The organism is Streptomyces sp. SM10, from assembly GCF_002910915.1.
Classification (GTDB): domain Bacteria; phylum Actinomycetota; class Actinomycetes; order Streptomycetales; family Streptomycetaceae; genus Streptomyces.
The window spans coordinates 1-57,671 of the sequence record NZ_NEUF01000103.1 but is presented as its reverse complement, the minus strand read 5'-3'; the positions used below and the strand labels follow the sequence as shown (position 1 = coordinate 57,671).

General features: G+C 70.9%; 51 protein-coding genes (1 of these 51 running past the window's edge). 9 read left to right on the top strand and 42 right to left on the bottom strand.

Going from position 1 to position 57,671, the window contains the following annotated elements; all coding sequences use genetic code 11:
- From B9S57_RS16340 to B9S57_RS16320, 5 genes are all read right to left on the bottom strand, one after another.
- A protein-coding gene (locus B9S57_RS16340) for an NAD(P)/FAD-dependent oxidoreductase (RefSeq protein WP_103516316.1) crosses the window boundary here: on the bottom strand, positions 1-1,096 show its 5' portion. The gene continues 596 nt to the left of window position 1, outside the view; the window shows 1,096 of its 1,692 coding nt (coding positions 1-1,096); its start codon is at positions 1,094-1,096; its stop codon lies beyond the left edge, outside the window.
- Positions 1,097-1,147: 51 nt separating this feature from the next.
- The gene (locus tag B9S57_RS16335; protein ID WP_103516315.1) at positions 1,148-1,945 is read right to left on the bottom strand and encodes a carbon-nitrogen hydrolase family protein; all 798 of its coding nucleotides are present in this window, start codon (positions 1,943-1,945) and stop codon (positions 1,148-1,150) included.
- 231 nt (positions 1,946-2,176) lie between these two features.
- A complete protein-coding gene (locus B9S57_RS16330) occupies positions 2,177-2,632 on the bottom strand; it encodes an Lrp/AsnC family transcriptional regulator (protein WP_103516314.1) in 456 nt (151 codons plus the stop codon).
- A gap of 113 nt (positions 2,633-2,745) precedes the next feature.
- Positions 2,746-4,206: an aldehyde dehydrogenase family protein gene (locus tag B9S57_RS16325; protein WP_103516313.1), complete on the bottom strand. Its 1,461-nt coding sequence runs from the start codon at positions 4,204-4,206 to the stop codon at positions 2,746-2,748.
- A gap of 200 nt (positions 4,207-4,406) precedes the next feature.
- Positions 4,407-5,873, bottom strand: coding sequence for a GuaB1 family IMP dehydrogenase-related protein (locus B9S57_RS16320; RefSeq protein ID WP_103516312.1), 1,467 nt, complete (start codon positions 5,871-5,873; stop codon positions 4,407-4,409).
- 297 nt (positions 5,874-6,170) lie between these two features.
- On the opposite strand from B9S57_RS16320, the gene B9S57_RS16315 reads away from it, so the two are divergent.
- Positions 6,171-7,289: a terpene cyclase gene (locus B9S57_RS16315; protein ID WP_219818566.1), complete on the top strand. Its 1,119-nt coding sequence runs from the start codon at positions 6,171-6,173 to the stop codon at positions 7,287-7,289.
- A 75-nt stretch (positions 7,290-7,364) separates the two neighbouring features.
- On the opposite strand, the gene B9S57_RS16310 is transcribed toward B9S57_RS16315, so the two are convergent.
- The 4 genes from B9S57_RS16310 to fmt form a co-directional block, all read right to left on the bottom strand.
- Positions 7,365-8,351, bottom strand: a complete 987-nt coding sequence (locus B9S57_RS16310) for a sugar-binding transcriptional regulator (RefSeq protein WP_181011367.1) — start codon at positions 8,349-8,351, stop codon at positions 7,365-7,367.
- 139 nt (positions 8,352-8,490) lie between these two features.
- On the bottom strand, positions 8,491-9,174 hold the full coding sequence (rpe, locus tag B9S57_RS16305) for a ribulose-phosphate 3-epimerase (protein WP_103516310.1): 684 nt from the start codon (positions 9,172-9,174) through the stop codon (positions 8,491-8,493).
- Positions 9,175-9,276: 102 nt separating this feature from the next.
- On the bottom strand, positions 9,277-10,710 hold the full coding sequence (locus B9S57_RS16300; protein WP_103516309.1) for an RsmB/NOP family class I SAM-dependent RNA methyltransferase: 1,434 nt from the start codon (positions 10,708-10,710) through the stop codon (positions 9,277-9,279).
- A gap of 101 nt (positions 10,711-10,811) precedes the next feature.
- Positions 10,812-11,744 carry a methionyl-tRNA formyltransferase gene (gene fmt, locus B9S57_RS16295; RefSeq protein WP_103516308.1) on the bottom strand — a complete coding sequence of 311 codons (933 nt, stop codon included), beginning with the start codon at positions 11,742-11,744 and terminating at the stop codon, positions 10,812-10,814.
- 259 nt (positions 11,745-12,003) lie between these two features.
- Here fmt and B9S57_RS16290 point away from each other — a divergent pair, with 259 nt between their 5' ends.
- Positions 12,004-12,516, top strand: a complete 513-nt coding sequence (locus tag B9S57_RS16290; RefSeq protein ID WP_103516307.1) for a hypothetical protein — start codon at positions 12,004-12,006, stop codon at positions 12,514-12,516.
- A 141-nt stretch (positions 12,517-12,657) separates the two neighbouring features.
- Here B9S57_RS16290 and B9S57_RS16285 read toward each other — a convergent pair whose 3' ends face one another.
- The 14 genes from B9S57_RS16285 to pyrR form a co-directional block, all read right to left on the bottom strand.
- A complete protein-coding gene (locus tag B9S57_RS16285; protein WP_103516306.1) occupies positions 12,658-14,802 on the bottom strand; it encodes a primosomal protein N' in 2,145 nt (714 codons plus the stop codon).
- Positions 14,803-14,920: 118 nt separating this feature from the next.
- Positions 14,921-16,144 (bottom strand): methionine adenosyltransferase, encoded by a 1,224-nt coding sequence (gene metK, locus B9S57_RS16280; RefSeq protein ID WP_103516305.1) that lies wholly within the window; start codon positions 16,142-16,144, stop codon positions 14,921-14,923.
- 240 nt (positions 16,145-16,384) lie between these two features.
- Positions 16,385-17,587 (bottom strand): bifunctional phosphopantothenoylcysteine decarboxylase/phosphopantothenate--cysteine ligase CoaBC, encoded by a 1,203-nt coding sequence (coaBC, locus tag B9S57_RS16275; protein WP_103516304.1) that lies wholly within the window; start codon positions 17,585-17,587, stop codon positions 16,385-16,387.
- A gap of 178 nt (positions 17,588-17,765) precedes the next feature.
- Positions 17,766-18,038 carry a DNA-directed RNA polymerase subunit omega gene (rpoZ, locus tag B9S57_RS16270; protein WP_003970369.1) on the bottom strand — a complete coding sequence of 91 codons (273 nt, stop codon included), beginning with the start codon at positions 18,036-18,038 and terminating at the stop codon, positions 17,766-17,768.
- A 102-nt stretch (positions 18,039-18,140) separates the two neighbouring features.
- Positions 18,141-18,758 carry a guanylate kinase gene (gene gmk / locus B9S57_RS16265; RefSeq protein ID WP_103516303.1) on the bottom strand — a complete coding sequence of 206 codons (618 nt, stop codon included), beginning with the start codon at positions 18,756-18,758 and terminating at the stop codon, positions 18,141-18,143.
- 38 nt (positions 18,759-18,796) lie between these two features.
- A complete protein-coding gene (locus B9S57_RS16260) occupies positions 18,797-19,120 on the bottom strand; it encodes an integration host factor (protein ID WP_014157387.1) in 324 nt (107 codons plus the stop codon).
- A gap of 244 nt (positions 19,121-19,364) precedes the next feature.
- Positions 19,365-20,204: an orotidine-5'-phosphate decarboxylase gene (pyrF, locus tag B9S57_RS16255; protein WP_103516302.1), complete on the bottom strand. Its 840-nt coding sequence runs from the start codon at positions 20,202-20,204 to the stop codon at positions 19,365-19,367.
- Positions 20,201-21,310: a quinone-dependent dihydroorotate dehydrogenase gene (locus tag B9S57_RS16250; protein ID WP_103516301.1), complete on the bottom strand. Its 1,110-nt coding sequence runs from the start codon at positions 21,308-21,310 to the stop codon at positions 20,201-20,203. The genes pyrF and B9S57_RS16250 overlap by 4 nt, the downstream gene beginning before the upstream one ends.
- 57 nt (positions 21,311-21,367) lie before the next feature.
- The gene (gene carB / locus B9S57_RS16245; RefSeq protein ID WP_103516300.1) at positions 21,368-24,676 is read right to left on the bottom strand and encodes a carbamoyl-phosphate synthase large subunit; all 3,309 of its coding nucleotides are present in this window, start codon (positions 24,674-24,676) and stop codon (positions 21,368-21,370) included.
- Entirely contained in the window at positions 24,669-25,811 is a 1,143-nt protein-coding gene (gene carA, locus B9S57_RS16240) for a glutamine-hydrolyzing carbamoyl-phosphate synthase small subunit (RefSeq protein ID WP_103516299.1), read from the bottom strand. Before carA ends, carB begins: the two co-directional genes overlap by 8 nt.
- On the bottom strand, positions 25,808-26,410 hold the full coding sequence (locus tag B9S57_RS16235; RefSeq protein ID WP_103516298.1) for a hypothetical protein: 603 nt from the start codon (positions 26,408-26,410) through the stop codon (positions 25,808-25,810). The genes carA and B9S57_RS16235 overlap by 4 nt, the downstream gene beginning before the upstream one ends.
- Positions 26,407-27,693 (bottom strand): dihydroorotase, encoded by a 1,287-nt coding sequence (locus B9S57_RS16230; protein ID WP_103516297.1) that lies wholly within the window; start codon positions 27,691-27,693, stop codon positions 26,407-26,409. The genes B9S57_RS16235 and B9S57_RS16230 overlap by 4 nt, the downstream gene beginning before the upstream one ends.
- 2 nt (positions 27,694-27,695) lie before the next feature.
- Entirely contained in the window at positions 27,696-28,712 is a 1,017-nt protein-coding gene (locus tag B9S57_RS16225) for an aspartate carbamoyltransferase catalytic subunit (RefSeq protein WP_103516296.1), read from the bottom strand.
- Between the two features lie 92 nt (positions 28,713-28,804).
- Positions 28,805-29,389, bottom strand: a complete 585-nt coding sequence (gene pyrR, locus B9S57_RS16220; RefSeq protein WP_103516295.1) for a bifunctional pyr operon transcriptional regulator/uracil phosphoribosyltransferase PyrR — start codon at positions 29,387-29,389, stop codon at positions 28,805-28,807.
- 219 nt (positions 29,390-29,608) lie between these two features.
- Between pyrR and bldD the strand changes: the two genes are divergently transcribed.
- Positions 29,609-30,109 (top strand): transcriptional regulator BldD, encoded by a 501-nt coding sequence (bldD, locus tag B9S57_RS16215; RefSeq protein ID WP_014157378.1) that lies wholly within the window; start codon positions 29,609-29,611, stop codon positions 30,107-30,109.
- A gap of 153 nt (positions 30,110-30,262) precedes the next feature.
- On the opposite strand, the gene nusB is transcribed toward bldD, so the two are convergent.
- The 7 genes from nusB to aroC all read right to left on the bottom strand — a co-directional run bounded on the left by nusB (position 30,263) and on the right by aroC (position 36,676).
- Positions 30,263-30,694 (bottom strand): transcription antitermination factor NusB, encoded by a 432-nt coding sequence (gene nusB, locus B9S57_RS16210; protein WP_073751719.1) that lies wholly within the window; start codon positions 30,692-30,694, stop codon positions 30,263-30,265.
- Between the two features lie 2 nt (positions 30,695-30,696).
- Complete coding sequence (efp, locus tag B9S57_RS16205; protein WP_015607360.1) at positions 30,697-31,263, bottom strand: elongation factor P; 567 nt, start codon at positions 31,261-31,263, stop codon at positions 30,697-30,699.
- Positions 31,264-31,314: 51 nt separating this feature from the next.
- Positions 31,315-32,421, bottom strand: a complete 1,107-nt coding sequence (locus B9S57_RS16200) for an aminopeptidase P family protein (RefSeq protein ID WP_103516294.1) — start codon at positions 32,419-32,421, stop codon at positions 31,315-31,317.
- Between the two features lie 69 nt (positions 32,422-32,490).
- Positions 32,491-33,300: a Pro-rich N-terminal domain-containing protein gene (locus tag B9S57_RS16195; protein ID WP_103516293.1), complete on the bottom strand. Its 810-nt coding sequence runs from the start codon at positions 33,298-33,300 to the stop codon at positions 32,491-32,493.
- 108 nt (positions 33,301-33,408) lie between these two features.
- Positions 33,409-33,852, bottom strand: coding sequence for a type II 3-dehydroquinate dehydratase (gene aroQ, locus B9S57_RS16190; RefSeq protein WP_103516292.1), 444 nt, complete (start codon positions 33,850-33,852; stop codon positions 33,409-33,411).
- A complete protein-coding gene (gene aroB / locus B9S57_RS16185; protein ID WP_103516291.1) occupies positions 33,849-35,495 on the bottom strand; it encodes a 3-dehydroquinate synthase in 1,647 nt (548 codons plus the stop codon). The genes aroQ and aroB overlap by 4 nt, the downstream gene beginning before the upstream one ends.
- Entirely contained in the window at positions 35,492-36,676 is a 1,185-nt protein-coding gene (gene aroC / locus B9S57_RS16180) for a chorismate synthase (protein WP_103516290.1), read from the bottom strand. Before aroC ends, aroB begins: the two co-directional genes overlap by 4 nt.
- A gap of 298 nt (positions 36,677-36,974) precedes the next feature.
- Between aroC and B9S57_RS16175 the strand changes: the two genes are divergently transcribed.
- Positions 36,975-37,409 carry a hypothetical protein gene (locus B9S57_RS16175; protein ID WP_103516289.1) on the top strand — a complete coding sequence of 145 codons (435 nt, stop codon included), beginning with the start codon at positions 36,975-36,977 and terminating at the stop codon, positions 37,407-37,409.
- A 54-nt stretch (positions 37,410-37,463) separates the two neighbouring features.
- Here the strand turns inward: B9S57_RS16175 and B9S57_RS16170 are convergent, their stop codons facing one another.
- The 6 genes from B9S57_RS16170 to B9S57_RS16145 form a co-directional block, all read right to left on the bottom strand.
- Positions 37,464-38,306 (bottom strand): shikimate dehydrogenase, encoded by an 843-nt coding sequence (locus B9S57_RS16170; protein WP_103516288.1) that lies wholly within the window; start codon positions 38,304-38,306, stop codon positions 37,464-37,466.
- Complete coding sequence (gene mltG, locus B9S57_RS16165; RefSeq protein WP_103516287.1) at positions 38,303-40,165, bottom strand: endolytic transglycosylase MltG; 1,863 nt, start codon at positions 40,163-40,165, stop codon at positions 38,303-38,305. The genes B9S57_RS16170 and mltG overlap by 4 nt, the downstream gene beginning before the upstream one ends.
- A gap of 100 nt (positions 40,166-40,265) precedes the next feature.
- Positions 40,266-40,739, bottom strand: coding sequence for a Holliday junction resolvase RuvX (gene ruvX / locus B9S57_RS16160; RefSeq protein WP_181011366.1), 474 nt, complete (start codon positions 40,737-40,739; stop codon positions 40,266-40,268).
- An 8-nt stretch (positions 40,740-40,747) separates the two neighbouring features.
- Positions 40,748-43,417: an alanine--tRNA ligase gene (gene alaS / locus B9S57_RS16155; RefSeq protein WP_103516285.1), complete on the bottom strand. Its 2,670-nt coding sequence runs from the start codon at positions 43,415-43,417 to the stop codon at positions 40,748-40,750.
- Positions 43,417-43,713 (bottom strand): DUF6167 family protein, encoded by a 297-nt coding sequence (locus B9S57_RS16150; RefSeq protein ID WP_103516284.1) that lies wholly within the window; start codon positions 43,711-43,713, stop codon positions 43,417-43,419. The genes alaS and B9S57_RS16150 overlap by 1 nt, the downstream gene beginning before the upstream one ends.
- Positions 43,714-43,720: 7 nt before the next feature.
- Positions 43,721-44,170 carry a DUF948 domain-containing protein gene (locus B9S57_RS16145; RefSeq protein WP_103516283.1) on the bottom strand — a complete coding sequence of 150 codons (450 nt, stop codon included), beginning with the start codon at positions 44,168-44,170 and terminating at the stop codon, positions 43,721-43,723.
- Positions 44,171-44,406: 236 nt separating this feature from the next.
- On the opposite strand from B9S57_RS16145, the gene B9S57_RS16140 reads away from it, so the two are divergent.
- The gene (locus tag B9S57_RS16140) at positions 44,407-46,644 is read left to right on the top strand and encodes an NACHT domain-containing protein (RefSeq protein ID WP_103516282.1); all 2,238 of its coding nucleotides are present in this window, start codon (positions 44,407-44,409) and stop codon (positions 46,642-46,644) included.
- Positions 46,645-46,658: 14 nt separating this feature from the next.
- Here B9S57_RS16140 and rpsD read toward each other — a convergent pair whose 3' ends face one another.
- Complete coding sequence (gene rpsD / locus B9S57_RS16135; protein ID WP_103516281.1) at positions 46,659-47,273, bottom strand: 30S ribosomal protein S4; 615 nt, start codon at positions 47,271-47,273, stop codon at positions 46,659-46,661.
- A gap of 188 nt (positions 47,274-47,461) precedes the next feature.
- Here rpsD and B9S57_RS16130 point away from each other — a divergent pair, with 188 nt between their 5' ends.
- Positions 47,462-48,163, top strand: coding sequence for a DUF2470 domain-containing protein (locus B9S57_RS16130; RefSeq protein ID WP_103516280.1), 702 nt, complete (start codon positions 47,462-47,464; stop codon positions 48,161-48,163).
- A 10-nt stretch (positions 48,164-48,173) separates the two neighbouring features.
- On the opposite strand, the gene B9S57_RS16125 is transcribed toward B9S57_RS16130, so the two are convergent.
- From B9S57_RS16125 to B9S57_RS16110, 4 genes are all read right to left on the bottom strand, one after another.
- Positions 48,174-49,547, bottom strand: coding sequence for a replication-associated recombination protein A (locus tag B9S57_RS16125; protein ID WP_103516279.1), 1,374 nt, complete (start codon positions 49,545-49,547; stop codon positions 48,174-48,176).
- A 44-nt stretch (positions 49,548-49,591) separates the two neighbouring features.
- On the bottom strand, positions 49,592-50,227 hold the full coding sequence (locus B9S57_RS16120; protein ID WP_103516278.1) for a vitamin K epoxide reductase family protein: 636 nt from the start codon (positions 50,225-50,227) through the stop codon (positions 49,592-49,594).
- 402 nt (positions 50,228-50,629) lie between these two features.
- Positions 50,630-51,892 carry a histidine--tRNA ligase gene (gene hisS / locus B9S57_RS16115; RefSeq protein ID WP_103516277.1) on the bottom strand — a complete coding sequence of 421 codons (1,263 nt, stop codon included), beginning with the start codon at positions 51,890-51,892 and terminating at the stop codon, positions 50,630-50,632.
- A 15-nt stretch (positions 51,893-51,907) separates the two neighbouring features.
- On the bottom strand, positions 51,908-52,594 hold the full coding sequence (locus B9S57_RS16110) for an MBL fold metallo-hydrolase (RefSeq protein WP_103516276.1): 687 nt from the start codon (positions 52,592-52,594) through the stop codon (positions 51,908-51,910).
- A 147-nt stretch (positions 52,595-52,741) separates the two neighbouring features.
- Here B9S57_RS16110 and B9S57_RS16105 point away from each other — a divergent pair, with 147 nt between their 5' ends.
- From B9S57_RS16105 to B9S57_RS16095, 3 genes are all read left to right on the top strand, one after another.
- On the top strand, positions 52,742-53,542 hold the full coding sequence (locus B9S57_RS16105) for a peptidylprolyl isomerase (protein ID WP_103516275.1): 801 nt from the start codon (positions 52,742-52,744) through the stop codon (positions 53,540-53,542).
- Positions 53,543-53,729: 187 nt separating this feature from the next.
- Positions 53,730-54,959, top strand: a complete 1,230-nt coding sequence (locus tag B9S57_RS16100) for a DUF349 domain-containing protein (RefSeq protein WP_103516274.1) — start codon at positions 53,730-53,732, stop codon at positions 54,957-54,959.
- 118 nt (positions 54,960-55,077) lie between these two features.
- Positions 55,078-55,314: an ALF repeat-containing protein gene (locus tag B9S57_RS16095; RefSeq protein ID WP_374935944.1), complete on the top strand. Its 237-nt coding sequence runs from the start codon at positions 55,078-55,080 to the stop codon at positions 55,312-55,314.
- A 63-nt stretch (positions 55,315-55,377) separates the two neighbouring features.
- Here the strand turns inward: B9S57_RS16095 and B9S57_RS16090 are convergent.
- A partial coding sequence (locus B9S57_RS16090; RefSeq protein ID WP_258036408.1) for a bifunctional (p)ppGpp synthetase/guanosine-3',5'-bis(diphosphate) 3'-pyrophosphohydrolase occupies positions 55,378-57,671 on the bottom strand: 2,294 nt, incomplete at its 5' end.

The window sequence follows — 57,671 nt, the reverse complement described above, 5'->3', positions numbered from 1 at the left end:
ACGACTCCATGTAGTGGGTGCGCTCCATCGCCGTCCAGTGGTCGATGGGGAAGAGCGCGTCGTCGCAGGCGATCTTGGAGAGCAGCAGCCAGGACTGGCCGGTGAAGACCGCGGCCCGGAAGGTGCGGATGTCGCCGGTGGCGTCGGTGACCGTGATCCGGTTTCCGGCGGTGCGGTCGAGCCTGGTCACGGCGGGGCGCGGTTCCCCTCCGTGCAGGGAGGACAGCGAGGTGCCGAGCGGCCAGTGGACGATCTTCTGCGGCTCGCGGTCCCACAGGCGCAGCGGCAGCTGCTGGCTGCCGCCGACGATCCCCCGGTGGTGGTCGTCGGCCTCGGTGTAGACGACGCGGAGGATCTCCAGGATCGAGTTGGGGAAGTCGGTGTCCCAGCCGCCGGTGCCGAAGCCGACCTGCCCGAAGATCTCCCGGTGGCGGAAGGAGGCGAAGGCCTCCGAGCCGCAGAGGAAGCCGTAGAAGGTCTGGTCGTCGAGCTTCTCCACGAGCTTCGCCCAGATCTCCCTGATGCGCGGCACATCGCGCTCGCGCATCGCGCGGTTCATGTCGGAGAAGTCGGCCCCCTCCTCCAGGCAGGTGTTCCAGGCGTCCATCACCTCGCGGTACACCTGCGGCAGGTCCTCGATGGTCCGCGCGTAGTGGGACTCCCCCTTGAGGTCCACGACGGTCGACGGAGTGGCCGGGGAGAGGGGGTTGGGGAACTCCTTGGTCTCCAGGCCCACCAGGTCGATGTAGTGCTGGAGCGCCGTGGACGACGGCGGGAAGCGCATGGCGCCCATCTCGGCGGTCAGCGAGGGGTCGCAGCCGTCGAAGCCCACGGTGCGCAGCCGCCCGCCGATCCGGTCGGCCTCGTAGACGACGGGCTTCAGGCCCATCTTCATGAGCTCGTACGCGGCGACGATGCCGGAGAGGCCTCCCCCGATGACGGCGACCTCGGTGCCGTGCTCGGTGGCCGGTATCTGCCCGATGCCCGCCGGGTGGGCCAGGAAGTCGTCGTAGGCGTAGGGGAAGTCCGGCCCGAACATGGTGATCGGCGGCTGCGCGTCGGTGTGCTGGACGGCGTTGGGCACCGTGGACGTCATGGGGTACGGACTCCTTGCGGGGAAGCGTGGGACGGGGGTGGAGGCGGGCGCTCAGACCAGGGAGCCGTACAGGCCCGGGACCCGGTCCCGGAGATACGGGTTGGCGGCGCGCGACGCGGAGAGCAGGCCGGGGTCGGCCTCACCGACGAGCAGTTCCTCTCCGCGCCCGGCACGGACACGGACCGTGCCGTCGGGGCCGGCCAGGCAGCTCAGCCCGGTGAAGTCGAACTCACCTTCCCTGCCTGCCCTGTTGACGTACGCGATGTACATCTGGCTCTCGAAGGCGCGGACCGGCACGACGGCTTCGGCGACGAACGGGAACGGGTGCATCAGGGCGGTCGGGACCAGCAGGAGCTCGGTTCCGGCCAGGGCGTGCGCGCGTACGTTCTCCGGGAACTCGACGTCGTAGCAGATCAGCAGCCCCACCCTTACGCCGTCCAGCTCGGCCTGCACCACGGGCCGCTCCCCGGGGGTGAACCACTTCTCCTCGAAGCCGCCGAAGAGGTGGGTCTTGCGGTAGTTGGCGAGCGCGGTGCCGTCGGGGCCGATGAGCTGCGCCGCGTTGAAGACCGCTTCGCCGGCCCGCTCCGGGTAGCCGTAGTGGACGGCGAGGCCGTGGCGTACGCAGATGTCGGCGACCGCGCCGGCGGAGGGGCCGTCGGCGGGCTCGGCCAGCTCGGGGGCGGCCTCGCCGATGGCGTATCCGGTGAGGAACAGCTCCGGGCAGACCAGCAGCCGGGCACCGGCGGCGGCGGCCCGTCCGGCGGCCTCGTCGAGCGTGGCGAGGTTGGCGTCGACGGATCCGGTCCGTCCGGAGCTCTGGAGCAGGGCGGTACGCAACGACGGCATGGCTGACCTCGGGCGGGACGGGCGGGGTGGGGAGACGTATCGAAGGTACGGCGCGGAGATCGGGGCCGACAAGACGCGGATGTTGCGTGTGCACGGTCGATCCGTTGCGTGGGAAGCGGCCCGGGCGGCGATTCGTTGCGCCGGAGGTCTTCGCAGGTCAGGCGAGTGATTTCGGTCTCCCCGGTACTCGCCCGTGAGGCAGCGTGACCCCGGTCGCGCGACGACCGCCGGTCAGGCGGGCGAGCCCGAGGAGTACCGCCGCAGCAGAGGCGAGAGCACGAGGACCGACTTGGTCCGCTCGACGTACGGCTCGCCGGCGATCCGCTCCAGTACCTGCTCGAAGTGGCGCATGTCGGCCGCGAAGACCTGGACGATCGCGTCGGCGTCACCGGTCACGGTGGACGCGGACGCGACCTCCGGATAGGCGGCCAGGCCCCGCTTGATCGCCTCGGGGGCGGTGTTGCGGCTGCAGTAGATCTCGATGAACCCCTCGGTCTCCCAGCCGAGCGCCGCCGGGTCGACCCGCACGGTGAAACCGGTGATGGCTCCTTCCGCGCGCAGCCGGTCCACACGGCGCTTCACCGCGGGTGCGGAGAGGCCGATGAGCGCGCCGATGTCCGCGTAGGAACGGCGGGCGTCTTCGGCGAGGGCGTGGACGATGCGTTCGTCGAGGTCGTTCAGGCGCACTTCGGGCGGATCGCTATCTCTGCGGCGGAGGGGCTCGGGGGCGGCGCGGGCCGCCCCCCGAAGTAGACCACGGGCGCGCCGCGAGGGACGCGCCAGCCGCAGGGCGCGGCCGGTCAGAAGGGGAACTGCGAGCGCCCGTACTGGACGGAGATCCACTTCTGCGTCGTGAAGGCCTCGAGCATCGACTCGCCGTTGAGCCGGCCGAGCCCCGAGTTCTTCTCCCCTCCGAAGGGCACGATGGGCTCGTCGTGGACGGTGCCGTCGTTGATGTGGATCATTCCGGTGCGGATCCGCTGTCCCACCCGTACGCCGCGCTCGATGTCGGCGGTGTGCACCGCGCCGCTCAGCCCGTAGGGGGTGTCGTTGGCGATCCGGACGGCCTCGTCCTCACCGTCGAAGGGGACGAGCAGGGCAACCGGCCCGAAGATCTCCTGCTGCAGGACGGGGGAATCGGCGGGGAGGCCGGTCAGCACGGACGGGCTCACCACGTTGCCGTCGGCCCGGCCGTGGAGCAGGGCCGTGGCGCCCGCCTCCACGGTCTCGTCGACGAGCTTGGACACCGCGTCGGCCTGCGAGGAGTTGATCAGCGGGCCGATGTGGGTCGCGGGGTCCGCCGGGTCCCCGACGCGCAGGGAGGCGACCTTGGCGACGAACTTCTCGGTGAACTCCTGCTCCACCGAGCGGTCCACGAGGATGCGGTTCGCGGCCATGCAGACCTGGCCCTGGTGGACGTAGCGGCTGAAGACGGCCGCGTCGACGGCGTAGTCCACATCGGCGTCGTCCAGGACGATCAGCGCGCTGTTGCCGCCCAGTTCGAGCACCGCACGCTTGAGGTGGGCGGCGCAGACCGTCGCGACGTGACGGCCGACCGTGTCCGAGCCGGTGAAGGAGATCACCTGCGGGACGGGGTGCTCCAGCAGGCTGTCGCCGATCTCGGCGATGTCGGTGACCACCACGTTGAGGAGCCCGGCGGGCAGCCCTGCCTCCTCGAACACCTTGGCGATCAGGGTGCCTCCGCAGACCGGGGTGTTCTGGTGCGGCTTGAGCACCACGGCGTTGCCGAGGGCCAGCGCGGGCGCGACCGACTTGAGCGACAGCAGGAAGGGGAAGTTGAAGGGGCTGATGACGCCCACGACGCCCACGGGCAGCCGGTAGACGCGGTTCTCCTTGCCCTCGGTGGGCGAGGGAAGTATCTGCCCGGTGGACCGCAGCGTGAGCTGGACGGCCTCCCTCAGGAACTCCTTGGCCAGGTGCAGCTCGAAGCCGGCCTTGAGGTGGGTTCCGCCGAGCTCCGCGACGATCGCCTCGGCGATCTCGGCCTCGCGCTCCTCGACGACGCGCAGCGCCTTCTCCAGCACCGTCCGCCGGGCATACGGATTGGTGTCCGCCCACTCGGGCTGGGCCCGCTCGGCGGCCCGGTAGGCATGGTCGACCTCGCCGGCCGTCGCGACGGTGATCGAGGCGAGCTTCTCCCCGCTGTACGGGTTGAAGTCGATGATGTCCCAGGCCCCCTTCCCCGGCCTCCACTCGCCGTCGATGTACTGCTGGGCCAGGTCGGTGAAGAAGGAAGACATGAAATCCCTTACCGCAGAGGGGCGGGCAGCTGATTGCGGCTCATATTACTTACCCTTCAACCAAGTTGAAGGGGCGACGGGGGTCCCGCCGGTGGCCGCGAGCGCCTGCTCCTCCACGCCGGGTGCGCACACAGAAGCGCCCCTCCCGGCGTGAACAGCCGAAAGGGGCACCCGTGACGCGGGCCGCACGGCCCGCGGCGTCACTGCCAGCTGGCGTGGAGCGGCTTGCCCTCCGCGTAGCCGGCGGCGCTCTGCACACCGACGACCGCCTTCTCGGCGAACTCCTCCAGCGAGGACGCGCCCGCGTAGGTGCAGGAGGACCGGACCCCCGCGATGATCGAGTCGATCAGGTCCTCCACACCGGGACGGCTGGGGTCGAGGAACATCCGCGAGGTGGAGATGCCCTCCTCGAAGAGCGCCTTGCGGGCCCGGTCGTAGGCGGACTCCTCGGAGGTGCGGTTCTTGACCGCGCGCGCCGACGCCATCCCGAACGACTCCTTGTAGTACCGCCCGTCGGCGGACTGCTGGAGGTCGCCGGGCGACTCGTACGTACCGGCGAACCAGGAACCGATCATGACGTTGGACGCACCGGCGGCGAGCGCCATCGCCACGTCGCGCGGGTGGCGGACACCACCGTCGGCCCAGACGTGCTTGCCGTGCTTCCTCGCCTCGGCGGCGCACTCCAGCACGGCCGAGAACTGCGGCCTGCCGACGCCGGTCATCATCCGGGTGGTGCACATCGCGCCGGGTCCCACACCGACCTTGATGATGTCGGCGCCCGCCTCGATCAGGTCGCGCACACCCTCGGCGGCGACGATGTTGCCCGCGACGATCGGGACCCGCGGGTCGAGCGCACGGACGGCCCGCACCGCGCTGATCATGGATTCCTGGTGCCCGTGGGCGGTGTCCACCACGAGCACGTCGGCACCGGCGTCCAGGAGCTGCTTGGCCTTGCCCGCCACGTCTCCGTTGATGCCGACGGCCGCCGCGATCCGCAGCTTTCCGTCGGCGTCCGTCGCGGGGGTGTAGAGCGTCGCGCGCAGCGCGGCCTTCCGGGTGAGGATGCCGACGAGCCGGCCGTCCGCGTCCACCGCCGGAGCGAGCTTGCGGTTGGCGCCGTCGAGCTTGTTGAAGGCCTCGCGCGGGTCGATGTCCGCGTCGAGCACGACCAGGTCCTTGGACATGACCTCGGACAGCTGCGTGAAGCGGTCCACACCGGTCAGGTCGTGGTCGGTGACGACGCCGACGGGCCGGTTCTCCGCGTCGACGACGACGCCCGCACCGTGGGCCCGCTTGTGCAGCAGCGACAGCGCGTCGGCGACCGTCTGGCCCGGGGCCAGCACGATCGGCGTGTCGAGGACGAGGTGGCGCTTCTTGACCCAGCCGATGACCTCGGTGACGACCTCGATCGGGATGTCCTGGGGAATCACGACCAGGCCGCCGCGGCGGGCGATCGTCTCGGCCATCCGGCGGCCCGCGATGGCGGTCATGTTCGCGACGACGAGCGGGATGGTGGTACCGCTGCCGTCCGGCGAGGACAGGTCCACGGCCTGGCGGGAACCGACCGAGGAGCGGCCGGGGACCATGAAGACGTCGTCGTACGTGAGGTCGTAGGGGACCGAGGGAGAGGTCGTGTAGCGACCGGTACCGGGTTCAAGAAAACGCATAACACTCATTTTTTCATACGAAACGGTGCAGGTCGCTTCCACGAAGACACAGCAATGCACCCCCGCGTTCGTCAGTTCCTCCAAGGAGGCTGCCCGGGGGCGGGGCAAGTGGAAACCTGCCTTACCCATGGACCTTACCCGAACACGATTCGATCCTTCGTGATCACGATCCCTGGACCGGGTGACGCGGGGTCAGGTAACTTCAAAGCCGCAGGTCGTCCCGGCAGCAGGCGCCACAGCGCCCACGAGCCGGGAACACCTGTCGCGCGTCTGGCCGGAGAGGATGGGGATCCGCCTGTGGAGAGCGAACTGCCCGACATCTACTGCCCGTTCCCCCAGCGGAGCAACCCGCACGTGGATCACACCCGCGAGCACCTCGACACGTGGACACGACGCACCGGCCTGGTCCATCGAGAGTCCGCACGGCAGCGGTTCGAACAGGCCGACTTCGGCGCCTTCGTGGGCATGGTCTACCCGACGGCGGACGGCGAGCACCTCGACCTGGTCGCCGACTGGTTCGTCTGGCTCTTCCTCGTCGACGACCAGCTCGACGACGGAGACCTGGGCCGCAGCCCCGAACGCGTACGTGACGTGGTCGAGCGGATGCGGGCCGTGGTCGAGGACGGCGCCCCCGGCCCCCGGCCGGACGAGGAGGCCCCCGCCGCGCTCGTCGCCCTGGCGGATCTGTGGGAACGTACGATTCCGCGGGCCGCCCCCCACTGGCGCGCCCGGTTCACCTGGCACCTCATGACGTATCTGACGACCGCCACCACCTGGGAGGCGGGGAACCGCGCCGCCGGCATCGTGCCGTCCGAGGCGGCCTACACAGCCGGGCGCCGGCACACCGGGGCGATCCACGTGTGCATGGACCTCATAGAGATCGTGGCCGGAGTGGAGGCGCCCGAGTCGGTCCACAACGACGCCCGGTTCATCACCGCGCTGGAGGCCTCCTGCAACGTCGTGTGCTGGGCCAACGACGTCTACTCGTACGAGAAGGAACAGGTGCTGGGCGAGATCCACAATCTCGTGCATCTGGTCCGTCACCACCGTGGCTACGGCAAACAGCAGGCGCTCGAGCACGTGTGCGCGGAGATCGCCACCGAGACGACACGGTTCCTCACGGCCGAGGGCGAGCTGCTCGCCCTGTACCCGGAGCTGGCGGGGCTGCTCGTGCCGTATCTCGACGGGATGCGGAGCTGGATGCGCGGGAATCTCGACTGGTCCAGGCAGACGCCCCGCTACAACCCGGCGGACGTCAGCCAGTACGCGGAGCCGGACGCCTACCTGGAGGAGTCCGTCCTCGGCGTGAGCGCGGATGCCGCGCAGCCCGGCACCGACGGCGCCCCGACGGTCTTGGACCATGCACGCCCGGACGCCGCCGGGGCGCGGCTGGGCGCGGGCAACGGCATTCGTTGACACCGGGCAGGACGGAGGCCGGGCACCGCACGGGTGCCCGGCCTCCGTCCTGCCCGGTGTGGGTCGTGCCCGCTGTCACTCGTCGGGGTCGGCCCGCTCCAGGGCGGGCCGCTGGCCCGCTGCGGACTCCGTCAGGAGGTAGTCGGCCGCCGCCGTGTCCGTGACCAGACTGGTGACCAGGCCCGAGCGCAGCACCGCGCCGATCGCGGCCGCCTTGCGCTGCCCTCCGGCGATCGCCACCACCTCGGGGATGCGGCGCAGCCGATCGGCCTCCACGGTGATGCAGCGCTCGCCGAGGTCCCGGCCGACCCGGCGCCCGTTGGTGTCGAAGAGGTGGGCGGACATCTCCGCCGCCACACCGAGTGAGGCGTAGTGGGCCCGCTCCGCGTCCGAGAGCATGTCGTGGACGGTGGAGATCCCGGGCTCCCAGGAGCCGATGGAGACCGCGGCGACCGTCACCTTGTCGAAGTACTCGAAGGCGCGGGCGATGCCCGTCTGGTGGCGCAGCGCCGCAGCCGTCGCCGGGTCGGGCAGCAGCATCGGCGCGTAGATGGGGTGCGCCTCGCCGCCGGACACCTGCGCGGCGCGGCGGACCGCCTCGACCGAGCCGCGCTCGGCCGTCCCCGCGTCGTAGACCCCGGTCAGCTGGACGACCGTGCACGGGGGCAGCCGGTCGAGGGCGGCCGCCATGTGGATGGTGGAGCGGCCCCAGGCCAGCCCCAGCACATCGCCCTCGTTCACCAGCTCGCCGAGCAGATCGGCCGCGACCTCGCCCAGGTTCTCCGGGTCGGCGGCGTCGTCCTGCTCCTCCGCCGGGGACTCGACGACGACGGCGTGCCGCAGGCCGTAGCGGGCCCGGAGCGCGTCGGAGCGCTCCGCGTCCAGCTCCGCAGGTACCCGGATCTCGATCCGTACGAGATCACGCTCGAGGGCCGTCTCCAGAACCCGGGCCACCTTGAAGCGGCTGACGCCGAACTCCTCGGCGATCTGGATCTTCGACTTTCCCTCCAGGTAGAACCGGCGGGCCATGGCCGCCGCCTGCACCAGCTCCGCGGGTCCCATCCGCATGGCTGACCGACCCGCCGAGATGCCAGACACCGCGATCTCCTCACTGCTGTTCACACGCTCGATACGCCGTCCATCCTGTCAGATCCGGCGATCCTTGATCAGGCCCGTCGGGCCGCGTTCATCTCAGCTTGGTTCAGTGGCCGCATGCCCAGGGTGCCGAAGCCGTGACCGCGTCGGCCTGCGCACGGAGCGCCCGCACCGCCGCGGCGGGGTCCTCGGCCCCGTAGACCGCCGAGCCGGCGACGAAGACGTCCGCTCCGGCTTCGGCGCACCGCTCGATCGTGGTGGCGGAGACACCGCCGTCCACCTGGAGCCACAGCTCCAGGCCGTGCTTCGAGATCAGCTCACGGGTGCGGCGGATCTTCGGCAGCATGATGTCGAGGAACGCCTGGCCGCCGAAGCCCGGCTCCACCGTCATGATCAGCAGCATGTCGAGCTCGGGGAGCAGGTCCTCGTACGGCTCGATGGGCGTCGCGGGCTTCAGCGCCATGGAGGCGCGGGCGCCCTTCGCCCTGATCTCCCGGGCCAGGCGCACGGGCGCGGCCGCGGCCTCCGCGTGGAAGGTGACCGAGCCCGCGCCGGCCTCGACGTACTGCGGTGCCCAGCGGTCCGCGTCCTCGATCATGAGATGGCAGTCCAGCGGGGTGTCCGTCGCCTTGCTCAGCGCCTCCACGATGGGCACGCCCAGCGTCAGGTTGGGCACGAAATGGTTGTCCATGACATCGACATGGAGCCAGTCGGCGCCCTCCACGGCCTTCGCCTCCTCGGCGAGACGGGCGAAGTCGGCGGACAGGATGCTGGGGTTGATCTGGGCCATGCCCCCAAGCCTGCCATGCTCCGGGCCGCTTCCCCGCCCCGGTGCGCCTCAAAGCCTCACGGGATCATCACGGTTCGCGCAATCCCGCCCTTTTCACCCCGGTCAGGCCGTTCGGCGCAGCAGCGCGAGGTACATCGCGTCCGTGCCGTGCAGGTGCGGCCACAGCTGGACGTCCGGTCCGTCGCCCAGGGCGGGGACGCCCGGGAGCAGCGGGCGGGCGTCGATCCACTCCGCCTCGAACGGTTCCCCGCCGCGCCCCTTGAGGACGTCCTCGACGACGACGCGGGTCTCCGCGAGGTGCGGCGAACAGGTCGCGTAGCCGACGACCCCGCCGATCCGGACGGCCTTCAACGCCTCACGGAGCAGACCGCGTTGCAGCGGGGCGAAGCTCTCCAGGTCGGCCGGGCGCCGCCGCCAGCGGGATTCCGGGCGGCGGCGCAGCGCACCGAGTCCGGAGCAGGGCACGTCCATGAGGACCCGGTCGAAGGATCCGGGCCGCCAGGGCGGCCGGGTCCCGTCGGCGGTGATCACCTGGTACGGACCCGGGTTGCCGGCCAGCGCGCGCTCGACGAGCCGGGCGCGGTGCGGCTGCTTCTCCGCGGCGAGCAGTGTCGCGCCGCGCCCGGCGGCGAGCGCGGCCAGCAGCGCGGCCTTGCCGCCCGGGCCGGCGCAGCCGTCCAGCCACCGCGTGTCCCCGCCCTCGACGGGTGCGTCGGCCAGGGCGGCGGCGACGAGCTGGCTGCCCTCGTCCTGCACACCGGCGCTGCCGTCCCGCACGGCGTCCAGGGCGCCGGGCTCGCCGCCCTCGGCCATCCGCACGGCGTAGGGCGACCACCGGCCCGGGAGGCCGCTCTCCTCGCCCAGGGCGTCCAGGAGCTCGTCGGGGGTCGACCGGCCGGGACGGGCCACCAGGGTCACCTCGGGCCGCTCGTTGTCGGCCTCCAGCAGGTCCTCGATCCCGGCGCGGCCGCCGCCCAGGGCGTCCCAGAGGGCGGAGACGACCCAGCGGGGGTGCGAGTGGACGACCGAGAGGTGCTCCTCCGCGTCCTCCTCGTACGAGGGGGCGACGCGCTCGACCCACGTCTCCAGGTCGTGCGCGGAGACCTTGCGCAGCACCGCGTTGACGAACTTGGCGCGGCCCTCGCCCAGTACCACCCGCGCCAGCTCCACGCTGGCGGAGACGGCCGCGTGGGTCGGGATACGGGTGCCGAGCAGCTGGTGGACACCCATGTTGAGCACGTCGAGCACCGGCGGGTCGACCTCGCGCAGCGGCCGGTCGATGCACGCGGCGACGATCGCGTCGTACGTGCCCTGACGGCGCAGGGTGCCGTAGACCAGCTCGGTCGCCAGCGCCGCGTCCCTGCCCTCGAAGTCGCCCTTGGCGCGGGCCTTCTTCAGCAGCGGGGGCAGGACGAGGTTGGCGTAGGCGTCGCGTTCGTCGACCGCCCTGAGGACCTCGAAGGCGAGGAACCGGACCGGGTCCTTCTGAGGGCGGCGGTGGGGCTTGGCGGGACGTCGACGCTGCTGGTCGTTCACGTGAAAGGTGCTCCGCTGAGGGTGAGGGGGCGAACCCGTCCAGCGTACGTCGCCGCCCCGGGCCACCCTCTCCCGAGCCCCCGGCCCGCCCGCCCGGGCCCTCAGAGGCCCAGCAGCTCCCCGTGGGCGATGCGCACACCGCGGGCCCAGTCGGCGGCCCGCATCGGCTTCTTGCCCTGGGGCTGGACCCAGAGGAGCTCCACGGCGTGCGAGCCGGTGCCGACGTACACGTTGTTCTTGCCTGCGGACAGCTCGCCCGGGGCGAGATCGGTGCGGTCCACGACGGGCGTGGCCTGGACGAGCTTGAGACGTTCCCCGCGGAAGAGGGTCCACGCTCCCGGGGCGGGGGTGCAGCCGCGCACCACCCGGTCGACCCGGAGCGCGGGCGCGGACCACTGCACCTGGGCGTCCTCGACGGTGAGCTTGGGGGCGAGGGTGACGCCCTCGGGCGGCTGCGGCACGGCGTGCAGGGTGCCGTCCTCGATGCCGTCCATGGTCGCCGCGAGCAGCCCGGCGCCGGCGAAGGCGAGCCGGGTGAGCAGGTCTCCGCTGGTGTCGGTGGGCCGGACCTCCTCGGTCAGGACGCCGTACACCGGTCCGGAGTCCAGGCCCTCCTCGATCAGAAAGGTCGACGCGCCGGTGACCTCGTCGCCGGCCATCACCGCGTGCTGCACGGGTGCGGCCCCGCGCCAGGCGGGCAGCAGCGAGAAGTGCAGATTGACCCAGCCCCTGGCCGGCACGTCCAGCGCGGTTCCGGGCAGCAGCGCGCCGTAGGCGACCACCGGGCAGCAGTCGGGGGCGATCTCCCGCAGCCGCGCCAGGAAGTCCTCGTCCCGCGGCCTCGCGGGCTTGAGCACCTCGATGCCCGCCTCCTCGGCGCGCTCGGCCACGGGGCTGGCCACCAGCCGGCGTCCGCGCCCGGCCGGTGCGTCGGGGCGGGTCACCACGGCCGCCACCTCGTGGCGGTCGGAGGCGATCAGGGCGTCCAGAGCGGGAACGGCGACCTCGGGGGTGCCTGCGAAGACGAGCTTCATGGGTGGCGGACTGCCTCTCGGGCCGGAACGTACGTGGCGAGCAGCACACCAGTCTAGGGGGTGCCGGGGGCCGGGTCCGGGCGCGCCCGGACCCGGCGGGCAGGGGGCGTACGCAGGCCCGTGCGCCCCGCGCACATGCACATACGCCCCTATTGCGTGACCACATGGCCGGGTGAGGCGTTGGTCAAGTGAGATTGACCGAAGTGGGCCGCCGCCGCGCGGTCCGATCCCTTTCAACGCCGGTTCGAGAGGCTTGTTCATGGCCGACCACGCAACCCACGACGCCCAAGCGCGTGCCAGTCTGCACCTGTTGGTGCGGGACATCGAGCGGGTCCGGCGGCAGGTGGACGCTCTGCGTACGCTCACCGCACAGCTGGGCAACGTCTACCGCCCCCGCCGCTCCGGCCCCTCCGCGGGCTTCGTCGTCTACGGCAGGGCGCCGGCCCCGACTGTACGGCTGGCCCAGGAACTGCGGGACAGTGTCGAGACTCTGGTCACGGCGGCGGTGGACTTCGACCGCTCGCTGGGCTTCTCGTGGGACGCGGTGGGCTCCGCCCTCGGAGTCACCAAGCAGGCGGTGCACCGCCGTTACGGCGCGCGCCGCGCCACCCCGCAGCCGGGGGCCGCGGAGGGCGCTCCGGAGGCCGTGAACCGTGCGGTGCCCGCCGCACCGGGCTCCTCCCCCGCCGCCCCCGCGGTGCCGGCGGCCCGCTCGATGCCGCCGCAGCCCTCGGACCGCCCCGGCGCCTTCCCGGGTCCGCGCAACGGCTGAGGCGGCCGTCGACGAGCCGGCCGCGGTCCGGCGACCGAGGACGCGCGGCCGCCGGACGGGCCGGGCCCCCGGTGGCCCCCTGTACCCACGGAAAGCCCGGTCACCCGCTCGTCCGGACGCCCGGTCGCCTGGACCACGACGTCAGCCGATGTCCGGCGGATCGATCCTGATCCGCACGGGATCCCCCGTGCCCCGGGCCGTCCGTGCCGCCTGAGCGGCCTTCAACGCCGCCGCCAGTGCCGCCCCCCGCCCCGGCGGGACCCTGACCAGCGCCCGCTCCCAGGTCTCCCCGGACGGGGCGTCGCCCTGTCTGCGGGGCCTGCCGGTGCCGGCGCCCGGCACCGGCACCGGCCCGAGCACCTCCGCCTCCGGCGGCAGCTCCGCACCGGCGAGATACGCGGCCACCGCCTCCGGCGGTCCGGTCACCGACGCCATCCGGGACACCGGCGGGAAGCCGAGCTCCGCGCGTTCCGCGAGCTCGCGGCGGGCGTGTCCGACCGGGTCCCAGCGGACCAGCGCCTGCACGGGCCGCAGGGTCGGCTCGGCCACGATCACGACCGTGCCGCCCTCCGGCTGCCCCCGCACCAGCGCGGCGGCCGCCGTCCAGCGCCGCAGCGCCTCCTCGCCCGCCCGCAGGTCGGGCCGGCCGACCATCGCCCAGCCGTCCAGAAGCAGCGCCGCCGCATAGCCGCCCTCGGCCACCGGCTCCGCCCCGGGCGTACTGACGACGAGGGCGGGCTGGTCCGGCACGGAGTCCAGCACGTGGTCCCGTCCGGACGTCCGCACCGCCACCGCGGGAAACGCCCGCCCCAGCTCCTCGGCGGTCCTGCGGGCCCCGACGATCTGCGCCCGCAGCCGCACACCCCCGCAGGCCGTACAGCTCCAGGCCGTCTCCGCCCGCCCGCACCAGGCGCAGTCGAGATCCCGCTGGTCCGGGGCCTGCAGAGGTCCCGCGCAATGCCGGCACCGCGCGGGTTCGCGGCAGCGTTCGCAGGCCAGCCGGGGGGCGTACCCCCGGCGGGGCACCTGGACGAGCACGGGACCGCTGCGCAGCCCGTCCCGTACGGTCTGCCAGGCCAGGCTGGGCAGCCGCGCCGAGCGGGCCGCACCGTCCCGCGCGAGCTCGGCGTCGCCCACCGTACGCACGAGGGGGGCGGCGATACGCAGCTGGTCCCGGTCGGCGCGCAGGGGCAGGGCCCAGCCGCTCTCGACGAGCTGGGCGGCCTCCACCGTGCAGCTCGTCCCGCCCAGCAGGAACGCGCAGCGGCCGTGCGCCGCCCGCAGCTCCAGGACCTCCCTGACGTGCGGGAAGGGGGCGTTGTCGTCGCTGTGACTGGAGTCCCCGTCGTCCCAGAGCACGACCAGGCCCAGGTCGGCGACCGGGGCGAACATCGCGGCCCTGGTCCCGACGACCGCACGCACGGAGCCGCGCCGGACCGCCAGCCACTGCCGGTAGCGCTTCTCCGGCCCCGAGTCGGCGGTCAGCAGGGCGTGGCGCCCCTCCCCAAGGACAGCGGTGAGAGCGGCGTCGACCCGCCCCGCGCTCCGGCCGTCCGGCACGACGACAAGCGCCCCCCGGCCCGAGGCGAGGGTCGCGGCCATGGCACGGGCGATCTCCGCGGGCCAGTGCGGTCCGGGCAGCGCCGTCCACACGGCCCGGGGCGCCCCGCCCTCGGCGAGGGCCCGCAGGAAGCCGGGGCCCTGGGCATAGCGCTCCCAGGTCCCGGGATCCGGGGCGGGGGGTGGCGGCAGGGGCCCGGGCGAGGGCTTGCCCTCCGCACGGCCGTTACGGGGCGGCACGGCGAGCTGCAGGACGTCCGCGAGGCTGCCGGCGTAGCGGTCGGCGACGGCGCGTGAGAGCTCCAGCAGCTCCGGCCCGAGGACCGGCTCGGGTGAGACGACGTAGGCGAGGGCCGCGAGGGCGCCCTGGTAGTCGGAGGTGGCGCGACGCTCGATCAGGAAGCCGTCGATCAGCCCTCCGCCCTCGCGCCGCCCGCCGCGGACCTGTCGGCCCCCGGCCCCGAAGCGCACCCGGACCCGGACGCCGGGCTGTGCGTCGGCGTCGAGCTCCTCGGGAACGGCGTAGTCGAAGTACTGGTCGAGATGGAGCGCGCCCTTGTTCACCAGGACGCGGGCGACCGGCAGCTCCTCGGCGAGCGCGGCGCCCCGCCAGGTCCGCGGCTTGGCGCGCGGCACCTTGGCCCGGCGCACCGTCTCCCGGATGAGCGCAAGCTGCTCCGGTGCCCCGGACCCGGGCTCGTCGGACCGCTCGTCGTCGCTGCTCACAGCCACCTTCCTACCAGACACCACGGACACGGCCCGGCCGTCGGGAGCAGCCGGACACGCCGGGGCCCGGACACCTCGTGCGGTGTCCGGGCCCCGGCGTGATGGAGAGCGGGCGGTGCTAGAGCCCCGCCGCCTCGCGCAGCGCGTCCACGCGGTCGGTGCGCTCCCAGGTGAAGTCGGGAAGCTCACGGCCGAAGTGTCCGTAGGCCGCCGTCTGGGCGTAGATCGGACGGAGCAGGTCGAGGTCGCGGATGATCGCGGCCGGGCGGAGGTCGAAGACCTCACCGATGGCGTGCTCGATCTTCTCCGTGTCGACCGCCGCGGTGCCGAAGGTCTCGACGAACAGACCCACCGGCTCGGCCTTGCCGATCGCGTAGGCGACCTGGACCTCGCAGCGGGCGGCGAGACCGGCCGCCACGACGTTCTTGGCGACCCAGCGCATGGCGTAGGCGGCCGAGCGGTCGACCTTGGACGGGTCCTTGCCGGAGAACGCGCCGCCACCGTGGCGGGCCATGCCGCCGTAGGTGTCGATGATGATCTTGCGGCCGGTGAGGCCGGCGTCGCCCATCGGTCCGCCGATCTCGAAGCGCCCGGTCGGGTTCACCAGCAGGCGGTAGCCCTCGGTGTCCAGCTTGATGCCGTCCTCGATGAGCTGGTTGAGGACGTGCTCGACGACGAACTCGCGGATGTCGGGTGCGAGCAGCGAGTCCAGGTCGATGTCGGAGGCGTGCTGCGAGGAGACGACGACCGTGTCGAGACGGACGGCCTTGTCACCGTCGTACTCGATGGTGACCTGGGTCTTGCCGTCGGGGCGCAGGTACGGGATGGTCCCGTTCTTGCGGACCTCGGAGAGCCGGCGGGAGAGCCGGTGCGCCAGGTAGATCGGCAGCGGCATGAGCTCGGGCGTCTCGTCGCAGGCGTAGCCGAACATCAGCCCCTGGTCGCCCGCGCCCTGCTTGTCGAGCTCGTCCTCCTCTTCCCTTCGGGAGGCACCCTCGACGCGCTTCTCGTACGCCGTGTCGACGCCCTGCGCGATGTCCGGGGACTGCGCCCCGATGGACACCGAGACGCCGCAGGAGGCTCCGTCGAAGCCCTTCTTGGAGGAGTCGTAGCCGATCTCCAGCACCTTGTTGCGCACGAGGTTGGGGATGTCGGCGTAGGCCTTGGTCGTGACCTCACCCGCGACATGCACCAGACCGGTGGTGATCAAGGTCTCGACGGCGACGCGCGAGGAGGGGTCCTCACGCAGGAGCGCGTCGAGAATCGTGTCGCTGATCTGGTCAGCGATCTTGTCGGGGTGGCCCTCGGTAACGGACTCCGAGGTGAAGAGACGGCGGGACACATCGCTCCCTGGGGTTGCAGCGGCTGCTGGCTGATCATTGATGGAACTCCGGGAGCTGCGCCCGGCACATTCCGTCGACCAGTTTATCGGTCGCTTCCGGTGTTTGGGTCACGCGTCTCGCCCCTTGGGAGGTCTGTGACCTGCGGCACTGTTGACTGCGGTACGACAATCCCTCCTTCCGGGTGCGGGACCGAGCCGATTACCGTGGGTTCCTTCCCGACGGAACGGCGCTTACGCAATCTAACGGAAACGCGCCCCGACCAGGTCCCATACCGTGTCGGCAAGCGCTTCCTTGGGTCCGTACGGCACAGCGGTCTCGGCGCCGTCGGCCCCGAGCACGACCGCCTCGTTCTCCTCGGAGCCGAAGGTCTTGCGCTCCCCCACCTCGTTCACGACGAGGAGGTCGCAGCCCTTCCGGCGGAGCTTCTCGCGGCCGTTGGCGAGGACGTCGTCGGTCTCGGCGGCGAATCCGACGACGAGCTGCCCCGGCCGGGCGCGGTCCGCGGCGACCTCGGCGAGGATGTCGGGGTTGCGGACGAGCTCGACGGGGGGCTGTTCCTGCCCGTCCCTCTTCTTGATCTTCCCCGTCGCGTAGGCGGCCGGACGGAAGTCGGCGACCGCCGCGGCCATCACGACCACATCGGCGTCGGCCGCCGCCTTCAGGACCGCCTCGCGGAGCTGCACGGCGGTCCCCACGCGCAGGACGTCGGCTCCCGCGGGGTCGGGGAGCCCCGTGTTGGCCTCGATCAGCGTCACCCGGGCGCCCCGGGCGACGGCCGTACGGGCGAGGGCGTATCCCTGCTTGCCCGAGGACCGGTTCCCCAGGTAGCGGACCGGGTCGAGCGGCTCGCGGGTGCCGCCCGCACTGATCACCACGTGACGGCCGGCGAGGTCCGGGGCGACGGGGCCGCGGGCCAGGACGCGGCGGCAGACCTCGAAGATCTCCCCGGGGTCGGGCAGCCGGCCCTTGCCGGTGTCCACGCCGGTGAGCCTGCCGACGGCGGGCTCGATGACGACCGCGCCGCGACGGCGCAGGGTGGCGACGTTCTCCTGGGTGGCGGGGTGCTCCCACATCTCGGTGTGCATCGCGGGGGCGAAGACGACCGGACAGCGCGCGGTGAGCAGGGTGTTGGTGAGGAGGTCGTCGGCGAGGCCGTGCGCGGCCCTGGCGAGCATGTCGGCGGTGGCGGGAGCGACCACGACGAGGTCGGCCGCCTGGCCGATCCGCACGTGCGGCACCTCGTGCACGCTCTCCCAGACCTCGGTCGACACGGGGTTGCCGGAGAGGGCCGACCAGGTGGCCGCCCCGACGAAGTTCAGCGACGCCTCGGTCGGCACGACCCGCACGTCGTGGCCGGACTCCGTCAGCCTCCGCAGAAGTTCGCACGCCTTGTACGCGGCGATGCCCCCGCTGACCCCCAGGACGACCTTCGGCTTCTCCACTGCGTCTCCCCGCACTCGTGTCCGTGCGCACTCGCGTGCGGCCTCATGACGTACGGACTCCATGCTGCCTCACCGCACCGGGCTCCCGGCGGCGGGTCCGGCTCCGGGCACACCGCAGGCCCGGCGGATACCGACCGCCGGGCCTGTGGTGAAGGTGCGATTCCTGCGTGACGCCCGCTTACTGCGCGGGGCCCTCGATGGCCTCGGAGGTCAGCAGGCCCGCGTTGATCTCGCGGAGCGCGATCGAGAGCGGCTTCTCGTGCACGTGGGTGTCGACGAGCGGACCGACGTACTCGAGGAGGCCTTCACCGAGCTGCGAGTAGTACGCGTTGATCTGGCGCGCGCGCTTGGCGGCGTAGATCACAAGGCTGTACTTCGAGTCGGTGGCCTCAAGGAGCTCATCAATCGGCGGGTTGATGATGCCCTCGGGCGTGGTGATGGAAGAGGACACTCTCTGCCTTCCGAAGGGGATAGAGATCAAAGAGATCTTTGATCATGCTGGTTCCGCAGTGGTGATGCTCTGCGTCCGCGGGCCGGCGGGGGGACCGTGAGGTCAGCCGTCCGTACCGTGGAGGCCGGAAGCCTGCAGCATCAACGTTAGCAGCTCGCGCGCCACGTCCTCGACGGAGGTGTTGACGAGCGTCGTATCGAACTCGGCCTCGGCGGCCAGTTCGACCTTCGCCGCCGCGAGCCGGCGCTCGATCACGTCGGGCGCCTCCGTGCCCCGGCCGGTGAGCCGGCGCACCAGCTCCTCCCAGCCGGGCGGAGCGAGGAAGACGAGCTGCGCCTCGGGCATCGACTGGCGGACCAGCCGGGCGCCCTGCAGATCGATCTCCAGCAGGACGGGTTCGCCCGCCTCCAGGCGGTCGAGCACGGCCCGGCGGGGCGTGCCGTAACGGTTGCCGGCGAACTCGGCCCACTCCAGCAGCTCGCCGTTGGCGACCAGCTTGTCGAATTCCTCGTCCTCGACGAAGAAGTAGTGGACACCGTTGCGTTCGCCGGGGCGCGGCTTGCGGGTCGTCGCCGACACCGAGAGCCACACCTCGGGGTGAACTGTGCGCATATGAGCGACGACCGTGCTCTTGCCGACCCCCGAGGGGCCGGAGAGCACGGTCAGCCGCGGACGTGCGTCCGGGGGTACGGGGGACGTCCCCCGGGATGTTGCAGCCATGGGGCGATTATCCCCGCTCTCAGGAGTGCCTGAGAACGTCAGGCGGCGCTGCCGCCGAACTCACGCTCCAGGGATGCGATCTGGTTGGAGCCAAGACCCCGGACACGGCGGCTCTCGGAGATGCCGAGACGCTCCATGATCTGCTTGGCGCGGACCTTGCCCACGCCCGGCAGGGACTCGAGAAGAGCGGAGACCTTCATCTTGCCGATGACGTCGTTCTCCTGGCCCTGCTTGATGACCTCGTGGAGCGAGGCGCCGGAGTGCTTGAGTCGATTCTTGACCTCGGCCCGCTCCCGGCGAGCCGCGGCGGCCTTTTCGAGCGCGGCTGCGCGCTGTTCAGGGGTAAGGGGCGGAAGAGCCACGCCTACGTCACCTCGGATGTCGATCTGTCGGATACGGACCGGCGGGGAACCTGGAGGCTCCCCACCTGGTGAGCAACGAACAACGTGTACTCGTTGGCTCTCGACGGAGACTAGCGGGCTGGACCGCCCGAGTCAGCGAGAACAGCGGAAAAGTCCTGGTCAGCCTCGATCTAGACGGACATATCGGCCATAACAACCCGGAATTCTGGTCAGGATTCCACCAACAGGCTGTTACGTGGGATGGTCAGCTACCCGAGACGGCCGTACGGACCTCGTCCGCGAACCTCCCGGCCGCTTCGCGCAGCCCTGACGCGTCCGGTCCGTGGCGCAGAACACCCCGGCTCACGCTCGGCACGACGTTGCCCACGGCGGCGCCGAAGACGCGGGGCAGATCCGCGGGGGTGGCGCCCTGGGCGCCGATGCCGGGAGCGAGCAGCGGACCGTTGATCGACAGATCGGCGCCCGCGTCCCCGAGCGTCGCGCCGACCACCGCGCCGACGGAGCCGAGGGGCGTCGCGCCGGCGTTCTCGGCGGCCATGTGGTCGAGCATCAGCTGTGCCAGCGAGCGCCCGTCCGCGGCGGTGGCGCGCTGGACCTCGGCGCCCTCCGGGTTGGAGGTGAGGGCGAGCACGAAGACACCCGCGCCGGAGACGGCGGCCGCGTCGAGCGCCGGCCGCAGGGAGCCGAAGCCGAGGTACGGCGAGACGGTGACCGCGTCCGAGAAGAGCGGCGAGTCCGTGTCCAGGTAGGTGGCCGCGTAGGCCCCCATCGTGGAGCCGATGTCCCCGCGCTTGGCGTCCATGAGCACGAGGGCCCCTGCCGCGCGGGCCTCTTCGACGGCCTTCTCCAGGACGGCGACGCCCCGCGACCCGAAGCGTTCGAAGAAGGCGGACTGCGGCTTGAGCACGGCGACCCGGTCGGCCAGCGCCTCGACGACCGTACGCGTGAAGCGCTCGAGGCCGGCGACGTCGTCGCTCAGGCCCCAGGAGGCCAGCAGGGAGGCGTGCGGGTCGATGCCGACACAGAGCGGCCCGCGGGTGTCCATGGCGTGGCGCAGGCGGGCGCCGAAGGGTTCGGGAGTCACTGCACGGCCTTCCGTGTCGAGGCGCCGACGGCTTCGGCGAGGGTGGCGTACGGGGAGGTGGCCAGGCGTGCGGCCAGGCCCTCGTGGATCGCGCGGGCGTAGAAGGGGCCCTCGTAGATGAGGGCGCTGTAGCCCTGGACGAGCGTGGCACCGGCGAGGATGCGCTGCCAGGCGTCCTCGGCGTTCTCGACGCCCCCGACGCCCACCAGGGTGATCCGGGTCCCCACGCGGGCGTACAGGCGGCTCAGGACCTCCAGGGAGCGCTCCTTGAGGGGCGCTCCGGAGAGTCCGCCGGTCTCCTGGACCAGGGACGGGTCGGACCTCAGGCCCAGGCCGTCGCGGGCGATGGTGGTGTTGGTGGCGATGATGCCGTCCAGGCCGAGGTCGACGGCGAGGTCGGCGACCGCGTCGACGTCCTCGTCCGCGAGGTCCGGGGCGATCTTGACGAGCAGCGGGACCCGCCGGCCGGTGACGGTGCGGTCGGCGGCCTCGCGCACCGCGGTGAGCAGCGGGCGGAGCGACTCGGTGGCCTGGAGGTCGCGCAGGCCTGGCGTGTTGGGCGAGGAGACGTTCACGACGAGGTAGTCGGCGTGGGCGGCGAGCCGCTCGGTGGACTTCACGTAGTCGCCCACGGCCTCGGCCTCGGGGACGGCCTTGGTCTTGCCGATGTTGACCCCGACGGTCGTGCGGAAGACCGGGGTGCGGGCGGCGAGGCGCTCGGCCACGGCCGCGGAGCCCTCGTTGTTGAAGCCCATGCGGTTGATCAGCGCCCGGTCCGCGACGAGGCGGAACATCCGCTTCTTCGGGTTTCCGGGCTGGGGCTCCCCGGTGACGGTGCCGATCTCGATGTGGTCGAAGCCGAGCATCGACATGCCGTCGATCGCGACGGCGTTCTTGTCGAAGCCGGCGGCGAGGCCGAAGGGGCCGTGCATCCGCAGGCCGAGGGCCTCGGTGCGCAGCTCCTCGTGGCGGGGGGCGAGCACGGCGGCGACGAAGGTGCGCAGCACGGGGACGCGGGCGGCGAGGCCGATCCACCGGAAGGCCGTGTGGTGGGCCTGCTCCGGGTCCATCCGCTTGAAGACCAGCTGGAAGAAGAGTTTGTACATCACGGTGTCCTCATGAAGAGGGGGACACCGTTTCCGGTGTCCCCCTGTGCTGGCTTGCTAGTCGCGGGCCGCGGTCAGATGTTCCGCGTGTTCCTGGAGGGAACGTACGCCGACCCCTCCGTGGTTGAGCGCGTCGATGCCCTGGACGGCGGCGGCGAGCGCCTGGACCGTGGTGAGGCAGGGCACGGACCGCGCCACGGCCGCGGTGCGGATCTCGTAGCCGTCGAGCCGGCCGCCCGTCCCGTACGGGGTGTTGACGATGAGGTCGACCTCACCGTCGTGGATCAGCTGGACGATGGTCTTCTCGCCGTTCGGGCCCTCGCCCTCGGAGAGCTTGCGCACGACGGTGGCGTTGATCCCGTTGCGCTTGAGGACCTCGGCGGTGCCGGAGGTGGCCATCAGCTCGAAGCCGTGGGCGACCAGCTCGCGGGCCGGGAAGATCATCGTGCGCTTGTCGCGGTTGGCGACCGAGATGAAGGCGCGCCCCTTGGTGGGCAGCGGGCCGTAGGCGCCGGCCTGCGACTTGGCGTACGCCGTGCCGAAGACGGAGTCGATGCCCATGACCTCACCGGTGGAGCGCATCTCCGGGCCGAGGACCGTGTCGACGCCGCGGCCCTGGATGTCGCGGAAGCGCGACCAGGGCATGACGGCCTCCTTGACGGAGATCGGGGCATCCAGCGGCAGGGTGCCGCCGTCGCCCTGCTTCGGCAGCAGGCCCTCCTCGCGCAGCTCCGCGACGGTCGCGCCCAGCGAGATGCGGGCGGCGGCCTTCGCGAGCGGGACCGCGGTCGCCTTCGAGGTGAAGGGGACGGTCCGCGAGGCGCGCGGGTTGGCTTCGAGGACGTAGAGGATGTCGCCGGAGAGGGCGAACTGGATGTTGATCAGTCCGCGTACGCCGACGCCCTTGGCGATGCCCTCGGTGGAGGCCCTCAGCCGCTTGATGTCGTAGCCGCCGAGGGTGATCGGGGGCAGCGCGCAGGCGGAGTCGCCGGAGTGGATGCCGGCCTCCTCGATGTGCTCCATGACGCCGCCGAGGTAGAGCTCGGTGCCGTCGTAGAGCGCGTCGACGTCGATCTCGATGGCGTCGTCGAGGAAGCGGTCGACCAGGACCGGCCGCGTGGGGCTGATCTCGGTGGACTCGGCGATGTACGAGGAGAGGCGCGTCTCGTCGTAGACGATCTCCATGCCCCGGCCGCCGAGCACGTACGACGGGCGGACGAGGACGGGGTAGCCGATCTCGTCGGCGATGGCCTGGGCCTCGTCGAAGGTGGTGGCGGTGCCGTGCTTCGGCGCGGGCAGGCCGGCCTCGGCGAGGACCCGGCCGAAGGCCCCGCGGTCCTCGGCGGCGTGGATCGCCTCCGGGGAGGTGCCGACGACGGGCACACCGTTGTCCTTGAGCGCCTGCGCCAGGCCCAGCGGGGTCTGGCCGCCGAGCTGCACGATGACGCCGGCGATCGGGCCGGCCAGCGACTCGGCGTGCACGATCTCCAGGACGTCCTCGAGGGTGAGCGGCTCGAAGTAGAGCCGGTCGGAGGTGTCGTAGTCGGTGGAGACGGTCTCCGGGTTGCAGTTGACCATCACGGTCTCGTAGCCCGCGTCGCTCAGCGCGAAGGAGGCGTGGACGCAGGAGTAGTCGAACTCGATGCCCTGGCCGATGCGGTTCGGCCCGGAGCCGAGGATGATCACCGCTGGCTTGGTGCGGGGCGCGACCTCGCTCTCCTCGTCGTAGGAGGAGTAGAAGTACGGCGTCTTCGCGGCGAACTCGGCGGCGCAGGTGTCGACCGTCTTGTAGACCGGGCGGATGCCCAGCGCGTGCCGGACCTCGCGTACGACGTCCTCGCGCAGGCCGCGGATCCCGGCGATCTGCGCGTCGGAGAAGCCGTGCCGCTTGGCCTCGGCGAGCAGGTCGGTGTCGAGGCGCTCGGCCGCGGCCAGCTCGTCGGCGATCTCCTTGATCAGGAAGAGCTGGTCGACGAACCAGGGGTCGATCTTCGTGGCGTCGAAGACCTCTTCCTGGGTGGCTCCGGCGCGGATCGCCTGCATGACGGTGTTGATGCGGCCGTCCGTGGGGCGGACCGCCTCGGCGAGGAGCTCCGCCTTGTCGCCCGGCTCGCCGGTAAAGGCGAACTGGGAGCCCTTCTTCTCCAGGGAGCGCAGGGCCTTCTGGAGGGCCTCGGTGAAGTTGCGGCCGATCGCCATGGCCTCGCCCACCGACTTCATGGTGGTGGTGAGGGTGGAGTCGGCGGAGGGGAACTTCTCGAAGGCGAAGCGCGGGGCCTTGACCACGACGTAGTCGAGGGTCGGCTCGAAGGAGGCCGGGGTCTTCTCGGTGATGTCGTTGGGGATCTCGTCGAGCGTGTAGCCGACGGCCAGCTTGGCGGCGATCTTGGCGATCGGGAAGCCGGTGGCCTTCGAGGCGAGCGCCGAGGAGCGGGAGACGCGCGGGTTCATCTCGATCACGATGATCCGGCCGTCGGCCGGGTCGATCGCGAACTGGATGTTGCAGCCGCCGGTGTCGACGCCGACCTCGCGGATGATCGCGATGCCGATGTCGCGCAGCCGCTGGTACTCACGGTCGGTGAGCGTCATCGACGGGGCGACGGTGATGGAGTCGCCGGTGTGGACACCCATCGGGTCGAAGTTCTCGATGGAGCAGACGACGACGACGTTGTCGTGTCTGTCGCGCATCAGCTCGAGCTCGTACTCCTTCCAGCCGAGGATGGACTCCTCCAGGAGCACCTCGGTGGTCGGCGAGAGCGTGAGGCCCTGACCCGCGATGCGGCGCAGCTCCTCCTCGTCGTGGGCGAAGCCGGAGCCGGCGCCGCCCATCGTGAAGGAGGGGCGGACGACGACGGGGTAGCCGCCGAGGGTGTCGACACCGGCGATGACGTCGTCCATCGTGTGGCAGATGACGGAGCGGGCGGACTCGCCGTAGCCGATCCTGGCCTTGACGGCCTCGACGACTCCCTTGAAGAGGTCGCGGTCCTCGCCCTTGTTGATGGCCTCGACGTTGGCGCCGATGAGCTCGACGCCGTACTTCTCCAGGACACCGTTCTCGTGCATGGAGATCGCGGTGTTGAGCGCGGTCTGGCCGCCCAGGGTCGGGAGCAGCGCGTCGGGGCGCTCCTTGGCGATGATCTTCTCGACGAACTCGGGGGTGATCGGCTCGACGTACGTGGCGTCGGCGATCTCCGGGTCGGTCATGATCGTCGCCGGGTTGGAGTTCACCAGGATGACGCGCAGGCCCTCGGCCCTGAGCACGCGGCAGGCCTGGGTGCCGGAGTAGTCGAACTCGGCGGCCTGGCCGATGACGATCGGACCGGAGCCGATGACCATGACGGACTGGATATCGGAGCGCTTAGGCACGCTGGCCCTCCATCAGGGTGACGAAACGGTCGAAGAGGTACGCGGCGTCGTGCGGGCCCGCGGCTGCTTCGGGGTGGTACTGGACGCTGAAGGCCGGCTGGTCGAGCAGCTGCAGCCCTTCGACGACCTGGTCGTTCAGGCATACGTGGGAGACCTCGGCGCGGCCGAACTCCGTGTCGGAGACCTTGTCGAGCGGGGCGTCGACGGCGAATCCGTGGTTGTGCGCGGTGACCTCGACCTTGCCGGTCGTGCGGTCCTGCACGGGCTGGTTGATGCCGCGGTGGCCGTACTTCAGCTTGTAGGTGCCGAAGCCGAGCGAGCGGCCCAGGATCTGGTTGCCGAAGCAGATGCCGAAGAGCGGGGTCTTCCGCTCCAGGACACCGCGCATGACGGCGACCGGGTGGTCGGCGGTGGACGGGTCGCCGGGGCCGTTGGAGAAGAAGACTCCGTCGGGCTCGACGGCGTACACGTCCTCCAGGGTGGCGGTGGCAGGCAGGACGTGCACCTCGATGCCGCGCTCGGCCATGCGGTGCGGGGTCATGCCCTTGATGCCGAGGTCGATCGCGGCGACGGTGAACTTCCTGGGGCCGATCGCGGGGACGACGTAGGTCTCCTTGGTGGCGACCTCGGCCGCGAGGTCCGCGCCGCTCATCTCGGGGGCCTGGCGGACCTTGGCGAGGAGCGTGCCCTCGTCCTGGAGGGCGTTCCCGGAGAAGATCCCGACGCGCATGGCGCCGCGCTCACGCAGGTGGCGGGTGAGGGCGCGGGTGTCGATGCCGCTGATGCCGACGACGCCCTGGCTCGTGAGCTCCTCGTCCAGCGAGCGGCGGGAGCGCCAGTTGGAGGGCGTCCGGGCGGGGTCGCGGACGACGTAGCCGGAGACCCAGATCCGCTTCGACTCGGGGTCGTCGTCGTTCACGCCGGTGTTGCCGACGTGCGGGGCCGTCATGACGACGACCTGGCGGTGGTACGAGGGGTCGGTCAGCGTCTCCTGGTAGCCGGTCATGCCGGTGGAGAACACCGCCTCTCCGAAGGTCTCCCCCACGGCCCCGTAGGCGCGGCCGCGGAAGGAGCGGCCGTCCTCCAGTACGAGTACGGCGGGAGCTTTTCCTGCTCCCCGGGTGGAGATCGTCATCGTGCGGTGCCTTCCGTCGTGCTGGTGAGGTGGGTGCCGGCTGTACCGGTGAGGTGGGTGACGGCGTCGACCCACGCCTGGTGCTCGGCCGCGTGGTCGGAGCGGAATCCCGAGTCGATCAGCGTTCCGCCGTGCTCCCAGGTGACGACCAGCAGGCCGCCCTCGGGCAGGACCTTGCCGGCGAGTGCCTTGTCGAGCCTGGCCTCGCGCAGGGCGGCGGCCGGTACGAAGAAGTCGGCCGCCCCGGGGCGTACGACGTCCAGGCCCTGTGCGGTGAGCGTCAGCTCGACCCGGCTGCGGGTGCCGAGGCCGTGCGCCACGATCCGGTCGAGCCACTGCCCGGCGGTCGTGGAGGCGTGGTAGCGGCCGGTGAGGGTGAGGACCTTCTCCCCGTCCGCGAATCCTTCGGGGGTGCTCGCGAGCTCGGGGAGACCGGACTGCAGCCTGCCGCGCCACTTCCATCCCTGGCGCATCAGCCAGTAGACGAACGCGATGAACAGGGCCAGTCCGATGACCCAGCTGATGCGGGCCGACCAGTCCGTCACCTCGGCCGACTTCTGCTCGGCGGCGAGTCGGAGGAGGGGGTTGAGTGTTGTCACGCGAGCTTCCCGTCGACGACCGTGGCACGGCCCCGCAGGAAGGTGTGGGTCACTCGGCCGGGCAGCTCGCGACCCTCGTACGGAGTGTTGCGGCTGCGGGAGGCGAAGCCCGCGGGGTCCACGGCCCCACGGTATGCCGGATCGACCAGGGTGAGGTTGGCGGGCTCACCCGCCGAGACGGGTCGGCCGTGTCCTTCGAGCCTGCCGATGGCCGCGGGACGCATCGACATGCGGTCGGCGACGCCCGCCCAGTCGAGGAGTCCGGTGTCCACCATCGTCTGCTGGACCACGGAGAGCGCGGTCTCCAGGCCCACCATGCCCATGGCCGCGGCGGCCCACTCGCAGTCCTTGTCCTCGTGCGGGTGCGGGGCGTGGTCGGTGGCCACGCAGTCGATGGTGCCGTCGGCGAGGGCCTCGCGCAGGGCCATGACGTCGGCCTCGGTGCGCAGCGGCGGGTTCACCTTGTAGACGGGGTTGTAGGTCCGTACGAGTTCGTCGGTGAGCAGCAGGTGGTGCGGCGTGACCTCGGCGGTGACGTTCCAGCCCTTGGACTTGGCCCAGCGGACGATCTCCACGGAACCGGCCGTCGACAGGTGGCAGATGTGCACCCGGGAGCCGACGTGGGCGGCGAGGAGGACGTCGCGGGCGATGATCGACTCCTCGGCGACGGCGGGCCAGCCGCCGAGCCCGAGCTCGGCGGAGACGATGCCCTCGTTCATCTGGGCGCCCTCGGTGAGGCGGGGCTCCTGGGCGTGCTGGGCGACGACGCCGTCGAAGGCCTTCACGTACTCCAGTGCGCGGCGCATGATCACGGCGTCGTCGACGCACTTGCCGTCGTCGGAGAAGACCTTCACGCCGGCGGCGGAGTCGTGCATGGCTCCGAGCTCGGCGAGCTGCTTGCCCTCCAGGCCGACGGTGACGGCGCCGACGGGCTGGACGTCGCAGTAGCCGGACTCCTTGCCGAGGCGCCAGACCTGCTCGACGACACCGGCGGTGTCGGCGACGGGGAAGGTGTTGGCCATGGCGTGGACGGCGGTGAAGCCGCCGACCGCCGCCGCCTTGGTGCCGGTGAGGACCGTCTCGGAGTCCTCGCGCCCGGGCTCGCGCAGGTGGGTGTGGAGGTCGACGAGGCCGGGCAGCAGGATCTGGCCGGCCGCCTCGATGACGGTGGCGTCGCCCGCCTCGATGCCGGTGCCGGTCTCCACGATCGTCTCGCCGTCGATGAGGACGTCCGCCGGCTCACCACCGAGGACCTTCGCACCGCGGATCAGGATCTTGCTCATGGTCACTTGTTCTCCTCGGTACGGGCGGAGGCGGAGGGCAGGGCGGTCTCGGAACCGCCGAGCAGCAGGTACAGGACGGCCATGCGGGTGGATACGCCGTTGGCGACCTGCTCGACGGCGGTGCAGCGGTCGGAGTCGGCGACCTCGGCCGTGATCTCCATGCCGCGGACCATCGGGCCGGGGTGCATCACGATGGCGTGCTCGGGCATCTTCGCCATGCGTTCGCCGTCGAGGCCGTAGCGGCGGGAGTACTCGCGCTCGGTCGGGAAGTAGGCGGCGTTCATCCGTTCGCGCTGCACACGGAGCATCATGACCGCGTCCGACTTCGGGAGCACGTCGTCGAGGCGGTAGCTGACGTCGCAGGGCCACTGCTCGACGCCGACGGGCACGAGGGTGGGCGGGGCCACCAAGGTGACCTGCGCCCCGAGGGTGTGCAGCAGGTGGACGTTGGAGCGGGCGACGCGGCTGTGCAGGATGTCGCCGACGATCGTGATTCGGCGCCCTTCGAGGTCCCGGCCGATACCCGCGTCGTGCCCGACCAGCCTGCGGCGCATCGTGAACGCGTCCAGCAGCGCCTGGGTGGGGTGCTCGTGCGTGCCGTCACCGGCGTTGACGACCGCGCTGTCGATCCAGCCGGAGGTGGCGAGGCGGTACGGGGCTCCGGAGGCGCCGTGCCGGATGACGACGGCGTCGGCGCCCATGGCCTCCAGGGTCAGGGCGGTGTCCTTGAGCGACTCGCCCTTGGAGACGGACGAACCCTTCGCGGAGAAGTTGATGACGTCCGCGGAGAGGCGCTTCGCGGCGGCCTCGAACGAGATCCTCGTACGGGTCGAGTCCTCGAAGAACAGGTTGACGACCGTTCGTCCACGCAGTGTGGGGAGCTTCTTGATCGGCCGGTCCGCGACCCGGGCCATCTCCTCGGCGGTGTCGAGGATCAGGACGGCGTCGTCGCGGGTGAGGTCTGCGGCCGAGATGAGGTGACGGGGGGTCCGGGGGTTGTTCCCGGGAGGGCGCAGCATCTGGGATCTCCGTGAAGGGTGGAGGAATCAGGCAGGCGGGCGTGCCGGAGCAGCCGTGCGGCCGCCGGTGGGACGCACGGGAGGGGACTCTGCTACTGCTCGCCTGCCGGGACGGTCTGCTTGACGCCGAGCAGCACGGCGTCGCGGCCGTCCTCCTCGGCGAGCTGGACCCTGACCGTCTCCCGCAGCGACGTGGGGAGGTTCTTGCCGACGTAGTCGGCGCGGATCGGGAGTTCGCGGTGGCCCCGGTCGACGAGGACCGCGAGCTGTACGGCACGGGGCCGGCCGATGTCGCCGAGCGCGTCGAGTGCGGCCCGGATCGTGCGGCCGGAGAAGAGCACGTCGTCGACGAGCACGACGAGGCGGTCCTCGATGCCCTCACCGGGGATCTCGGTGCGTGCCAGGGCGCGCGCCGGGTGCATCCGGAGGTCGTCGCGGTACATCGTGATGTCGAGTGACCCGACCGGCGTCTTCCGGCCGGTGATCTCTTCGAGTTTTCCGGCGAGCCTGTCGGCGAGGAAGACCCCTCGCGTGGGGATGCCGAGGAGCACCACGTCGTCGGCGCCCTTGGCGCGTTCGACGATCTCGTGGGCGATCCGGGTCAGTGCCCGGGCGATGTCGGGAGCCTCGAGAACGGGGCGTGCCGCATTGCCGGTGTGGTCATGCTGTGCGTCCATAAGAAACGGACCTCCTTCTCCGCCTCACTGGACGGACGTTAAAGGACGTCGAAATTGCGTCATCCACGTTACCAGGGCTTGTGCGAGACCCTGGCCCCGCCCCCAGGAGGTGGCAGCCCGGACCTTTCGGCTTGACGCAGCCAAGTAACGCTGCGTAACCTCACAGTGAGTTACCAGCCACGCGGCCCAGCCGCAATGTTCCAGCGTCCGGGGAGCCTTATGTCCAGCGAATACGCAAAGCAGCTCGGGGCCAAGCTCCGCGCCATCCGCACCCAGCAGGGCCTCTCCCTCCACGGCGTGGAGGAGAAGTCGCAGGGCCGCTGGAAGGCCGTCGTGGTCGGTTCCTACGAGCGCGGCGACCGCGCCGTGACCGTGCAGCGCCTTGCCGAGCTGGCCGACTTCTACGGCGTCCCGGTGCAGGAGCTCCTGCCGGGCACGACCCCCGGCGGTGCCGCCGAGCCGCCGCCGAAGCTGGTCCTCGACCTCGAGCGCCTCGCCCATGTGCCGCCGGAGAAGGCCGGACCGCTGCAGCGTTACGCGGCGACGATCCAGAGCCAGCGCGGCGACTACAACGGCAAGGTGCTCTCCATCCGCCAGGACGACCTGCGGACGCTGGCCGTGATCTACGACCAGTCGCCGTCCGTGCTCACGGAGCAGCTCATCAGCTGGGGCGTGCTGGACGCCGACGCGCGGCGCGCGGTGGCGCACGACGAGGGCTGAAAGGCCCCGCGAAGAAACGTACCGCCGGGTCGGCGGGGCCCTGAAGGGCCCCGCCGACCCGGCGTTTTCGTCTCCTCCCGGCCTCCGGGTACGCCGAAGGGCCCACGGTCGCATCGACCGTGGGCCCTTCGTTCGGCTCGAAACCGCCCGGGGCTACTGCTCCCGGCGGAGATTCGGCTTGAGGTCCTTGAACCGGGCCAGCAGGCCGTTCACGAAGGTCGGGGAGTCGTCCGTGGAGAACTCCTTGGCGAGCTGCACCGCCTCGTCGATCACGACGGCGTCCGGGGTCGAGTCCATCCAGATCAGCTCGTACGCACCGAGCCGCAGGATGCTCCGGTCGACGACCGGCATGCGGTCGATCTCCCAGTCCACGGCGTAGGTGACGATGAGGTCGTCGATGCGGTCCGCGTACTGCGCGTACCCCTCGACCAGCTCCATCGTGAATTCACCGACCGGCGGCTGACGGTCGTCGGTCCGCGAGAGCCGTACCCAGTCCGCGAGGACCGTCTGCACGGACTCGCCGCGCTGGTCGGCCTCGAAAAGGATCTGGAAGGCGCGCTTGCGGGCCTTGTTCCGGGCAGCCACGGTTAGCTGTTCACCCGGCCGAGGTAGTCGCCCGTACGGGTGTCGACCTTGATCTTCTCGCCGGTGGTGATGAAGAGCGGGACACCGATCTCGTAACCGGTCTCCAGGGTGGCGGGCTTGGTGCCACCGGTGGAGCGGTCGCCCTGGACACCCGGGTCGGTGTGCTGGATGTTCAGCTCGACCGCGGCGGGCAGCTCGACGTAGAGCACCTCGCCCTCGTGCTGCGCGACCGAGGCGGTGAAGCCCTCGATCAGGAAGTTGGCGGCGTTGCCGACTGCCTTGCGGTCGACCATGAGCTGGTCGTACGTGTCCATGTCCATGAAGACGAAGTACTCGCCGTCCATGTACGAGAACTGCATGTCACGGCGGTCGATGGTGGCCGTTTCGACCTTCACGCCGGCGTTGAACGTCTTGTCGACGACCTTGCCGGAGAGCACGTTCTTGAGCTTGGTACGCACGAAGGCCGGGCCCTTGCCGGGCTTGACGTGCTGGAACTCGACGACGGACCAGAGCTGGCCTCCGTCGAGCTTGAGCACCAGGCCGTTCTTGAGGTCGTTCGTGGAAGCCACGGTTGCGGAATCTCCTGGACTGAAAGCTGGTGGACAACCAACGAACGCGCGCTAGAGCGCGAGCAGCTCCTTGGTCGTAATGGTGAGTAGCTCGGGTCCGCCGTCCGCCTCGGGGCGCACGACGAGCGTGTCATCGATCCGGACACCGCCCCGGCCCGGGAGGTGGACCCCCGGTTCGACGGTGACCGGCACACAAGCGTCCAGTTTACCCATGGCTGCCGGTGCCAACTGCGGGTCCTCGTCGATTTCCAGTCCGACCCCGTGCCCGGTGCTCGGCTGGAGGCCGTCCGCGTAGCCCGCGGAGTCCAGGAGATGGCGGGCCGCGCGGTCCACGTCGCGGTAGGCGGCTCCGGGCAGGAGTGCCTCCCGCGCACCCCGCTGAGCGGCGAAAACGAGATCGTAGAGCTCGATCTGCCAGTCCGCCGGACTGGTCCCGATGACGAACGTCCGGCCGATCTCGCAGCGGTATCCGCGGTAGTTCGCACCGAGGCAGACAGAGAGGAAATCGCCTTCCTCGACCCTGCGATCGGTGGGCCGGTGGCGGCCCAGCCCCGAGTGGGGGCCCGTCCCCACCGAGGTGTCGAAGGCCGGGCCGTCCGCGCCGTGGTCCACCAGCCTGCGCTCCAGCTCCAGGGCGAGGTGGCGTTCGGTGCGGCCCACCAGGATGGATTCGAGGAGTTCGCCGAGGGCCTGGTCGGTGATCTCCGCCGCGATCCGCAGGCAGGCGATCTCCTCCTCGTCCTTCACCAGGCGCAGCTGCTCCACCGTGCTTCCGAGGTCACCGAGGCGCAGACGTGGGGCGACGGAACGCATGGCGCGGTGTCGGGCGACCGTCAGGTCGTGCTCCTCGACCGCCAGGGAGTCGGCGTGCAGACCCTCGGCGAGATCCGCCGCCGCGACGACCGGGTCGCCGTCGGCCTCGGGCAGGACGGTCAGCCGCAGCTGCTCGTCGGGACGCCCGTGGGCGGGGTCCCCGGTCGGCGCGTGGGGACAGAGCAGGACGTCCTCGCCGGGGCCGAGCAACAGCACGGCGCCGGGCGGGGCCCCGCCCGCGAGATAGCGGACGTTGGCGGGGCGGGAGACCAGTGCGGCCGCGGATCCGGCGGCGGCATACCGGTCACGCAGCAGCCCGCGTCGGACGGCGTACACCTCTGACATGTCTGCGAGCCTACGAGCGCGGGCGGAGCCCCGCCCGGTCAGCGCACCCGACCGGGAACCGCACCGGCGCTACCAGACGGGCGGGCTGGCTATGGAGCGTGCCAGGACGTCGTCGAGGACCCGCGCGGTCGTCTCGACGTCGTAGGTGGAGTTGTCGATGATCGGCAGGCCCGAGCCGTACCAGCCGGCCATGCGGCCGTGGATCCGGGCGACTTCCTCGTCGGAGAGCCTGCGGTTCCCGCTGCGGGCCGCGTTGCGCTCCAGGACCACCTCGAGACCGGGCAGGAGGACGACGGGCAGCAGACCGGGGCCGACATGGCGCTTCCAGCCTCCGAGGCCGACGACGGGCCGGTCGGGGAAGACCGCGTCGTCGAGGATGCAGGAGATGCCGTTGGCCAGGAAATTACGGGCGGCGAAGCCGCAGGTGCGCCGGGCGAGGCGGTACTGGGCCTCGGAATGGTCGTTCCATCCGGCCTGGGGGTCGGCGAATCCGGAGCAGACCCATTCGCGGACGTCGTCCAGGGACACGTGCGCGGTGGGCACCCGGCGTCGGCCGGCCCAGAGCTTGGCGACCGTGGTCTTGCCGGCGCCGGCGGGGCCGATGAGGAGCACGGCCAGGGTGGCCGCGCCGGTTCCCGGCTCAGCGGGCGGCGCGGGCAGCGGGACGGGTCCCCCGGGCGGCAGCTGGACGTGGCCGGTGTTCTCGGGGGAGGGCGGCATCGGGACGCGCGGGGGCGCCTGAGGCTGCGGTACGGGCGCCACGGAGGGGGGCGGCGGCCCCGCCTGGCCGGGGTGGCCCGAGTGCTGTGCCTGGTGCGTCCACGGCCCGTTCCCGGGTCCTTGGGGCGGAGGCAGCGGGGCCCCCACTGCGTGCTGCATCCGGTGCCACTCCGTCTCGTACAGGCAACTGGCGCTGGTCGAACGGCAACCGTACCCTCCCCGGCCGCCCTGCGGTGAACGGGCGGGGAAGGCACGGAGTGCCCGGTGTCAGCCCGTCAGTTCGTCGGCGAGGGCTCGCAGGGCGAGCCGGTAGGAGCCGATCCCGAATCCTGCCACGGTGCCGGTGGCCACCGGGGCGATCACCGAGGTGTGGCGGAATTCCTCACGTGCGTACGGATTCGAGATGTGAACCTCGATCAGCGGGGCGGTGCGCTGGGCTGCGGCGTCGCGGATCCCGTACGAATAGTGCGTGAAGGCGCCCGGGTTGATGACGACCGGAATCGAGCCGTCCGCCGCCTCGTGGAGCCAGCGGATGAGCTCGCCCTCGTCGTTGGTCTCCCGGACGTCGACGTCGAAGCCGAGCTCCTTGCCGACGGCCTGGCAGGTGTCGACGAGGCCGGCGTAGGACGTCGCCCCGTACACGTCGGGCTCGCGGGAGCCGAGGCGGCCCAGGTTCGGGCCGTTGAGCACGAGGACCCGGCGGGTCGTCACGCGGAGACCTCCCCGTAGGCGGCGAGCAGGACGGCCGGGTCGGGCCCCTCCAGCACGGTGGGCTTCCCGATGCCGTCCAGGACGATGAAGCGCAGCAGATCACCGCGGGACTTCTTGTCGACCTTCATGTTCTCCAGGAGCTTGGGCCACTGGTCACCGCGGTAGGTGAGCGGCAGCCCGACGGACTCCAGGACGGCGCGGTGCCGGTCCGCGGTGGCGTCGTCGAGGCGCCCGGCGAGCCGGCCGAGCTCCGCCGCGAAGACCATGCCGACCGAGACGGCCGCGCCGTGGCGCCACTTGTAGCGCTCGTTCTTCTCGATGGCGTGGGCCAGGGTGTGGCCGTAGTTGAGGATCTCCCTCAGGCCGGACTCCTTGAGGTCGCTGGAGACGACCTCCGCCTTGACCCGGATGGAGCGCACGATGAGCTCCGCGGTGTGCGGTCCGGCGGGCGTACGGGCGCCCTGCGGATCGGCCTCGACGAGGTCGAGGATGACCGGGTCGGCGATGAAGCCGGCCTTGATGATCTCGGCCATCCCGGAGACGTAGTCGTTCACCGGCAGCGAGTCCAGCGCGGCGAGGTCGCAGAGGACCCCGGCCGGCGGGTGGAAGACGCCGACGAGGTTCTTGCCCTCGGCGGTGTTGATGCCGGTCTTCCCGCCGACCGCCGCGTCGACCATGGCGAGCACGGTCGTCGGCACGGCGATCCAGCGGACCCCGCGCAGCCAGGAAGCGGCGACGAATCCGGCGACGTCGGTGGTGGCGCCGCCGCCGACGCCGACGATGACGTCGGTGCGGGTGAAGCCGGTCTGGCCGAGCGCCTTCCAGCAGTAGGCGGCGACCTCGACGGTCTTGGCCTCCTCGGCGTTCGGCAGCTGGATGGCGATGGCCTCGTAGCCCTGGGCCGCGAGGTCCTCGCGGACCGCCTCACCGGTCTCGGCGAGCGCCTCGGGGTGGAGGACGGCCACCCGCTTCGCGCGGTCGCCGATGAGGTTCGCCAGCTCGCCGAGGAGCTGGCGGCCGACGAGCACCTCGTAGGCGTCGGTGCCCGCCGTGCCGGCGATCTGGATGCGCGTGGTGCCCTGCTCGCTCATGCGTGTGTTCTCCTGGCCGGACGGCACGGCCCCGGCCGTGCGCTCCGGCAGTTCCGTTGCGTCGAGGACCGCCTGGACGACCTCTTCGGGGGTGCGTTCGTCGGTCGCGACGGTCGCACCCGCCACTTCCTCGTACAGATGGCGCCTGGCGTCCATCAGCTCGCGCCACTGCCTGCGCGGGTTGACGGCGAGCAGGGGGCGGGCCGTGTTCAGCCCGACCCGCTTGACCGCCTCGTCCACGTCCATCGAGAGGTAGACGACCCGGTGGCCGGCGAGCAGCGCGCGGGTCGCGGCGTCGAGGACGGAACCGCCGCCGAGGGCGAGCACGCCCGGGTGTCCCGCGACGGCCTCCCGCACGGCTTCGCGCTCCAGGGCCCGGAAGTGCTCCTCGCCCTCGTCGAAGAAGATCTCCGGGATCGACTTTCCGGCGGTGGCGACGACGTCCGCGTCGGTGTCCCGGTAGGTGGTGCCGAGGCGTTCGGCGAGCAGCTCTCCCACCGTGGACTTGCCGACCCCCATGGGACCGACCAGGACGATCAGCGGGCCGTTCACCGGATCTGGAGGTGGGAGAGGTACGACTGCACGTTGCGGTGGGTCTCGGCGACGCTGTCGCCGCCGAACTTCTCCGCGACCGCGTCGGCCAGCACCAGGGCCACCATCGCCTCGGCGACGATCCCGGCGGCCGGGACGGCACAGACGTCGGACCGCTGGTGGTGGGCCTTGGTGGCCTCGCCGGTCACCACGTCGATGGTGGCGAGCGCGCGGGGCACGGTGGCGATGGGCTTCATCGCGGCGCGCACGCGCAGCAGCTCACCGGTGGACAGGCCGCCCTCGGTGCCGCCGGCGCGGCCGGAGGTGCGCTTGATGCCGTTCTCGGTGGCCACGATCTCGTCGTGTGCCTGGGACCCGGGTACCCGGGCGAGGTCGAAGCCGTCGCCGACCTCGACGCCCTTGATGGCCTGGATGCCCATGAGCGCACCCGCCAGCCGGGCGTCCAGCTTGCGGTCCCAGTGGACGTGCGAGCCGAGGCCGACGGGGACGCCGTAGGCGAGCACCTCGACGACTCCGCCGAGGGTGTCGCCGTCCTTGTGGGCCTGGTCGATCTCCTCGACCATCGCCTTCGACGCCTCGGCGTCGAGGCAGCGCACGGGGTCGGCGTCGAGCCGCTCGACGTCGGAGGGCTTGGGGTAGACGCCGTAGGGCGCCTTGGCCGCGGCCAGCTCGACGACGTGGGAGACGATCTCGATACCCGCGGTCTCCTTGAGGTAGGAGCGGGCGACGGCTCCGAGGGCGACACGGGCCGCGGTCTCCCGGGCGCTGGCGCGCTCCAGGACCGGGCGGGCCTCGTCGAAGCCGTACTTCTGCATCCCGGCGAGGTCGGCGTGGCCGGGCCGGGGGCGGGTGAGCGGGGCGTTACGGGCCTGGGAGGCCAGCACCTCGGGGTCGACCGGGTCGGCCGACATGACCTGCTCCCACTTGGGCCACTCGGTGTTTCCGACCATCACGGCGACGGGCGAGCCCATGGTCAGGCCGTGCCGGACACCGCCGAGGAAGGTGACCTCGTCCTTCTCGAACTTCATCCGGGCGCCACGCCCGTAACCGAGCCGTCGCCTGGCGAGCGCGTCCGCCACCATCTCCGTGGTGACGGGGATACCGGCGGGAAGACCCTCCAGCGTCGCCACCAGTGCGGGGCCGTGCGACTCTCCGGCGGTCAGCCAGCGCAACCTGCTCAACGGTGCTCCTCATGCTCGCGCCTGTAACTGCAACGGCGCGACCGGGTGCGCGGCCCTGGCCCGCCGCCCCTGATCCTCCCACGATCGGGAGGGCGGACCCGCCGCCGGTCCATCAGACGGACGGCACTGTCGGGCGAACACCGGACCCGACCAACCGGAAAAGTCATCACATTCATACATTCACGCGCCATATATGCCATATGAATAGACGAATTGAATTACATTTGACGACCTATCGGGGGGTGGCGACAATCGTGGCGCAATATCTTCACACAAATAATCCACAAGGATGAACATCATGCGTAAATCCCTGATCTCGCTCACCCTGGGCGCCGCACTGGCACTCACCGCCACCCTCGGTGGCACCGCATACGCCGGGGAGGGCAACTCCGACTGGCGCTACATGACGTGCACCTCGGGCGGCGCCCAGGGTGAGCTGGGGTACCGCTGGTGGAGCAAGGGCACCATCACCTCCATCGACCTGGAGCTCACCGCATTGGACATCTCGTCGGACGGGCACCACCCCGAGGTCCGCTTCGTCTCCCGCAACTACGGCGGCGGCATCAAGTACTGGGGCTGGCACTCCTACGACGGCGGGGCCCCCGGTGGCCGCGCCTGGTACACCAGTGCCCAGAGCGACGCCGGTCTGTACGGCATCGGCATCCAGATCGCCAACAAGGAGGGCAGCGAGATCGTGACCTACAGGACCTGCTGGGTCTCCGAGGCGGCCTGACCGTCCGGAAGGCAGGCCCGAGGGTGGGACGACCCCACGTCCCGCCCTCCCGCCTCAGCCGGAGACGCCCGGGGTACGCCCGCCCAGCGCGGCCTCACCCGCGGCGCGCATGACGGCGAGCGGTGCATCCTGACCGGTCATCTGTTCCACCTGGAGAACGGCCTGGTGCACGAGGAGGTCGAGGCCTCCCACCACACCCGCTCCGGCTTCAGCCCAGCGAGCGGCCAATGCGGTCGGCCAGGGCTCGTACAGGACGTCGAACAGGGTGCCGGGCACCGCGGGAACGGCGTCCGCCAGGGCATCCGTGGCGCCGGCCGGGGTGGTGGCGATCACGAGGGGGGCGTGCAGGGCGGCATCCGCCTCGGCCCAGTCCGCGATCCTGACGTCGACGCCGAGGCGTCCGCCCCAGTCGCGCATCTCGTCGGCCCGTGCCGCGCTGCGCACGTAGGCCGTGACCGGCCCGGTGCAGATCTCGGCGAGGGCGGCAAGCGCGGAGGAAGCGGTGGCTCCGGCTCCGAGGACGGCGGCGGATTCGATCTTCTCGACTCCGCGTTCACGCAGAGCCGCGACGATCCCCGGGATGTCCGTGTTGTCACCGAGGCGGCGGCCGTCCTCGGTGAGGACGACGGTGTTGACGGCCTCGACGGAGGCCGCCGTGTCACTGATCCCGTCGAGCAGCGGGATGATCGCCCGCTTGAGCGGCATGGTCAGGGAGAGTCCCGCCCAGGAGGAGTCCAGCCCCTGGACGAAGCCGGGCAGCGCCGCCTCGTCGACCTCGAAGCGGTCGTACGACCAGTCCTCCAGGCCGAGATCCGCGTATGCGGCGCGGTGCAGGGCCGGGGAGAGGGAGTGGGCGATGGGTGAGCCGAGGACGGCGGCCCGCCTCAGCGTGCTCACTGGCCCGCCTTCTGGTCTTCGTACTTCTTGCGGTTGCGCTCGTGCTCCTCGTTGGTCACCGCAAAAACCGTCTTGTCCTCGGTGACAGACACGAAGTAGTACCAGGGACCGGAAGCCGGATTCGCCGCTGAATTCAGCGCTACAGCTCCAGGGTTATTGATGGGTCCCGCCGGGAGCCCCTTGATGTGGTAGGTGTTGTACGGATCATCGATCTTCCGGATGTCGTCCACCGCACCGATATCGAGCGTACTTTCCTTCCTCATGTAATTGACCGTCGAGTCAAAATCAAGTAGCCCATACGTCTGCGTGTTGTCAGGTTTGAGGCGGTTGTACACGACCCTCGCGACCTTGTCGAAGTCATGCTTGTACTTGCCTTCGGCCTGAACCAGGCTCGCGACAGTGACCAGTTGCCAGGGGCCGTCGAGTCCGAGCTTCTTGGCGGTCGCCTCCAGATCCACATCGCCGTACTCCTTGTTGGCCCGGGCGACCATCTTCTTGAGTACGTCCTCCGGCTTCGCCCCCTTGCTGACCGGATAGGCCGCCGGATAGAGAAAGCCCTCCAACGGGTCCTTGATATCGGGACCACCTTCTGCCCAGTCCGGCAGGTCGAAGTTTTTGGCCTCAGCCTTCGCCACTTTCGCCGTGGAACCGTCCTTGGCGCCGATTCGTTTGTCGATCAGCGCGTAGATTTCCCGGTTGGTGCGCCCCTCGGGAATGATCAACGCGTTCTGGCTCTTCGGATCGAGCATCAGCGTCACAGCACTGTCAGCCGACATCTCCTTCTTCAGGAGATAGACACCCGCCTGGAGAGACTCCCCCTTGGGATTCCCTTTCTGAGCGGAAATGAAGGCGTCGGACGACTTCACGACGCCGGCCTTCTTCAGAATGCTCGCGATCTCGTTCCCGTACGCACCCTCGGGGATCTCCACCTCGACCGAGCCCGTGCCGCTGCCCGTGTAGTCCGGGGCTTCGCCGAACTGGTTCTGGTAGTAGGAGTAGCCGAAGTAGGTCACTCCGCCCAGGCCCCCGACGAGGACCGCGGCCACACCGAGGCAGGCGCAGCCGTTTCGGCTCTTCCTCTTGCCCTTGCCGCGGCGTTCTCCACCGTCCCGGCCGGACTCACGCGGGTCGTCCTCGTACGCGTCGTCCTCACGGGATCGGGAACGCGAGCGGGAGCCCCGGTCGTCCGCCGGCTCGTCCGCGCCCGTGAAGAAGGGATGCGTCTCCTCCTGCGGCGCGTCCGGATCCCAGTCCTGGCCCTGCTGGGGCTGCTCGGACTGCTGCTGGGGCTGCTGGGGCGCCTGCTCACGGTGGCTCGGGGGCTGCGGAGGGGGGTAGGCCTCGGGTGTGCCGTAGGGGTCGGCCTGCTCCCCGTAGCCGCCGGCGTCGTTGCCGTACGAGGGCTGCTGCTGGGCGCCGTACGGCATCGCCGCCTGCTGGCCGGTGTCCCAGCCGCCGTTGTCGGGGTGCGGTTGCTGCGGCTGCTGCGGCTGCTGGGCGTACGGATCCTGCGGCGCGCCGTGCGGCGCCTGCTGGTAGGGGTCCTGCGGATGCTGCTGCTGGTACGGGTCCTGCCGACGCTGCTGCTGGTACGGGGCCTGCTGGTAGCCCTGCTGGGCGTACGGGTCCTGCTGGTGCTGCTGCTGGTACGGGTCCTGCTGGTAGCCCTGCTGGGCGTACGGGTCCTGCTGGTGCTGCTGGGCGTACGGGTCCTGGGCGTAGGGCTGCTGCTGCCGGCCGTCGTACTGGCCCTGGTCCTGGCCGTGGGCGGCCTGCTGGCCTCCCCATCCCTGGTCCCCGTACAGGGGGTCCTCGGGATGCCACGGTTCGGAGCCGGAGCCCCGGCCATACTCAGTCATCGATCCCCTTGAGCCGCGAGACGACGCTCCGCCTCTTCGCTTTGCTGTGCGGTGTCTGTTCGAACACCGGCGCATCGCGCGGAACGTTACCGTATCGCGATCAGACAACCACTTCGACGCCCTCACCCGGCGCAGCGCCTGACGCCCGTTCGGACTCCAGAGCGTTCTGAAGGATCACCACAGCGGCAGCCTGGTCGATGACAGACCGGCCCTTCTTGGACTTCACGCCCGAAGCGCGCAGCCCCTGAGTGGCGGTCACTGTGGTCATCCTCTCGTCCAGGAGACGCACGGGAACCGGCGCGATCGAACGGGCGAACACCTGGGCGAACGCACGGACCTTCGCGGCCGCCGGGCCCTCGCCGCCGCCGAGCGAGCGGGGCAGGCCCACGATGACCTCGATCGGCTCGTACTCCTCGACGATCTGGCCGAGCCGCCGGTGGGCGGCCGGGACATCACGTCCCGGCACGGTCTCCACCGGCGTGGCGAGGATCCCGTCGGGGTCGCACGAGGCGACCCCGATACGGGCGTCACCGACATCGATCGCGAGTCGGCGTCCACGGCGCATCTGCGACATGTCCGGCGTCACGCCGTCTCGGTGACGAGGCGTTCGACAGCGGCGACGGCGTCACCGATGGCGTCCGGGTTCTGGCCGCCGCCCTGGGCGACGTCGGGCTTGCCGCCGCCTCCGCCACCGAGGGTCTTGGCGGCGGTACGGACCAGTTCACCGGCCTTGAGGCCACGCTCGCGGGCCGCCTCGTTGGTGGCGATGACCGTCAGCGGGCGTCCGTTGGCCGTGGTGAACAGGGCCACGACGGCCGGCCGGCCGCCCTGGATGCGTCCACGCACGTCGAGCACCAGCTTGCGCAGGTCGTCGGCCGAGGTTCCGTCCGGCACCTGTCCGGTGACGAGGGCGACCCCGCGCACGTCCTTGGCCGACTCCACAAGCCCGGCGGCGGCGGCGAGCACCTTCTCCGCACGGAACTTCTCGATCTCCTTCTCGGCGTCCTTCAGCTTGCCGAGCATGCCGGAGATCTTCTCGGGGAGCTCCTCGGGGCGGCCCTTGAGCAGCTCCTGCAGTTGGGCGACGACCGTGTGCTCCTTGGCGAGGAAGTTGTACGCGTCCACACCGACCAGGGCCTCGATACGGCGGACCCCGGAACCGATGGACGACTCGCCGAGCAGCTTCACCAGGCCCAGCTGGGCCGTGTTGCCGACGTGCGTACCGCCGCAGAGCTCCTTGGAGAAGTCGCCGATGGTGACGACACGGACCCGCTCGCCGTACTTCTCGCCGAACTCCGCGATGGCGCCTTGCTTCTTGGCGTCGTCGATGGACATGACCTCGGCCTGGACGTCGAGTTCCCGGGCGAGAACCTCGTTGATCTTCTGCTCGACGTCGGTGAGGACCGTGCCGGGTACGGCGGCGGGCGAGCCGAAGTCGAAGCGGAAACGGCCGGGCGAGTTCTCCGAACCCGCCTGGGCGGCCGTCGGGCCGAGTGCGTCGCGCAGCGCCTGGTGCGTGAGGTGCGTGGCGCTGTGCGCACGGGCGATGGCACGACGGCGGGTGTTGTCGATGGCGGCGTAGGCGGAGGCGCCGACCGTCACCTCACCGACCTGGACCGAGCCCTTGTGGACGGAGACACCGGGGACGGGCTGCTGCACGTCGCGGACCGTGATGACGGCGCCGGTGTCGAGCTTGATCCGGCCCTGGTCGGCGAGCTGGCCGCCGCCCTCGGCGTAGAAGGGGGTGCGGTCGAGGACGACCTCGACCTCGTCGCCCTCGGAGGCGGCGGGCGAGGGCACACCGTCGACGAGCAGGCCGACGATCTTCGACTCCCCCTCGTTGGAGGTGTAGCCGGTGAACTCGGTGACGCCGGAGTTGTCGGCGACCTCGCGGTAGGCGGACAGGTCGGCGTGACCGGTCTTCTTGGCCTTCGCGTCGGCCTTGGCCTTGTCCCGCTGCTCCTGCATCAGGCGCCGGAAGCCGTCCTCGTCGACGGAGAGGCCCTGTTCGGCGGCCATCTCCAGCGTGAGGTCGATCGGGAAGCCCCAGGTGTCGTGGAGCAGGAACGCCTTGTCGCCGGCCAGGACCCTGCCGCCGGCGGCCTTGGTCTCGGTGACGGCGGTCTCGAGGATGTTCGTGCCGCCCTTGAGGGCCTTGAGGAAGGCGGCCTCCTCGGCGAGGGCGACCGTCTCGATGCGCTTGCGGTCGGTGATCAGCTCCGGGTACTGCTGCCCCATGGTGTCGACGACGACGTCGACCAGCTCACGGACGACCGGTCCGGTGGCGCCCATGAGCCGCATGTTGCGGATGGCACGGCGCATGATCCGGCGCAGGACGTAGCCGCGGCCCTCGTTGCCGGGGGAGACGCCGTCGCCGATGAGCATCACGGACGTACGGATGTGGTCGGCGACGACGCGCAGGGAGACGTCCGAGCCCTGCTCTGCGCCGTAGCGGACGCCCGTGAGCTCGGTGGCCTTGTCCATGACGACGCGCAGGGTGTCGGTCTCGTACATGTTCTGCACGCCCTGCAGGATCATGGCGAGGCGTTCGAGGCCGAGACCGGTGTCGATGTTCTGCGACGGCAGGTCCCCGAGGATCGGGAAGTCCTCCTTGCCGTCGCCGGCGCCGCGCTCGTACTGCATGAAGACCAGGTTCCAGATCTCCACGTAACGCTCGTCGTTGACGGCGGGGCCGCCCTCGACGCCGAACTCGGGGCCGCGGTCGTAGTTGATCTCGGAGCACGGGCCGCAGGGTCCGGGCACGCCCATCGACCAGAAGTTGTCCTTCTTGCCCAGACGCTGGATGCGCTCGGCCGGCACGCCGATCTTGTCGCGCCAGATCTGCTCGGCCTCGTCGTCGTCCAGGTAGACGGTGATCCACAGGCGCTCGGGGTCGAGGCCGAAGCCGCCGTCCGCCACGGAGTTCGTGAGCGCGGCCCAGGCGAACTCGATGGCCCCTTCCTTGAAGTAGTCGCCGAAGGAGAAATTGCCGCACATCTGGAAGAACGTGCCGTGGCGGGTGGTCTTGCCGACCTCTTCGATGTCCGGCGTGCGCACGCACTTCTGCACGCTGGTGACGCGCGGGGCGGGCGGCTTGACCTCGCCGAGGAAGTAGGGCTTGAAGGGAACCATGCCCGCGGGGACCAGCAGCAGAGTCGGGTCGTCCGCGATGAGCGACGCCGAAGGCACGACGGTGTGACCGCGCTCCTCGAAGAAGCTCAGCCAGCGGCGGCGAATTTCAGCCGACTCCATTAGTGGTCCTCATTCCGGTTGTTCGAGTTGTAGGGAAGTGTGCGGTGGGCGACGAGTTCGGGGTCGGCCGGTGCCTCGATGCCGAGTGCTCCGCCCAGTTCGGCCTCGCGCCTGACCATGCCCTCACGGACGTCGAGGGCGAAGTCCTTCAGCTTGTGACCTGCTTCGACCGCCTTGTTCGCGGCCTGCGCCGCGAGGCTCTCGGGGGTCAGCTGCCGGATCTTGCGGTTGACCTTGGTGGTGGCCCAGACGCCGGCGGCTGCGCCGGCGGTGAACCAGAAGGTACGGCGGAACATCGCTGGATCAGTCCTTCTGTCCGCGGGAGCTTCGGCCGTTCCGCTTCCTGTCACGGGCGGACGGCACGGTACGGCCGACGATCACGGTGCGACGGGAGGCCCGGCGGGCCGGTTCCGGCTCCGCGGCGGTGCGGCGGCCGATCGCCTGCCGCACCCCGTAGCCGAACGCGGCGACCTTCACGAGCGGTCCGCCGAACGTCGAGGCGACGGTGGTCGAGAGCGCGGAGGCGTTGGACGTGACCTCCTGGACGTCGCTGGCGATCGCGTCGACCTTGTCGAGCTGGGTCTGCGCGGAGCGCAGCGTGGCCGATGCGTCGGCGAGCAGCGGGACCGCCTGCTCCGTCACGTCCGCCACCAGCGCGGTGGTCGCCTTCAGCGTCTGGGCCAGCCTCACCAGTACAACGGCGAGGAAGGAGACCAGGATCGCCCAGAAGACAGCCACCAGGATGCCGGCCACCTCTCCACCGGACACAGTGCACCGCTCTCTGCTCGTCGCCTCGTCGGCCGGGATCACCCCGGCCGGATTCTGCCTGTCGCCGCTCGGCCGGCGCGTCCTGCCACCACTGCCGATCGTCGTCCCGAGCCTATCGCGCCGGGCGTCGGGCGCCGTACCGCATTACGGGGCGTGCGGCAGGGACCCTTGACGCGGGGAGATTGTACGGAGAGCTTACGTGCCAGTACTCTGCGTGTTTCATGCGACGCCCTCAGCGCCCCTCCCCCACCCCCCGCGACCCGGAGCCCGTCACCGTGCGCGGAAATCTCCCGGCAGAGCTGAACGACTTCGTGGGACGCGACGAGGAACTGGCCGCATTCCGGTCGCTCCTGGGCAAGTCCAGGCTCGTCACCGTGGCGGGCGTCGCGGGGGTCGGCAAGACCCGCTTCGCGACCCGGGTCGCCGCCCTGATGGAGAAACGGTACTGCGACGGCGTCTGGCTCGCCGAGCTCTCGGTCGTCCACGACCCGGAGCTGCTCGAACACGCGATCGTCGACGCGCTGGGGCTCACCGACCACACCGGCAGACCGCCGCGCGCCGTCCTGGTCGAGCACTGCGCGGAGCGCCGGCTCCTGCTCGTGATCGACGGTTTCGAGCAGCTCGCCGACGCGTGTGCGGGGCTCGTGCGGGAGCTGCTGCGCCGGGCCCCGGGCCTCCAGGTACTCGCGGCCGGGCGCCGTCCGCTGCGGGTGGACGGCGAACTCACCTTCCCGCTGGCACCGATGACGGACGAGGACGCCCTGGAGCTCTTCACCCGGCGCGCCGCCGCGGTGCAGTCCGGGTTCCGGCTGACGGAGGCCGGGCGGGAGACCGCGCGGGAGCTCTGTCGCCGGCTCGACGGCATTCCACTGGCCCTGGAGCTCGCCGCCGGGCGGCTCAGGGCCCTGACGATGGAGCAGGTGCTGCACCGGCTCGACGACCGCTTCCGGCTGTTGACGGGCGGCAGTCCGAGTGCGCTCCCCCGCCACCAGACCCTGCGTACGGCGATCGGCTGGAGCCATGAGCTGTGCGCCCCCGAGCAGCGGCTGCTGTGGGCACGGCTCTCGGTGTTCGCGGGAGAGTTCGACCTGGAGGCCGTGGAGTACATCTGCAGCGGCCCCGGCCTGCCGGCCGACTCGGTGCTGGACGTACTGGACGAACTGCTGGCGCAGTCCGTGGTGCTGCGGGAGGACTCGGCCGTCGGCAGCCGCTACCGGCTGCTGGACACCGTGCGGGAGTACGGCGCCGAGTGGCTGCGGGCGACCGGGGACGCCGAGCGGCTGCGCCGCAGGCACCGGGACTGGTACCTGGGGCTGGCGACCTGGTGCGAGCTCGACTGGTTCAGCCCCAGGCAGGCGGAGGCCGCGGCGCGGATCGACGGCGAACTCCCCAACCTCCGGCGGGCGATGGAGTGCTCGATGGAGAGCCCGGAGGAGGTCCATCTCGCCCAGTACCTGGCGGGCACCCTCTGGTTCTACTGGGTGGGCTGCGGACGCCTCTCCGAGGGCCGCCACTGGCTGGACCACGTCCTGGAGGAGGAGACCCCCTACGACCACTCGCGGCTCAAGGCCCTGTGGGTGCTCGGATACGTCGCGGTGCTGCAGGGGGACCCGGTCGGCGCGGTGTCGGCCCTGCAGGAGTGCCGCGAGGAGGGCGAACGCTCGGGGGACGCGACGGCGGTGGCCTACGCCGTGCACCGCACGGGGTGTCTCTCGATCGTCACGGACGACCCGGTCAGGGCCGAGGAACTGCTGCGTGAGGCGCTGGCGCGCTATCGGGAGATCGGCGAGCTGAACAGCAATGTGCTGATGGCCCAGGTCGAACTGGGCATGGCCGTGGCGTTCCGCGGGGACGTGGACGGAGCCACGTCGATCTGCGACGAGGTCCGCGAGATCTGCGAGGACCACGGCGAGCGGTGGGCCCTGGCCTACGCCCTGTACGTGCTGGGCTATGCGGCGTTGCAGACCGGGACGAGCGGGCGTGCGCGCAGGATGCTCGGGGAGTCCTTGTCCATCGCCCACGCCTTCCACGACCTTCTCGGCACGGTCCTCTCACTGGAGCTGCTGGCCCTGATCACGGTGGCCGAGGGCGACGCGGCGGAGGCGGCGGCCCTGCAGGGTGCGGCGGACCGGATCTGGCCCTCGGTGGGGCTGCCGCTGTTCGGCTCGGCGCACTACGGCAGACCCCGGGCCGAGTGCGAGGAGCGGGCCAGGGCGGAGCTCGGCGACGCGCGGTACGACGCGGAACGGCGCTCCGGCCGCCGGATGGACCCCGACGCCGCGGTGGCGCGGGCCCTGCGGGCGGGGCCGGGCAGGGGGGCGGGCCGCGAAGGGGCCCCCTCCTCGGGGACGGACGACACCGCCCCCACGGAGGGGGCTCCAGGGGTCGTGGCCCCCGGGAACACGCGAAGGCCCGCCGCCTCCCGTACGACAGGGAGGGGCGGGCCCGAGCTCGGTTGAGAGCTACGCCTGGATCAGCGGGCGTAGTACTCGACGACGAGCTGCTCGTCGCAGATGACCGGAATTTCCTTGCGGTTCGGGTCACGGTCCAGGCGGAAGGCCAGGGCCTTCAGGTTCACCTGGAGGTAGCGCGGGGTCTCACCGTCGGTGTCGTAACCACCCTCGCGGGCCACCTGGAAGGGGACCTTGGAGCGGCTGCGCTCGCGGACCATCACGACGTCGTCGGGGCGCACGCGGAAGGACGGCTTGTCGACCTTGCCACCGTTGACCTCGATGTGGCCGTGGACGACCATCTGGCGGGCCTGGTAGATGGTGCGGGCGATGCCCGAACGCAGGACCAGGGCGTCGAGACGGCGCTCGAGCTCGACGACCAGCGCCTCGCCCGTCTTGCCCTCGGCCTTGCGGGCGCGGTCGTAGGCACGCGCCATCTGGCGCTCGCTGATGTCGTACTGCGCGCGGAGACGCTGCTTCTCGAGCAGACGGACCTTGTAGTCCGAGTTCTGCTTGCGGCCACGGCCGTGCTCGCCCGGCGGGTAGGGGCGCGCTTCGAAGTACTTGACAGCCTTCGGCGTCAGGGCGATGCCGAGGGCACGCGACTTCTTGACCTTGGGACGCGACTGGTTAGGCACGTTCTCCAGACCTCCGTTGTAGGTTAGGTTAGGCTTACCTTACTCAAGGAGATCGCATGTCTCGCCCTGGGAACACCACACACGTCACGGACAGCACAGACAGCGACGGCACACACAAAGGTGCCGTAACGACGGAAGGCCGATCTGATCGTGGTCAGCCGCGTCCCAGCGGGCTTGAAAACACTCGGATGCCGTCAGCAGCCGAGCGCACACGAACTCTCGTACAGAGTACCTGCTCCGCGGTGCTGCTCGTACCGGGGCTGTCGGTCATCCACCCGGACCAGCTGATGCCCGTCAGCAGGAGCATCGGTCCGGAGGGGGATCTGTTCCTCGGATTCCCCGTCGACTCCCCGGTCGTACGGGCCGCGACCCGCGCTCAGGGGGACGAGCTGACCGCCGTGCTGGAGATCACGGATGTCGCCCCGGTCTCCGTCCCGCACCGCATCCGCGGCCGCGCCCGGATCGCCGGCTGGCTCACCGCCGTCCCCGGGCTCGCACAGCCCGGCCGCATGATGCTGCGGCTGGAGACGGGCGAGGCGTCGGTCGACGACCTGTGGGGGTTCGAGGAGGTGGAGCCGGAGGCCTTCCGGGACGCCGTCGCCGATCCGCTGGTCGCACACGAGGTGGAGCTGCTCCAGCATCTTCACGCCGTTCACGGCGAACAGATGGCCACCCTGTCCTCGCTGCTGGGAGACCGGGCGGAGTGCGGCCGTACGGAGCACCGGCTGGACGCCGTCCCGGTGGCGCTGGACCGCTTCGGGCTCCGGGTGCGGTTCGTCGATGACGGGAGCGCCTCCTTCGACGCCCGGTTCGAGTTTCCCGAGCCCGTACGCGACGTCACCGGGCTGCGCCGGGCGATGCACACGCTCTTCGAGGCGGCGTCCTACTGAGCCGGGGCGGTCACGCGGACTCCGGGCCGCCCGGCTCGCTGCGGCCGAGCCGCTCGCGGACCCGGTCCGCCACGTCGGCGTAGCGCGCCTCGGCGCCGTAGCGCGTGGGTTCGTAGTAGCGCCTGCCGCGGACGGCGTCCGGGGCGTACTCCTGGGCGGCGATGCCGCCGGGCACGTCGTGCGGGTAGACGTAGCCCTGGGCGTGGCCCAGCTTGGCCGCGCCCTTGTAGTGGCCGTCGCGCAGATGGGCGGGGACCGGACCCGCGAGGCCCCTGCGCACGTCCTCCTGGGCTGCGGAGATCGCCAGCGTCGCCGCGTTGGACTTGGGGGCGAGCGCCAGGGCGATGGTGGCGTGGCTGAGGGTGAGCGCGGCCTCCGGGAAGCCGATCATCGCGACCGCCTGGGCCGCGGCCACCGCCGTGGGCAGCGCCGTCGGGTCGGCGAGTCCGATGTCCTCACTGGCGGAGATCATCAGACGCCGCGCGATGAAGCGCGGGTCCTCCCCCGCCTCGATCATCCGGGCCAGATAGTGCAGGGCGGCGTCCACGTCGGAGCCGCGGATCGACTTGATCAGGGCGCTCGCGACGTCGTAGTGCTGGTCGCCGTCGCGGTCGTACTTCACGGCGGCCCGGTCGACCGTCTCCTCCAGCGTCGTGAGCGTGATCTCCCGCTCGTGCGTGGTGAGAGCCGCCCCCGCCGCCGCCTCCAGCGCGGTCAGCGCACGCCGTGCGTCCCCGCCGGCGATGCGCAGCAGATGCGCCTCGGCGTCCCCGGGCAGGGTGACGGCGTCGCCCAGTCCCCGCTCGTCGGTCAGCGCCCGCCGCAGCAGCGCGCGCAGGTCCCCGTCCGTCAGCGGCTCCAGGGTGAGGAGCAGGGAGCGCGACAGCAGCGGGGAGATGATCGAGAAGTAGGGATTCTCCGTGGTGGCCGCGATGAGGGTCACCCAGCGGTTCTCCACGGCGGGGAGCAGCGAGTCCTGCTGGGCCTTGGAGAAGCGGTGGATCTCGTCGAGGAAGAGGACGGTCTCCTTGCCGAAGCCACCGGTGGCGCGGCGCGCGCCCTCGATGACGGCCCGGACCTCCTTGACACCGGCGGTGATCGCGGAGAGCTCGACGAAGCGCTTGTTGGTCGCCTTGCTGACCACGTACGCCAGGGTCGTCTTCCCCGTGCCGGGCGGGCCCCAGAGGATCACGGACGAGGGGCCGGCGGGCCCCCCGCTGCCCTCGCCGACGAGGCGGCGCAGGGGCGAGCCCGGCTTGAGCAGGTGCTGCTGGCCGACGACCTCGTCCAGCGTGCGAGGACGCATCCGGACAGCGAGGGGGCTGCTGGACGGGTCCTTCTCCTGGCGGTCTTCGGCTGCTGCGGTAAAGAGGTCGGGCTCCACGTCGGAAAGCCTATGTCACCCCACCGACAGGACCGCCTGCCGCTTCAGCTGGTCCAGAAGTCCCACCAGCGGGTCAGGATCAGCATGCCGATGATCCCGATCCAGAGCACCGGCGGCACCCAGTGGAACTCGGTGAGGGCGTTACGGAGCCAGGCGGGGGCGGGCAGGATGCCGTGCTTGATGTTGTGCGTGGTGACGTAGCAGAACATCAGGATCGTGGCGACCCAGGCCAGGCTGCACCACAGGCAGAGCGCGTTGATGTTGTAGAGCGACTGGTACTGCAGCCAGGTGCAGAAGCCGACGCCGAACAGCGTTCCCGCGTTGAGGCCGAGCCAGTACCAGGCGCGGAAGCGGGCTCCCGCGAGGAGCGCCATGCCGATGCCGATGACCACCGAATAGGTGGCGATGCCGAGCATCGGGTTGGGGAAGCCGAAGACGGCGGCCTGCTCGCTCTTCATGATGTTGCCGCACGAGACCACCGGGTTCAGGCTGCAGCCCGGGGTGAAGCTCGGGTCCTCGAGCAACTTGAACTTGTCGATCGTGATCACCCAGGCGGCCAGCAGGCCGGCGAAGCCGGTGATGACCAGCAGCAGCGCGAGCGCGCGACTGCCGCCGTAGGTCTTCGCGCCGCTGTCCTCGTCCTGCCGGGAGGAGGGATGATCTACCGCTGCCATCGTCATATCGCCGTTCCATCACTGAGTAGCCAGCCGGGCAGGCTCATTGTGCCGCACCGCCGTTGTGGTCGACCGTTCGATCGGCATAAAGGTGTGCGGTAGGACGGCTCGGGCCGGGATGGTCCCGCACGGCGGGATCCGCGGCCCGGCGGGGCGGCAGGAGCGCCGCCCCACGGATTCCGCACCGTCGCGGGGGCTCCTGGCCGTCGAGCGCCGTCCCCGTGCCCGGTGCCGGTCCGGGCGCCGCCGGGCGTCCGCGGCGGTCCCGTATCGAAACCGGCCCGGAGGATGAATCCGCCCTCTCGGAGTTGACGTGGCGCTGCCGCGGGCGGTGACCGGCGGTCCCCCGAAGCACCTGTGCCCGCCCGGGCGGACCGGGCGGGCACCGAGTGGATCAGCGGGTGCGGATCAGGCGAGCCTGGCCCGCAGTGTGTCCACGAGCACGTCGAGTGCGACCGACTCCTGCTCGCCCGCCCCCATGTCCTTGAGCTGGACCACGCCGTCGGCGAGGTCACGCTCACCGGCCACGATCGTGTAGCGCGCTCCGGAACGGTTGGCGCTCTTCATCGCGCCCTTCAGACCACGGCCGCCGAACGCGAAGTCCGTGGCGACGCCCGCCTTGCGCAGTTCGGTGACCAAGCCGAAGAGCACGCGCCGCGCCTCTTCGCCCAGCGGCACGGCGTAGACACTGGTGGAGGCGGGGATGTCGAGTTCGACGCCTTCGGCCTCCAGTGCCAGCACCGTGCGGTCCACGCCGAGGGCCCAGCCGACGGACGGCAGGGCCGGGCCGCCGATCATCTCGGACAGGCCGTCGTACCGTCCGCCGCCGCCCACGGCGGACTGGGAGCCCAGGCCGTCGTGGACGAACTCGAAGGTCGTGCGCGTGTAGTAGTCGAGGCCCCGGACCAGCTTCTCGTCGTCCTCGTACACCACACCCGCCGCCGTCAGCAGGTCGCGGACCTCCTCGTGGTACGCCTTGCAGGCGTCGCAGAGGAAGTCGCGCAGCATCGGTGCACCGGTCAGCTGCTTCTGGACGTCGGGGCGCTTGTCGTCGAGCACCCGGAGCGGGTTGATCTCGATGCGACGGCGGGTCTCCTCGTCGAGATCGAGGTCGCGCAGGAACGTCTGCAGCGCCTCCCGGTAGACGGGGCGGCACTCCTTGTCGCCCAGCGAGTTCAGCAGGATGCGGAACTGCCTCAGGCCGAGCGAGCGGTACGCCTGGTCGGCCAGGATGATCAACTCGGCGTCCAGCGCCGGGTCCTCCGTACCGATGGCCTCCGCGCCGACCTGCGAGAAGTGGCGGTAACGGCCCTTCTGCGGGCGCTCGTAGCGGTAGTAGGAGCCGGAGTACCAGAGCTTGACCGGGAGGTTGCCCGCCTTGTGGAGGTTGGCCTCCAGCGCGGCGCGCAGCACGGACGCGGTGCCCTCGGGGCGGAGCGCGAGCTTGTCACCGCCCTTGGTCTCGAAGGCGTACATCTCCTTGGAGACGATGTCGGTGGACTCGCCGACGCCCCGGGCGAACAGGGCGACGTCCTCGAAGCCGGGGGTCTCGATGTAGCCGTAGCCGGAGTTCTTCAGGGGCTCGGCGAGCGCCGCGCGCACCGCGAGGTACTTCGCGGAGTCCGGCGGCGTCAGGTCGTACGTGCCCTTGGGGGCCTGGAAGGTGCTCACGGTTTCCGTCTCTCGTCACATTCCTCGGCGGGGCGCGTCCAGGCCGTGCATGTACGGATTGGAGGCGCGCTCGCGGCCGATGGTCGTCTGGGGGCCGTGGCCGGACAGCACCACGGTCGAGTCGTCGAGCGGCAGGCACACACGGGCCAGCGACTCGAGCAGCTCGGACGGGTCGCCGCCGGGCAGGTCGGTGCGTCCGACGGAGCCGGCGAAGAGCAGGTCGCCCGAGAAGAGGACCTGCGGAACGTCCGCGGCCTCGGGCATCCTGAACGTCACCGACCCCTTGGTATGGCCGGGCGCGTGCGCGACGCCGAACTCCAGGCCCGCCAGATTCAGCACGGCGCCGTCGTCCAGCTCGTGCACGTCGTCGGGCTCACCCACGGTCAGCTCGCCCATGAGCGGCATCCCGATGGACCGGCCGAGCGCCTTCTCGGGGTCGCTCATCATGTAGCGGTCCTCGGGATGGATCCAGGCGGGGACGTCATGGGCGCCGCACACGGGGACGACCGAGGCGACGTGGTCGATGTGGCCGTGGGTGAGGACGACGGCGACGGGCTTGAGCCGATGCTTCTTCAGCGTTTCCTCGACGCCCTGGGCGGCCTGGTGGCCCGGGTCGATGATCACGCACTCCTCACCGGCGGCGGGGGCGACCAGGTAGCAATTGGTCCCCCAGGCCCCGGCGGGGAACCCGGCAATCAGCACGTTCGTCCTTAGTGTTCGTCCGACGAGGAGGGCCGCGGAGGGGAATGCGGCAGATCAGAGCCTACCGGCGCTCCTCATTCCACAGCTAACCCATATACCGTACGGGCATTCCAGGTCCGATCACACGACGTACAAGGAGACCATCCGGTGGTCAGCAGCGATCAGCGGCGGCGGCAGCTCGCCCGGGAGAAGTTCGAGCGGCAGCAGCAGCGCCGGGAGGAAGCGCGCCGGAGGACCAGGCGTCTCACGGTGATCATCGCCTCGTCGGTGGCCGTGGTGGCGGTCATCGGTGCGGGCGCCTACGTGTCCCTCGGCGACGACGACTCGAAGAGCTCCGCGGACGCGGCGGCGAGCGCCGACCCGTCGGCATCGCCCTCGCCCTCGCCCTCGGAGAGCGAGAGCAAGGCTCCCGAGCCCGCGATGAAGATCGACAAGAAGGCGAAGTACTCGATGTCGCTCGGGACGAGCCAGGGCGACATCAAGATCGCGATGGACGCGTCGAAGACCCCGCACACCGTCAATTCGTTCAAGGCCCTCGCGGACAAGGGGTACTTCGACGACACGAAGTGTCACCGCCTGACCACGGAGGGCATCTTCGTCCTGCAGTGCGGTGACCCGAAGGGCGACGGAACGGGCGGTCCCGGCTACACGATCCCCGACGAGAACCTGACCGCGCTGGGCAAGGCGGACGAGAAGGGATCGGTGACGTTCCCGGCGGGCACGGTCGCGATGGCGAACACCGGCCAGCCGGGCACGGGCGGGAGCCAGTTCTTCCTGGTCTACAAGGACACCCAGCTGTCCCCCAGTTACACGCCGTTCGGCACCATGGACGACGCCGGTCTGAAGGCGGTCAAGAAGGTCGCCGAGGCGGGCGTCACCGGTGGGGCGGGCGACGGTGCTCCGAAGAAGACCGTCACGGTCGAGAAGGCGACGGTCGACAAGGACTGACCGTGAGCGTGCCGCCCTGCGCGGGTTCCGGGAGCGCACCGGAGAATTTCAGCCGCGCTGAGTGCGGACAGCCGGGCGGCCGGTCGCCTAGATTGGCGTTGTGCAGGGCGGGCGCTGCCCGCCCCAGGAAACTGTGGACGATGCACGGGGGGCGAACCCCTTCGATGCATCAGGTGGAGGAGGCGCTGTGAGCAGCGACCCGTGGGGCCGTGTCGACGAGACGGGCACCGTGTACGTGCGTACAGCCGAGGGCGAGCAGGTCGTCGGATCGTGGCAGGCCGGGTCCCCCGAGGAGGCACTGGCCTATTTCGAGCGCAAGTACGAGGGCTTGGTGGTCGAGATCGGCCTTCTCGAGCGGCGGGTGAAGACCACCGACCTCTCGGCGAAGGACGCCACGGCGGCGATCGATCACCTGCGTCAGCAGGTCGACGAGCACCACGCCGTCGGTGACCTCGCCGCGCTCGCCAAGCGGCTGGACGCGCTCGTCGCGACGGTCGACTCGCGTCGCGAGGAGCGCAGGGTCCAGAAGGCGAAGCAGACCGACGAGGCCCGCCAGGCCAAGGAGGCGCTCGTCGTCGAGGCCGAGGAGCTGGCGCAGAGCGAGCAGTGGCGGTCGGCGGGTGAGCGCCTGCGGGCGCTCGTCGACACGTGGAAGGGGCTGCCTCGTCTGGACCGCAAGTCCGACGACGAGCTGTGGCACCGCTTCTCGCATGCCCGCTCCGCCTTCTCCAAGCGCCGCAAGGCCCACTTCGCGGCGCTGGACGCCCAGCGCGAGGAGGCCCGCAAGGTCAAGGAGCGGCTGGTCGCCGAGGCGGAGTCGCTCTCCGGCTCGACCGACTGGGGTACGACGGCCGCGCGTTACCGCGACCTGATGACCGAGTGGAAGGCCGCCGGGCGTGCCCAGCGCGAATCCGAGGACGAGCTCTGGAACCGCTTCCGCGGTGCCCAGGACGTGTTCTTCGCCGCCCGCAGCGGTGTCTTCGCCGAGCGGGACGCCGAGCAGGGCGAGAACCTCAAGCTCAAGGAGGAGCTCGCCGCCGAGGCGGAGAAGCTGGTCCCGGTGACGGATCTGAAGGCGGCCAGGGCCGCGTTCCGCTCCGTCAACGAGCGCTGGGAGGCCATCGGCCACGTCCCGCGTGACGCCCGTCCGAAGGTCGAGGGCCGGGTGCACGCCGTGGAGCGGGCGCTGCAGGAGGCCGAGGAGTCCGAGTGGCGCCGGACGAACCCGGAGGCGCGGGCACGTGCCGCCGGGCTGACCGGTCAGCTCCAGGGAGCCGTCGACAAGCTGCGCACGCAGATCGACGCGGCTCGCGCCTCCGGCAACAACGCCCGGGCCGACAAGCTCTCCCGCGAGCTCGAGGGTCGGCAGGCGCTGCTGGACCAGGCACTGAAGGGCCTGGAGGAGTTCGGCGGCTGAGCCGGGCGATCCCGTCCGAAACGTGAGGGGCTCCCGTACGCCTGGCGTACGGGAGCCCCTCACGCGTGCATACGACAACCAAGAGCGGGGCAGCGCTGCCGGAATCCGCCGGTGCTCATTGGTCAGTGAGATAAACGCACTCCTCGACGACGGCACCCCCGAGGAAGTGCGGCAGTGGCTGGAGACCGGCTACCGCCTCGCCCAGGCCGAGGACGACCGCGTCGCCATCGTCAGCATCCTCAACCGGCCCGGCATCAGCGACGCGCTCCGCGCCGCGGTCCAGGAGGCCATCGAAGGCACGCCGGAGGAGATGCGGTACTTCCTGGAGTACGGCCAGTACGAGGTCGACGCGTGACCAGGCGCCGACGCGCCGGCGGCCCGAGCCCGAAGCCCAGGTCGCCGGCGGGAAGGCCTGCCGCTAGGGCCGCCGCGCCGAGGTGACCCGGTAGACGTCGTAGACGCCCTCCACGCCGCGTACGGCCTTCAGGACGTGTCCCAGGTGCTTGGGGTCGCCCATCTCGAAGGTGAAGCGCGAGGTGGCCACCCGGTCGCGGGAGGTCTGCACGGCCGCCGACAGGATGTTGACGTGCTGGTCCGACAGGACCCGGGTGACGTCGGAGAGCAGCCGGGAGCGGTCCAGCGCCTCGACCTGGATGGCGACGAGGAAGACCGACGACTGGGTGGGTGCCCACTCGACGTCGAGGATCCGCTCGGGCTGCTGCGAGAGCGAGTCGACGTTGACGCAGTCCGCGCGGTGCACGGAGACTCCGCTGCCCCGGGTGACGAACCCGATGATCGGGTCGCCGGGTACGGGGGTGCAGCAGCGGGCCAGTTTGACCCAGACGTCCTCGACGCCCTTGACGACGACGCCGGGATCCGCCTTGGCCCGGCGCTTGTTGCGGCCGTGCGAGGGCGGCGAGCTCTCCGCCAGATCCTCGTTGGCCTCGTCCTCGCCGCCGAGCGCCTGGACGAGCTTCTGGACGACGCCCGCGGCGGCGACATGGCCTTCGCCGATCGCCGCGTAGAGCGACGAGATGTCGGGGTAGCGCATCTCGTGCGCCAGGGTGACCAGGGAGTCGCCGGTCAGGATCCGCTGGATCGGCAGGTTCTGCTTGCGCATGGCCCGCGCGATGGAGTCCTTGCCCTGCTCGATCGCCTCGTCGCGCCGCTCCTTGGAGAACCAGGCGCGGATCTTGTTGCGCGCCCGGGGCGACTTCACGAACTGGAGCCAGTCGCGGGAGGGCCCCGCGCCGGCGGCCTTGGAGGTGAAGACCTCCACCAGGTCGCCGTTGTCGAGGGTCGACTCCAACGGGACGAGCCGCCCGTTGACCCGTGCTCCTATGGTCCGGTCGCCGACCTCCGTGTGGACGGCGTACGCGAAGTCCACCGGGGTCGCACCGGCGGGCAGCGCTATCACGTCGCCCTTCGGCGTGAAGACGAAGACCTCGTTGCGCGAGAGGTCGAAACGCAGGGACTCCAGGAACTCGCTGGGGTCCTCGGTCTCCTTCTGCCAGTCCAGGAGCTGACGCAGCCACGCCATGTCGTTCACGGTGTCCTGGCCGCGGCCGCCCGTGTTCTTGGGGACGTCGGTGCGGACCTTGGACGCCCCGGCGACGGCCTCCTGCTTGTACTTCCAGTGCGCGGCGATGCCGTACTCGGCACGGCGGTGCATGTCGAACGTGCGGATCTGGAGTTCGACGGGCTTGCCGCTGGGACCGATCACCGTGGTGTGCAGCGACTGGTACATGTTGAACTTGGGCATCGCGATGTAGTCCTTGAACCGCCCGGGCACCGGATTCCACCGGGCGTGGACGGTGCCGAGCGCCGCGTAGCAGTCGCGGACGGTGTCGACGAGGACGCGGATGCCCACCAGGTCGTAGATCTCGGCGAAGTCGCGGCCCCGCACGATCATCTTCTGGTAGACGCTGTAGTAGTGCTTCGGCCGTCCGGTGACGGTGGCCTTGATCCGGGCGGCACGCAGGTCGGCCTGGACCTCGTCGGTCACTATGGCGAGGTATTCGTCACGCTTGGGCGCACGCTCGGCGACCAGGCGGACGATCTCGTCGTACATCTTGGGGTAGAGGATCGCGAAGGCGAGGTCCTCCAGCTCCCACTTGATGGTGTTCATGCCCAGGCGGTGGGCCAGGGGCGCATAGATCTCGAGGGTCTCGCGGGCCTTCTTCTCCTGCTTCTCCCGCTTGAGGTAGCGCATGGTGCGCATGTTGTGCAGACGGTCGGCGAGCTTGATGACGAGGACCCGGGGGTCCTTGGCCATGGCGACGACCATCTTGCGGACCGTCTCGGCCTGGGCGGCCTCGCCGAACTTGACCTTGTCGAGCTTGGTCACGCCGTCGACGAGGAGCGCGACCTGGTCGCCGAAGTCCTTGCGCAGTGTGTCGAGGCCGTACTCGGTGTCCTCGACCGTGTCGTGCAGCAGCCCTGCCATCAGCGTCGCCGGGTCCATGCCGAGCTCGGCGAGGATGGTGGTGACGGCGAGCGGGTGGGTGATGTAGGGGTCGCCGCTCTTGCGCTTCTGGCCCCGGTGCCAGCGTTCGGCGACCTGGTAGGCCTTCTCGATCTGGCGGAGGGTCGCGGACTCGATCTTCGGGTCATTGCCGCGGACGGTTCGCAGGAGGGGTTCGAGGACCGGGTTGTAGGGGCTGGAGCGCTGCACACCCAGTCGGGCGAGGCGGGCCCGGACGCGGTTGGAGG

Coding starts and splice junctions, on each gene's coding strand:
- B9S57_RS16200 (WP_103516294.1), bottom strand. CDS start 32,421: ATGTCAGAGGTGTACGCCGTCCGACGCGGGCTGCTGCGTGACCGGTAT.
- carA (WP_103516299.1), bottom strand. CDS start 25,811: ATGACGATCTCCACCCGGGGAGCAGGAAAAGCTCCCGCCGTACTCGTA.
- B9S57_RS16230 (WP_103516297.1), bottom strand. CDS start 27,693: ATGAGCAAGATCCTGATCCGCGGTGCGAAGGTCCTCGGTGGTGAGCCG.
- B9S57_RS16250 (WP_103516301.1), bottom strand. CDS start 21,310: ATGTACAAACTCTTCTTCCAGCTGGTCTTCAAGCGGATGGACCCGGAG.
- bldD (WP_014157378.1), top strand. CDS start 29,609: ATGTCCAGCGAATACGCAAAGCAGCTCGGGGCCAAGCTCCGCGCCATC.
- B9S57_RS16120 (WP_103516278.1), bottom strand. CDS start 50,227: ATGACGATGGCAGCGGTAGATCATCCCTCCTCCCGGCAGGACGAGGAC.
- rpe (WP_103516310.1), bottom strand. CDS start 9,174: ATGGCCCAGATCAACCCCAGCATCCTGTCCGCCGACTTCGCCCGTCTC.
- B9S57_RS16150 (WP_103516284.1), bottom strand. CDS start 43,713: ATGTTCCGCCGTACCTTCTGGTTCACCGCCGGCGCAGCCGCCGGCGTC.
- ruvX (WP_181011366.1), bottom strand. CDS start 40,739: ATGTCGCAGATGCGCCGTGGACGCCGACTCGCGATCGATGTCGGTGAC.
- B9S57_RS16225 (WP_103516296.1), bottom strand. CDS start 28,712: ATGCTGCGCCCTCCCGGGAACAACCCCCGGACCCCCCGTCACCTCATC.
- B9S57_RS16325 (WP_103516313.1), bottom strand. CDS start 4,206: ATGTCTTCCTTCTTCACCGACCTGGCCCAGCAGTACATCGACGGCGAG.
- B9S57_RS16175 (WP_103516289.1), top strand. CDS start 36,975: ATGCGTAAATCCCTGATCTCGCTCACCCTGGGCGCCGCACTGGCACTC.
- pyrR (WP_103516295.1), bottom strand. CDS start 29,389: ATGGACGCACAGCATGACCACACCGGCAATGCGGCACGCCCCGTTCTC.
- B9S57_RS16195 (WP_103516293.1), bottom strand. CDS start 33,300: ATGCAGCACGCAGTGGGGGCCCCGCTGCCTCCGCCCCAAGGACCCGGG.
- gmk (WP_103516303.1), bottom strand. CDS start 18,758: ATGGCTGCAACATCCCGGGGGACGTCCCCCGTACCCCCGGACGCACGT.
- fmt (WP_103516308.1), bottom strand. CDS start 11,744: ATGAAGCTCGTCTTCGCAGGCACCCCCGAGGTCGCCGTTCCCGCTCTG.
- B9S57_RS16130 (WP_103516280.1), top strand. CDS start 47,462: ATGCCGTCAGCAGCCGAGCGCACACGAACTCTCGTACAGAGTACCTGC.
- B9S57_RS16310 (WP_181011367.1), bottom strand. CDS start 8,351: ATGGGACCCGCGGAGCTGGTGCAGGCGGCGGCCATGGCCCGCCGGTTC.
- alaS (WP_103516285.1), bottom strand. CDS start 43,417: ATGGAGTCGGCTGAAATTCGCCGCCGCTGGCTGAGCTTCTTCGAGGAG.
- mltG (WP_103516287.1), bottom strand. CDS start 40,165: ATGACTGAGTATGGCCGGGGCTCCGGCTCCGAACCGTGGCATCCCGAG.
- B9S57_RS16320 (WP_103516312.1), bottom strand. CDS start 5,873: ATGCGTTTTCTTGAACCCGGTACCGGTCGCTACACGACCTCTCCCTCG.
- B9S57_RS16290 (WP_103516307.1), top strand. CDS start 12,004: ATGGCCGACCACGCAACCCACGACGCCCAAGCGCGTGCCAGTCTGCAC.
- B9S57_RS16140 (WP_103516282.1), top strand. CDS start 44,407: ATGCGACGCCCTCAGCGCCCCTCCCCCACCCCCCGCGACCCGGAGCCC.
- B9S57_RS16335 (WP_103516315.1), bottom strand. CDS start 1,945: ATGCCGTCGTTGCGTACCGCCCTGCTCCAGAGCTCCGGACGGACCGGA.